This window comes from Phytohabitans sp. LZ39, assembly GCF_059359075.1.
Genome location: NZ_JCADBM010000035.1, coordinates 1 through 57,671, shown reverse-complemented (window position 1 = coordinate 57,671; position 57,671 = coordinate 1). Strand labels below are relative to the sequence as shown.

Sequence of the window (57,671 nt, the reverse complement as noted above, 5' to 3'; positions counted from 1 at the left end):
CTCCGCGCCGCCCTCCCGCGCGATCGCCTCCCAGATCGCCACGACGTTGTCGTGCAGGTTCTGGTCGAGCTTGGCCTGCGGATCGATGGCGTCGCCGATGCCCATCAGGACGACCCGGCGCCCATCGAGATCGGGGAGCTGCTCGCGCTTGGCCAGATCGTCCACGACCTCCTGCGGATCCGCCTCCAGCATGCCTTCGGTGCGGAAGTTCAACGCCCCGGTGGTCTGAAGGCCGGAGTCGAACAGCACAACGGTGCCGCCCGCCGGTGTGTCCCGGCTGGCGAGCCACAGCGCCTCGAGGGGGTTGGCCTCCGGCTTCGCCGCGCGGATCTGACTCATGTCCGCGTTGAGCTTCGTCATGAAGGCTTCCAGCGCCTCTTCGTACGGCTCCTTCGCCTTGATCTTCGTCTCGAACCTGCTTCGCAACGCTGTCGACGGCTTACCGTCCACGCGGTAGACGACGATCTCCTTGCCGGCGCGGGCGGCGGCGGACACCTCGCTCTCCAGCTTCGGCGGCAGGAGTGGCTCGGGGCTGTTGGCCCGCGCACCGAGGGCGAACGTCATCTGCGTGGGGCTGCCCGTGCACGCGTTGACCTCGCAGGCCGGGTCGCCGGGCTCGCAGGTGCTCCGCCAGTACAGGAAGCCACCGACCGCCACCACCAGGGCGACCGCGACGGTCGCCGCGACGAAGGGCCACCGTCGCGAACGGCGCGGCTGGAAGCGTGAGCGGCCACGAGCCGCGTACCGGGAGCGGGGTGGTGTTCTCATCGGGTTTCTCCTGGGCGTGAGGGCGTCACGGACGCTCGGGGAAGTAGGCGTCGGTCAGCGCGGCGTCCTGTGCGCGCTCGGCGATCCGCGCCCGGATCCGTTGTTTCAGTTCCTCACCGGCGTGCAGGATCTCGACCTGCTCCGCCCAGCGGATGAGTTCGGAGTCACGGGCGCGCTGTTCGAGGTGTTCCACGGTGTTCTTGGCTTCCTCGTAGACCCGGGCCGCCTCGGCCGCCGAACCCACCGCGGCCTCGTACGCCTTCTTGGCCCTGGCGTAGGCGGCACGGGCGGGATTGTGGGTCAGGTAGCCGCCGATCGTGGCGGCCAGCCCGGTGCCGAGGTAGAGCGCGAGGAACATGCGAGCCGATCCGGTCCGCTCGAAGTCGGCGGCCGCCGTCGCGTCACGTTCGCCGGTGTCCGATGTGGGGGTCGGGGCCAGGGTCGGCAGCGGCGCGGGTGTGGCGGCCGGTGCCGGGATCACGCCCTCCTGCTGCTGGGTGGTGGCGTTGGTCGGGTTGTCCCAGGTCCACCGCAGGTGGAAGGCGAACACTCCGAGTAGCAACCAGACGCCGAGCGCGGTGCAGGCGAACACGATGGAGAACCGATCCCTCACCTTCCGGGTCGCCGGCCGGGCGTTCGCCGTCCGTTCGGCCCGTTCGGCCCGCTCCGCCCGCCAGACGCGCAGCTGCACACCGGCGATGTGGGACAGGAAGAGGACACACGCGGTGAAGCCGATGACGACGGCCCAGCGTACGAAGTCGCGTTCCAGCGGCATCACGAACTGGATGACCTGCGAGAACGTGCCGATGTCCGCCAGCGCGGCGAGGGCGAGTACGAAAATGTAGAACCGGTTGGCGGCCGGCCGCCCGGCGATCAGCGCCGGATCGGCGAAGCTGGCGGGATTCGCCGGTGGCGGCGGCCCGTCGTCCGGCGGCTCGCTCTCCGCACCGTTGATCGCCGGGGGCCGGGGCGGCGGTGGCGGCAGCCGCAGCGTTGGCGGCGTAGGCGCCCACGTCGGGTCGACCTGGGAAGGCCAGCCGGCGGAGATCAGCGAGGCGCTCCGGTCGTCCGCGACGGGGAAGGGCTGTGTCACGACTGCTCCTGCTGGTCGGTGGCGGGCTTGCGAACGCGTCGACGAGTGCCGGCCAGCGCTCGCTCGGCTTCCCGGTACGCGAACTCGAGGCCCGCCATGGCCCGCCGCTCGGCGGTGTAGACCGCCTCCTGATGGGCGAGCTCGGCGCGGGCTTCGTTGAGCTCGAGCTGGGCCGCGTCCCGATAGAGCACCCACTGCTTGGCCAGACGCGCCACGCGCCGGAGGGTGTGCCGGTCGACGAGCCGGTCGAGCACATGCGGCGTCGCCTCGTCGACCCCGTGCGGCAGCAGCCGTTCGACCATCTCTTCGAGCTCGCGCTGAAGCTCGGTGGTGTCGTACGGCTCGGGCTCGAACGGCCGGTCCGGGAGAGGGGCCTCTTCGGTCATCGTTGCTCCTCGCCGTCGGTGTCGTCGCGCGTCCAGTCGGGCAGGCGGGGTCCGGCGGGACGCAGGTTCTGGTTCAGCTCGGCGCCCCGCTCGTACGTTCGGATCAGATGCGTCCAGTACGTGGCGATCCGGCGCTGCGTGTGTGCGAGTTGCGCGCGAACGCGGCTGTCCGCGATCCGCCGCTCGGTAGATATCCGGTTTCTCAGATCGGCCACCTCGGCGTTACAGGCGTGCCATTCCTCGTCGAGCGCGGCGTACCGGGACTCGCTGCGCTCGCGCGTGCGGCCGTGCTGTGCCAACCGGCGCTGCCGGCTGAGGTAGGTGGGCCGGTCGAGCTCCTCCTCGGCCACGTGCCGCGTCCGCAGCGTTTCTTCCGTGGGCGGCTGTGAAGCGCCCTTCCACGCGGCCTCGGCGACCTCGAGCTTGTTCGCGGCCGTCTTTTCCCGAGCGACCGCGGCTTCGAGCTTCTTCGACAGCAGGTAGAGCCGCTCGTCCCGCTGCTGCTTCTCGTGTTCGGCCACGGAGCCGAAGCGCTTGCAGAGCGAGTCGACGTAGAAGGTGCTGATCGGCGGCGGTGCGGGCGTCTCCCGCGGGTGGGTGTTCGCCGTCTCCGCCCGGTCGTCGCTCGCATCAGGCTCGGCCTGCACCAGGCGCAGGACGGCCTTCTTGCCGTCGATCCGGCCGTTGCGCCGGTCGAGCCAGCGCTCGACGAGGCCGTACCGGATCGGTCGCGCGGGGGGCCGTACCCACGACTCGTAGGCCGCGCCGGTGACCTCCGACCGGCGGCCGGCCCCGCCGTCCAGGTAGCGCCTCATGGCGTCTGGATCCCCTGGTCGAAGGCCCCGACCGTGAGCGTGTGGAGCACGAACCCGGCGGCGTTGGCGGCGGCCAGGGCGGGCTCGTACCGTTCGTCGCGATCCATGCCCCAGTCGGAGATCGCCTTGGCGAGGATCCACGGCACCCCGGCGTCCGCGGCGGCGGCGTACAACCCGTGCCCTTCCATGTCGCCGCCGATCGCCCGGCTGTGCTCCCGACGGAGTTCCTCCCGGCGGGTGGCCGAGCTGATCAAAGCCGAGGAGGCGAGCATGGGTCCGAAGTGGACGCTCGCGACCGGCCAGTCGGTCGAGGCGGCGGAGAGCCTGGCGACGAGGGCCGTCGACGTGCTGACCCGGTCGCCCATCGGCTCGACCCGGCCCTCGAAGACGATGGCGCGGTCGAGGTCGTGCACGGTGCTCGCCACCAGCACGTCGCCCATCCGCTGCGGCTCCTTCCAGTCCTCGCGCAGGCCGTAGCAGATGCCCACCATGATCACGACGTCGGGACGCCAACGCCGGATGACCTCGGCGGTGGTGAGGATCGCGCCGCCCGGCCCGCCCGGTCCGGGGCGCGCGCACTGAGCCATGGCCACGCGGGCGTTGCGGATCGAACCGAGCTCGTAGATCACCGCGTTTTCCGCGAAGATCCGCTCCGGAACCTCGCCGGTCGCCGGCCGGAACACATCCAGGACGGCGGTGCGCTCCGTGGCGGTGACGGTCATCAGCAACACCCGGGTCTTCTGCAAGGCGCGGGACTGGATGGTCACGAGATCGACCACGCCGCGCTTGTTCGCGGCGATCGCGAGGCGCGCGGACACCCAGGCCACAGGCAGTGTCATCAGCCCGACGAGGCTCGTCAGCCATCCGATGATCCACGTCTGTGCGGTCTTCGGCACGAGGCCGGGCGCGTCCTGGAACATCAGGCGCCACGCCAACCAGCGCAATGCCGACCCCCAGTCGGCCGGCCGGCCCGCGCAGTCGGCCGCGCAGGCCTGCGCCTCCCACGTGGCCACGAGGTACGCGCAGATCGGCACGACGACGAGGACCCCGGCCAGGTAGGTGAAGAAGAACCCGCCGCCAGCCTGCACGGGCTCCCGGTATCCCTCGACCGGCCCGGTCGGCATGCGGAAGGCCACCCGGGCACCCGGCCCGTACGGAAGCGTCAGCGCCGCCTCGAGCGTCCTCCGCATGCCCGTGGTGGTGACACCGTGGTTGAGGCAGATCAGGACCTCCCGTACCCGGACACCCTCCGGCTCGGCGCCCTGCGCCGCGAGCAGCTGTGTCGCGTGCGCCCGGATCAGCCGCTCCATCTGGTGCGTCACGAGGTCGAGCAGCACTCGACCGGGCTGGTCGGTCTCGTGATGGCACAGCGGCATCGACCAGTTCCAGCCGGGCAGCGACTCCTCGGCGACCCGGTCCGCGGCGACGCCCTCGTGCCCGAACACCCTGCGCACCCAGGCCACCTGGGTCGCGACCTGGGCCAGCATGAAGGCCGTGACATAGGCCATGGCCGCCACCGCGAGCCAGACGATCGCGAGCGGTGGCGTGGCGCCGGCCGCCGTCGCACCGAGCGCGACCGCCGCCGTGACAGCCAGCAGGAGCGCCGGCGGCACGGCGAAAATCAGTAGATCCCAGCGCCGATCCAGGACGCGGAGGAAGCGGATCACCAGCCCGCCGTCCCGGCGGACCGGCGACACGTACCGCGGTGCCTCCAGGACGGCGAAGCTGCGCTCGCTCTGCCAGACCAGCCGTGCTTCTACCGCCGACAGGTAGAGGAGAATGGCCAACGGCGCGCGCGTACGGACGATCCCGAGAACACTTCGAGGCCGGATCGTGTTGATGGCCTGGCGGCTGTGCTCGGCCTGCCGTACTGCGCTCGCGGCGGCGCGGCATTGCGTGAAGGTGACGGATGCCATTGCCTCACCGATCGGTGGTGTTGGGAGTGGATGCCAGGTTTCTACGGCCGTACTGGCGCGCAATTGAGGGAATGCGCATGCTGTGCCCGTGCCTTGAGAGCACGATGATCCGTTCCTCCAGGATGTCGGCTCGGGCGCCTTCGCTGCCATCCCGCGTTTGCGTTATTCGGTTCCCGTGACGAGGTCGAGCGGGGCGTTCCATCCGTCGCTGTGGTGCCGGCGTTCCAGACTTGACGGCAGGCGCAAATTGTTTACGGCGGTTGTGATCAACGTGAACAACCTTTCGGATGACGTCACCGCCATCGTCTGTCGCCCGGTGAAATGACGGACCGGCACGCCTCGTATCGGTCGGATGAATACAAAGGCGGCTCAGGGGTCGACATGCACTGATAGTTCTCGATGTTTTGATTCCGTGAGTCGATGGGCAACTGTCGCAAGACCGTCAATAGCTGCCCGGTAAGGGCCCGACTCAAGGTGGAACGGCATTCGGCCGCATTCGCGGCTCGGTAAGACGAGAACGTGTGCGAATGGTACGGACGGCGGCACTGGTTGACCGTTCGAATGTCTCGTCGCGGACTTGCGGACGGTCGCGGGGGTGCTGCGAGACTGGCGGGCATGGAGCAGCACCTGTACGAGCCGGTCCACGACGAGTTTCGCGCGCTCTGCCGGGAGTTCCTGGCCCGCGAGGCGGTGCCCTACCACGACGAGTGGGAGCGGGAGGGCATCGTCGACCGCGAGGTGTGGCGCAAGGCCGGTGCGGCAGGTCTGCTCGGCATGGACGTCGACGAGGAGTACGGCGGGGGAGGGCAGCGCGACTTCCGCTTCAACGCGGTGCTCGTCGAGGAGGTGGTGGCGTCGGGCTGCGCCGGCCTCGGCTTCGGGCTGCACAACGACATCGTCGCGCCGTACCTCACCGACCTCACCACCGAAGACCAGCGCAAGCGGTGGCTGCCCGGCTTCTGCTCCGGCGACCTCGTCACCGCGATCGCGATGAGCGAGCCGGGCGCCGGCTCCGACCTTGCCGGGGTGCGCACGTCCGCGCGGCGCGACGGCGACTCGTATGTCCTCAATGGACAGAAGACCTTCATCACGAACGGCGACATGGCCGACCTCGTGGTGGTCGTCGCGAAGACCGCGCCGGACCAGGGCGCGCACGGGGTGAGCCTGATCGCGGTGGAGCGCGGGACGCCCGGCTTCTCGCGGGGCCGCCGCCTGGAGAAGGTGGGCATGAAGGCCAACGACACGGCCGAGCTCTTCTTCGACGACTGCCGCGTGCCCGCCGAAAACCTCATCGGCACGGAGAACCACGGCTTCTACCACCTCATGGCCAACCTGCCCCGCGAGCGGCTGGGCATCGCGGTCGCCGCCGTCGCCGCCTGCGAAAAGCTGCTGGCCATCACGCTGGAGTACGCGCGCGGTCGCGAGGCGTTCGGCCGGCCGATCGGAAAGTTCCAGCACAACCGCTTCCTGCTCGCCGAGCTCGACACCGAGGTGACGATCGCGCGGACGTTTCTCAACCACTGCGTCCGCGAGTTCAACGCGGGGCGGCTCACCGTGGTCGACGCGGCCAAGGCGAAGTGGTGGACCACCGAGCTGCAAAACCGGGTGGCCGACCGGTGCGTCCAGCTGCACGGCGGATACGGCTACATGCTGGAGTACCCGGTCGCCAAGGCGTGGCTCAACAGCCGCGTGCAGACGATCTACGGCGGCACGACGGAGATCATGAAGGAGATCATCGGGCGTAGCCTGGGGCTGTGACGGTTCTCGATGTAACGAGCGTCCAGCGGCGGACGCTGCGGCTCCTCTTCGTCACCCAGGTCGTGGGCGGCATGGGCGTCTCGATCGGGCTTTCCGTGGGCGCGCTGCTCGCCGCCCGGCTCGGCGGCGCCGGCATCTCCGGCCTCGTGATGAGCGCCGGCGTGGTGGGCACCGCGCTGCTCGCCGTGCCGATCACCCGGCTCACCAACGCGCGCGGACGGCGGTGGGGCCTCACCGCGGGGTACGTCATCGGCGGGCTCGGCGGCGTGGTCGTGGTGGTGGCCGCGACACTCGACGCCACACCGCTGCTCTTCCTCGGCATGATGCTCTTCGGCGGCGGAAACACGGCCAACCTCCAGGCCCGGTACGCCGCCGTCGACCTCGCCGAGCCGGCGCGCCGGGGGCGCCACCTGTCGCTGATCGTGTGGGGCACGACCATCGGCGCGGTCGCCGCGCCCAACCTCGCCCCGCTCGCCGACCGCGCGGTTCGCTTCACGGGGGTACCGGTGCTGAGCGGCCCGTTCCTGTTCAGCGGTTTGGCGTTCGCGTGCGCAGCGGTGGTACTCGCGCTGCTTTTGCGGCCGGACCCGCTGCTCACCGCGCGGCGCGCCGCGGCGGTGGAGCCGGCACCGCACCGCGCGGGTTTCCGGCCCGCGCTGCGCGCGGTCGCGGAAAGACCGGCGGCCCGGCTGGGGATCGCCGCGGTCGCCGTCGGCCACCTCGTCATGGTCGCGGTGATGGTGATGACGCCGGTACGCCTCGGCGAGTCGCATTCGGACGCGGACGTGCTCCGGGTAGTGGGCATCGTGCTGAGCCTGCACATCGCCGGGATGACGGCGCTCGCCCCGCTCGTCGGCTGGCTCACCGACCGGGTGGGGCGGCGCGCGGTGGTGCTCGGCGGGATCGGGCTGCTCGTGGTCGCGTGCGCGACGGCCGGCACGGCGGGGCACGACACGCCGTGGCTGGCGGTGGGGCTGACGCTGCTGGGGCTCGGCTGGTCGTGCACGATGGTGGCCGGTTCGACGCTGCTCTCCGAGTCGGTGCCGGTCGAGGTGCGCCCGTCCGCGCAAGGGCTGTCCGACCTGGTCATGGGCCTGGCGGGGGCGTCCGCGGGCGCGGTGAGCGGGTTCGTGGTGGAGGCGAGCGGGTACGCCACGCTGACCGTGCTGGCCGCCATCGCGACCGTGCCACTGGTCGCGCTAGCGTTGCGGCCGGTGCCAGCGTTTCCAAGGGGGGTTTGACGGGGTGCGGCTCACGGATTTCTGGGCGCGGCTGGAGGAGGCTTTCGGGCCGGTTTACGCGGCCAGCCTCGCCGCCGACCAGGTGCTGCCGCAGCTCGACGGCCGGACCATCCGGGAGGCGCTCGACGGCGGCACTCCGGCGGTGGTGGTGTGGCGTGCGGTGGTGGCCGCGTACCCCGATCGGGTGCCTTCTCGACTCCGCTGAGTGCCGTCCTGACTTCGTTCGGTCATCTTCGGGTTAACGGACTCTTTGTGTGGCGTGTCGGCACTTGCGTCGTACAGGTGTTCGGCTATTGTCCACACCTGGGTGCTTGTCCACAGGTTGCGGCTCGTCGGCTGTTTTCTGTCAGACCCAGCGCCTAGCGTGTCCGCGTGACGAGAAGCTCTTCGGCGAAGACGCCCGCGAAGGCGGCGAATGTAGGGGTGGCGGCAATGGGGGCAGCAGCACCAGATCGGGAGAAGGCACTAGACCTCGCTCTCGCGCAGATCGACAAGCAGTTCGGCAAGGGCTCGGTCATGCGGCTGGGCGAGCGGCCGGTCATCCAGACCGCGATCATCCCGACCGGCTCGATCGCGCTCGACGTGGCCCTCGGCGTGGGCGGCCTGCCCCGCGGCCGCGTGGTGGAGATCTACGGCCCGGAGTCGTCCGGTAAGACCACGGTCGCGCTGCACGCGGTGGCCAACGCCCAGCGGGCCGGCGGCATCGCCGCGTTCATCGACGCCGAGCACGCGCTCGACCCGGAGTACGCGAAGGCGCTCGGCGTCGACACCGACCAGCTGCTCGTCTCCCAGCCCGACACGGGCGAGCAGGCGCTGGAGATCGCCGACATGCTGGTCCGCTCCGGCGCGCTCGACATCATCGTCATCGACTCGGTGGCCGCGCTCGTGCCACGCGCCGAGATCGAGGGCGAGATGGGCGACAGCCACGTGGGTCTCCAGGCCCGCCTGATGAGCCAGGCACTGCGAAAGATCACCGGCATTCTCAACAACTCCGGCACGACCGCCATCTTCATCAACCAGCTTCGCGAAAAGATCGGCGTCATGTTCGGCTCGCCGGAGACCACGACGGGTGGCCGCGCGCTCAAGTTCTACGCCTCGGTCCGCCTCGACGTGCGCCGCATCGAGAGCCTCAAGGACGGCACCGACGTGGTGGGTAACCGCACCCGCGTCAAGGTCGTGAAAAACAAGGTGGCCGCGCCGTTCAAGCAGGCCGAGTTCGACATCATGTATGGCAAGGGCATCTCCCGCGAGGGCTCGCTCATCGACGTCGGCGTCGAGCAGAGCATCATCCGCAAGTCCGGCGCGTGGTATACGTACGACGGCGATCAGCTCGGCCAGGGCAAGGAAAAGGCCCGCGAGTTCCTGAAGGAAAACCCGGACGTCGCCGCCGAGATCGAAAAGAAGATCCTCGAAAAGCTCGGCGTCGGGCAGGGCGCTCCCGACGAGGCCGGCGGGGTCGAGCTGCCCCCGGTCGACTTCTGACCCGGCCCGCCATGCCCGGACGACGGCGTGGCGCACGCTCGGGGCGGGGCTGGGATGCCGCGCCGCCCCGAGCCCGTTCTTCTCGCGGTTCCTCAGCGACGCCCGCCAGCCGCCGCCCGCTGCCCGCACCCGGCCCAGACGAGGGCGAGTTCGAGTGGCCGGAGGGCGCGGTGCCCGCTCCCGCCTCGAGGCCGGCCCCCGAGGCGGACCCGCACGACGAGCCCCCACGTGGGCGCGGCCGCCGGGCCGGCGGCCGCCCCGCGCCGGACGGCGAGCTTGCGGGCGGGCGCTGGGGTGATGCGCGCCTCGCGGCGGACGGCGAGTCGCGTGGCGAGCTTTCGGGTGGGCGTGGGCGTTGGGGTGGTGGTCGCCCTGCCGTGGACGGCGAGTCGCGTGACGAGCTTTTGGGCGGGCGTGGGCGTTGGGGTGGTCGTCGCCCCGCCGCAGACGGCGAGCCGCCGCGCGACGAGGCCGAGCGGGCCCGCGAGATCTGCCTCGCTCAGCTCGCCGTCCGCCCGCGCACGCGCGCCGAGCTGGCCACCGCGCTCGCCCGGCGGGGCATCTCGCCCGAGGTGGCGGTGCAGGTCCTCGAGCGCTACGACGAGGTCGGCATGATCGACGACGCGGCGTTCGCCCGCGCGTGGGTCTCCAGCCGCCACCACGGCCGCGGGCTGGCCCGCCGCGCCCTCGCCAACGAGCTGCGCCGCAAGGGCGTCGACGCCGAGACGGCCGGCGCCGCCCTCGACGACCTCGACCCCGACACCGAGGAGGCCACCGCGCGGGCGCTCGTCGACCGCAAGCTGCGTGTGGCCCGGGGCGAGCCCGAGGCCATCTTCCGCCGGCTGGTGGGCATGCTCGCCCGCAAGGGCTACGGCCCGGGCCTGGCCATCCGCGTGGTCAAGGACGCGATGGCGGCGCAGAGCGCGGAGGCCGCCGAGTTCGCCGACGCCGTCGACGCGGACGCACTGGCCGACATGGAGGGTGGCGACCGCACCGACTGACCCGCGGGCGGACCAGCAGGCGGCCTCGACCGCGATTTGGGCTACCGCGATGTGCGTCGTGGTCTATGCCGTCGCGCGGGACCCCGGGGAAAATGTGGAGCGCGGCGGAGCGTTTTTGGGGTGGCATTTCCCGCGGCCTCACCCGTCCGCCGTTGGGCGCGGCAGTCTCGCCGAGCGGGTGCGGTTTGTGAACCACGGACGGTGTGGCCGAGGGAGCAACGGCATGGACCACAACGCAGACAGACCGCGATCCGCTGCCGTCCTGCCCACGCACTCGGCCAAGATCCAAGTCGCACGGAGGTAACGCGACGTCACTGGCCCGAGTCGGGGACTTTGAGATCTAGGAAACCTAGGGTCGAAATGTCGCCCTAACTCTCCAAGATCTCGACCCGGGGGCCGCTAACCCTGTCGCGACGGTTACTCGGCGCAACGAAAGCTCGAGCCAACGACGCTAGCAAGCGACAGGATGGGCAAACCCCAATCGCCCCCCGGCACGTCGCCCAAGAGCGCGGCGCCAGACGGTCGTAACAGTCAGGCCCAACGATGGCGCCTCGGGCGTTGGCATGCTCGGCTCTTGACGGGGTCGATGGCCGTCGGGATGGCGCCTTCACGATCCTGATGGTCCGGAGGCTTAAAGGGCTGACCGCGACCAACGGCGAATGGGTGAGGCCGCGGGAGCAACGGCATAGACCACGACGGACTTCGCGGTAGCTCAAATCTCCACAGTGGAGCCGCGCGGACGGGGCTGCCGATCGTGCCGCGAGCCGTCAGGGTCCCCGGGCGTGGATGATCGCAATCTCGACGGCCTGTGGACGGCCGGTTGCCCGCCGACGAGGCCGCGAGGTGGCTGAGCCTGGTAAAGCCCTCCGAGCGCGGCTGAGCCCGCGCGGTCGCAGAATGGGGGAATGCTCAAGGCCTGCCTGAACGGCGGCGTACTCCGGCACGAGCACCCCGCGGTGCCGATCACGCCCGCCGAGGTGGCGGCCGACGCGGTGCGGTGCGAGACCGCGGGCGCGGCCGCCGTACACGTCCACCCGCGCGACGAGGAGGGGCGGGAGACGCTCGCCGCGGAGGCGGTGGACGCGACCGTGGCGGCGTTGCGGCGGGCCTGCCCGGAGCTGCCCGTCGGGGTGAGCACCGGCGCGTGGATGGCGCCCGATCCGGGGGAGCGGGTCGCCGCGATCGAGTCGTGGCGGGTGCTGCCGGACTTCGCCTCGGTCAACGCGCACGAGGAGGGTGCCGAGCGGGTCGCGGCGGCTCTGCACGCGCGGGGGATCGGCGTGGAGGCGGGGCTGTGGACGCCGGCGGCCGTGGCGGCCTACCAGGCGTGGCGCGTGCCCTGCCTGCGGCTGCTGCTGGAGTGCATGGAGCCGGAGGAGGAGCGGGCCCTGGCCAACGCACACGCGATGCTGGACGCGCTGGGAAGCGACCCTCCCGTGCTCCTCCACGCGGAGGGGCCGGCGGTCTGGGCGGTCCTGCGCGAGGCGATGCGGCTCGGCCTGCACGCGCGTGTGGGGCTGGAGGACACCCGGACGATGCCGGATGGCACGATGGCACCCGACAATCGCGCTCTGGTGGAAGCCGCGTTGACCTTTGGGAGGACCCCGGGGTCGGCCGAATGATCGCGCAGGTTGGCCGAAAAATGTGCGGCGTTCGTGACTCGTCCCGGAATGCCCGTACCGGCCATGACCTGCGTGTGAGCGTTCGAATGCCGAACGTCCCGGCTTCGGCCGGATCATGGGTCCTTGACCGAACCGCCACTCGCGACCTAGCCTCGCGTTACAGACGAGAAAGCCCGACCATCGCAGGCTAATCGCACAACATAGATCGCGTAACAGTACGGCATCACTTTAGATCCGTCGTCGACCGGGCCGCGTCGGCGACGGCGTGACATATCAGGCCAGTGGCGGTGCCCCAGGTGGGCGCCGCTGGCGGTCGTACCTGCGGCCCGCTGCCTCGGTCGGGCGACACAGCCGTAAGGCGCGTCAGTGGGCGGGCACAACCCGCCCCCCGGCGCCCGAGGCGGCGAAGGGAGGCGGCATGGGCGGGATGACCGTAGTACTGCTGATCGCGGTGCTGGCGCTGGCCGTACTCGTGCTTGTGGCGATCGCTCTCGGCGCGCGGGCGCTGCGTGGCCTGACGGTGCCCCAGCCCGCGGTGGAGCGGGCCGAAGATCCGGCGTTCGTGGCCGAGCGAGACCGCCAGGAGGAGTCCCTGGCCGCGCTGCGCAGCGCGGCCGGCGAGGCGACGTCCGCGGCGGAGCAGGCCAAGAACGCCGCCACCGCGGCCCGTACGGACGCGGCGGAGGCCAAGGCCGAGGCCCGCGCGGCGCGTGCGGAGGCGCGCCGGGTGCTCGACGCGGCCCGGGCCGAGGCCGACACCATCCTCGAACGGGCACACCGGCAGGCCGAGGCGGACGCGGAGCAGGCGCGGGCGGCGGCGCGGCGCAGCGGTGAGCGCGAGATCGCCATGCTCAGCACGACCGTCAAGGAGCAGGCCGCGGATCTGGAGCGGCGCACCGCGCGGATCGACGAGCGGGAGCGGCAGCACACCGAGGAGCTGGACCGGATCGCCGAGCGCGACCGGCGGATCGCGGCGGCCGAGGCCGAGCTGGCCGAGCGCGAGGCGGCCCTGGCCGAACGCGAGGCGACGCTCGTCGAGGCGGAGGAGCTGCGCCGGCGCGAGCTGGAGCGGGTCGCCGGGCTCACCGTCGACGCGGCCAAGGCCGAGCTCGTCGAAGCGATCGAGGGGCAGGCCAAGCGGGAGGCGGCGCTGCTCGTCCGCGACATCGAAAACGACGCGCGCAGCACCGCCGAGCAGCGTGCCCGCCACATCGTGGTCGACGCGATCCAGCGGGTGGCGAGCGAGCAGACCGCGGAGAGCGTGGTCAGCGTGCTCCACCTGCCCGGCGACGAGATGAAGGGGCGCATCATCGGCCGCGAGGGCCGCAACATCCGCGCCTTCGAGTCGGTGACCGGCGTCAACCTGATCATCGACGACACGCCCGAAGCGGTCCTGCTCTCCTGCTTCGACCCGGTGCGGCGCGAGATTGGCCGCCTCACCCTGGAAAAGCTGGTACTCGACGGGCGGATCCACCCGCACCGCATCGAGGAGGTCTTCGAGACCGCCAAGCACGAGGTGGAGCGGCTGTGCGAGCGCGCCGCGGAGGACGCGCTCGTCGAGGTGGGCATCACCGACCTGCACCCGGAGCTGATGACGCTGCTGGGCCGGCTGCGCTACCGCACCTCCTACGGGCAGAACGTGCTCAAGCACCTCGTCGAGACCGCGCACATCGCCGGCATCATGGCCGCCGAGCTCCGGCTCGACGCGCAGATGATCAAACGGTGCGCGTTCCTGCACGACATCGGCAAGGCACTCACCCACGAGGTGGAGGGGAGCCACGCGCTGATCGGCGCCGACCTCGCCCGCAAGTACGGCGAGCCGGAAGAGGTCGTCCACGCGATCGAGGCGCACCACAACGAGGTGCCGCCGCAGACCATCGAGGCGGTTCTGACCCAGGCCTCGGACGCCTGCTCCGGCGGCCGGCCGGGGGCGCGGCGGGAGAGCCTCGAGGCGTACGTCAAGCGGCTGGAGCGGATCGAGGAGATCGCCGCCGGCAAGACCGGCGTGGAGAAGGTCTTCGCGATGCAGGCCGGCCGCGAGATCCGGGTGATGGTCAAGCCCGACGACGTCGACGACATCGGCGCCGCCGTGCTGGCCCGCGACGTGGCGAAGCAGATCGAGGAGGAGCTCACCTACCCCGGGCAGATCCGCGTGACGGTGGTCCGCGAGTCCCGGGTCACGGAGATCGCTCGCTGACCTCGGTGATTACGCAAACGTCGCGCGAGCGCCATCGCCCGCCGACGTGCTGCCGGCTTCTCGGCCTCGGACGCCGGGCGTCGCGGGTTCGTCGCCGGGAAGAGAAACTGTGAGCTACCGCGGCGTCCGTCGTGGTCCATGCCGTTGCTCCCGCGGCCTCACCCGTCCGCTGTTGCTTGCGGCTCACCCCTATGCACCCCAAAAACGCTCCGCCGCGCTCCACGTTTCCCGGGGGCCCCGCGCAACGGCATGGACCACGACGCACATCGCGGTAGCTCAAGGAACGCGTACTCAGGCAATCCGCCTTAGCCCTGCGGCTCCACCACCGCGGCCGAGGGTGGCGCGGCCGCCTCTTCCCGGGGAGCGCGACCCTGGCGCTTGGTGCGGCGGTCGAGCCAGTTGGCCAGCAGGGTCAGCAGCGAGTTGACCACGATGTAGATGGCGGCGACGACGATCGCCGCGGCGACCACGTTGCCGTAGTTGGCGGGCAGGTCGTTGACGCCGCGCTGGAGCAGTTCGGGGTAGGCCACGATGTAGCCCAGCGCCGTGTCCTTCAGCAGCACCACAAGCTGGCTGACAATCAGGGGGAGCATCGCGCGGGCCGCCTGCGGCACAAGGATGTGCTGCATGACCTGGCCCTTGCGCATGCCGACCGCGTACGCGGCCTCGGACTGGCCACCGGGCACGGCGCGGATGCCGGCGCGGAACGCTTCGGCCAGCACCGAGCCGTTGTAGAGCGTCAGGCCGACGACCACGGCCCAGAACGCCTCCACCGGGCCGTCGATGAGAAACGGCACGCCGTAGAAGATAAAGAAGATCATGAGCAGCAGCGGCACGGCGCGGAAGAACTCGACGACCATGCCGGCCGGGACGCTGATCCACCAGTGGTCGGAGAGACGCCCGACGGCGAAGATGATGCCGAACGCCAGCGACAGCACCATGCCGGTGGCCGCCGCCTTCAGGGTCGCCCACAGGCCGGGGAGGATGAAGTCGGTCCACGTGCCAGACTTCGCGAAGGGCTCCCACAGCGGTCCGGCGAACTGGCCCTTCTCGTCGAACTTCGAGTAGACCCACCACAGCAGCGCGATCAGCGCGAGCCCGAAGACGACCGTGAGGATCCGGTTGCGCCGGATGGCCTTGGGGCCCGGGTGGTCGTAGAGAACCGTGCGGTCGCTCATCTAACGCCTCACTGCGAAACGGTTGGCTAGCCAGCCGAACAGGTAGCCGGTCGGCACCAGGAACAGCACGAAGATGCCGGCGAAGACAAGGAAGATTTCGATGACCGCGTCGCCGTTGTCGTTGATGAGGCTGCGCATGGCGTCGGATGCCTCGAGGACGCCGATCACGACGGCGACCGTGCTGTTTTTCGCCAGGGCGATGAAGACGCTGCCCAGCGGTCCGATCACCGAGCGCCCGGCCTGGGGCAGGATGATGATCCGCAGGATCTGGCTGAAGGTGAGCCCGATCGCGCGCGCAGCCTCCGCCTGGCCGGCCGGCACGGTGTTGACGCCGGAGCGAAACGCCTCGCAGACGAAGGCCGCGGTGTAGACCGAGAGGCCGATGACGCCCAACCAGAAGTTGTTGAGCTCGATGTTGTCCGAGAGTTTCAGCCCCAGCGTGGAGAAGAGGGCGAAGTAGCAGAAGACGAGGACCAGCGTCAGCGGCGTGTTGCGGAAGATGTTGACCCAGGCCGTGCCGAAGCCGCGCAGCACCGGCACCGGCGACACCCGCATCGCCGCCAGCAGGATGCCGAGCACCAGTGCGAACGCCGCCGACACGAGGGTGAGGCGGAGGATCCAGGAGAACCCGTTCAACACCAGGTCGACGTTGGCCGAGTCCTGGAAGACGTGCATGGTCCACTCCCTATTGGCGCCCAAGCGAGTGGGGCCGGCCGTCGCGGGCCGACCCCACTCCCGCGGATGTCAGCCGCAGTTGGTCAGCTTGCTGGTGTCCAGGGTCGGTGCCGGGGTGCCGCTCTTGCCGAGCGTGTTGTCCCAGGCCGCCTTGTACGAACCGTCGGTGCCGGCCGCGGTGAGGATCTCGTTGATCTTCTTGCAACCGGCCGAGTCGTCCTTCTTCAACCCGATGCCGTACGGCTCGGTCGAGAACGGCTTGCCCACCACCTTGAACTTGCCCGCGTACTGGTCCTGCGCCGCGTACCCGGCCAGGATGATGTCGTCGGTGGTCACCGCGTCGACCTGGTTACCGGCCAGCGCGGTGATGCACTTGGAGTACGCGTCGAACTGCTGGAGCTGCGCCTTCGGGTAGTCCGTCTGGATCCGCTTGGCCGGCGTCGAACCGGAGACGGAGCAGACCTTCTTGCCGTCCAGCGACTCCGGACCGGTGATGTCCGAACCAGTCGGCACCAGCAGGTCCTGACCAGCCGTGTAGTACGGACCGGCGAAGTTCACCTTCGTCTTGCGCTCGTCGTTGATCGTGTACGTGGCCACGACGAGGTCGACGGTGCCCTGCTGGATGAACGGCTCCCGGTTGGCCGACACGGTGGTCTTCCACTCGATGCCGGACTCGGGCACACCCAGCCCCTTGGCGATGATCTTCGCGATCTCGATGTCGAAGCCTTCGTAGGCCGAGCCGGTCTGTAGACCGAGGCCGGGCTGGTCGGCCTTGACACCGATCACCAGCTTCTTGTCCTTCTCGGCCTTGCCCACGATGCCGGACGCGCCGCTACCACTACCCGAGCCGGCGTCATCGCCGTCATCGCCCCCACACGCGGCGACGCCCAAAGACAGCACCGCCACCGCGGCGATGGCCGTCAAGCGCGACATACGCATTTGTTAACCCTCCTCTTTCGACGGAGCTCCCGGATCCCGGCGGAATGCTCCACAGTGGACGCTTAGTGCGTCAGGATCTTCGACAGGAAGTCCTTGGCCCGCTCGCTCTTCGGGCTGCCGAAGAACTCATCGGGTGCTGCCTGCTCGACGAGCTGGCCGTCGGCCATGAAGACCACCCGGTTGGCGGCGTGCCGCGCGAACCCCATCTCGTGCGTCACCACCACCATCGTCATGCCGTCTCGGGCCAGTGATGTCATCACGTCGAGCACCTCGCCGACCATCTCCGGGTCGAGCGCGCTGGTGGGCTCGTCGAAGAGCATCGCCTTCGGCTGCATCGCCAGCGCCCGGGCGATCGCCGCCCGCTGCTGCTGGCCGCCGGAGAGCTGGGCCGGATACTTTTCCGCCTGGCTCGCGATGCCGACGCGCTCCAGGAGCGCCATCGCCCGGTCGCGGGCCGTCGCCGGCTTCTCCTTGCGCACCTTGATCGGCCCCAGCGTGACGTTCTGGAGGATCGTCTTGTGCGCGAAGAGGTTGAACGACTGGAAGACCATGCCGACGTCGCTGCGCAGCCGCGCGAGGGCACGCCCCTCGGCGGGCAGCGGCTGCCCGTCGAACGTGATCGAGCCTGAGTTGATCGGCTCGAGCCTGTTGATCGCTCGGCAGAGCGTGGACTTGCCCGAGCCGGACGGCCCGATGACCACCACTACCTCACCGCGGTCGACCGAGAGGTCGACGTCCTGGAGCACGTGCAACGGACCGAACCACTTGTTGACTGACTCGAGCACGATGAGCGGTTCGCCCGCTGCCACTGTCGTCACCGCCCTGTAACGTCACGACTACTCTCGGTAGGCCGATTGCCTCGGCTCCGGCCACTTTAAGCGGGTCGGAGTGCGGAAAAGCCACTTACTTGGTCACGAGGGAATAACACCGGCCACGCATACCGTGCTGGACAGCCACCATCGACGTATGAAAACCCCCACCGCCATCTGGACCTGGTCGGTGGACGCCTGGATCCACCCGGTCCGGCTGTGCGCCGCTCTCGAGGCGGTACTGGCCCGTCCGGTGGTCCCCCTGGGCGCCGCCGACCCCGCCCGATTACCGGCGGATGCGGTGGTCTGCGACGTGTGGCAGACCTCGGGCGACTTTCCCACGATCGTGGAGTGCTACGGCCCACCCGCCGGCGTGATCGAGGCGGCGGTGGTCGCCGGGCTCGCCCGGCGGCTCGGCCACCGCTTTCTGGTCGCCGACGACACGCTCAACCCCGGCCGCCACCTGCTGGCCACGCCGGACGGCACGCTCCGCCCGGCGCACGTCGACGTCGCCGACACGGACGACGGCGCGGCACACTCCAACGCCCGCCCGTGCACGATCGCCACACAGCGCTGCCGGGAGTCCGAAGAGTGCCGCCAGTCGCGCTGGGAGCCCGACAGCGCCCATCGGCTGGGCTCCGGGCTCGCTCCGCTCCTCGGCCGCTAGCGCTCCTGTCGCCGGGCGTGTGGCGGCGGCCCCTGACCTAACGGCGGCCTGAGGCGGCGCGGGCCGCGCGGGCCTTTTCGCGGCGTACGTCGGGGGAGTCCGCGTTCGGGCTGGGACGCACCACAAGATCAGCGAGCAGCGTCCGCGTGGCGTCGGCCACCGCGGCGACCGCGGTCTCGAAGGCCTCGGCGTTGTGCGAGGCGGGGGTACGGAAGCCGGAGATCTTGCGGACGTACTGGAGCGCGGCGGCCTGGATGTCAGCCTCGGTGACCTCCTCGACGAACGGCTCCCGCAGGGTAACGATGCTCCGGCACATTTACGCCTCCCAGAAGAATTGGTCCCGCCCCAAGACAGTTAGTCTTGACTCTGCCATGACTACCGCACCCACCGGCAACCCGCGTACCTACGAGGTCCGCACGTACGGCTGCCAGATGAACGTCCACGACTCCGAGCGCATCTCCGGCCTCATGGAGCAGGCCGGCTATGTGCGCGCGGCCGGGTCGGACGAGCCGGACGTGGTTGTTTTCAACACCTGCGCCGTGCGGGAAAACGCCGACAACCGCCTCTACGGCAACCTCGGCCACCTGCGGCCGGTCAAGGACAAGCACCCCGACATGCAGATCGCGGTCGGCGGTTGCCTGGCGCAGAAGGACCGCGGCGAGATCGTCAGCCGCGCGCCGTGGGTCGACGTCGTCTTCGGCACCCACAACATCGGCTCGCTGCCGGCGCTGCTGGAGCGGGCCCGGCACAACTCCGCCGCCGAGGTGGAGATCCTCGAGTCGCTGGAGGTCTTCCCCTCCACGCTGCCGACCCGCCGCGAGTCCACCTACGCGGGTTGGGTGTCGATCTCCGTCGGGTGCAACAACACCTGCACCTTCTGCATCGTGCCGTCGCTGCGCGGCAAGGAGAAGGACCGCCGGCCGGGGGAGATCCTCGCCGAGGTCGAGGCGCTGGTGGCCGAGGGCGTGCTGGAGGTGACGCTCCTCGGGCAAAACGTCAACTCGTACGGGGTCGAGTTCGGCGACCGGCTCGCGTTCGGCAAGCTGCTGCGCGCCACCGGCGGCATCGAGGGGCTGGAGCGGGTGCGCTTCACCAGCCCGCACCCCAAAGACTTCACCGACGACGTGATCGCGGCGATGGCCGAGACGCCCAACGTCTGCCACCAGCTCCACATGCCGCTCCAGTCCGGCTCCGACGCGGTGCTCAAGGCGATGCGCCGGTCCTACCGGGCCGACAAGTACCTCGGCATCATCGAGAAGGTGCGCGCGGCCATGCCCGACGCGGCCATCACCACCGACGTCATCGTGGGTTTCCCTGGCGAGACGGAGGAAGACTTCGCCCGGACGCTCGACGTCGTGCGCGCGGCCCGGTTCGCGGGCGCCTTCACCTTCCAGTACTCCAAGCGTCCCGGCACACCCGCCGCCTCGATGCCCGACCAGCTGCCCAAGCAGGTGGTGCAGGAGCGATACCTGCGGCTGATGGCGGTCGTCGAAGAGGTCACCTGGGCCGAAAACAAGGCGCTCGTCGGCGAGACCGTCGAGGTGCTCGTGGCGGTCGGCGAGGGACGCAAGGACGAGCGCACCGGCCGCATGTCGGGCCGCGCGCGAGACGGGCGGCTCGTGCATTTCGCCACGGACGGCATTGAGCCGAGGCCGGGCGACATCGTGCACACCGTCGTGACGTACGCGGCACCGCACCACCTCAACGCCGACGGCGCGCCCCTGCACCACCGGCGCACCCGGGCCGGCGACGCGTGGGAGTCGGGCCGGGCCCCCCGCACACCGGGCGTACTGCTCGGTATGCCCGCCGTCCGTCCTAGCTAGAAACCTTTCGCGGCCACGGTCGCCGCCGTTGCTCCCGCGGCCTTGCCCGTCCGCCGCTGGTCGTGCTTACCCCGGCGGCTGCGCCGGGCCTGACGGCTCCGGCTGGGTAGGTGCGCGCGGGATGCGTTTGCTCTGCTTCCCTGGAGTGGCCACCCGCATTCGGCCCGCCGCCACCCGCGGAGGCCCGCCGCATAGCCGACCGTCAAATGACCTCCGGAACGCGACACTAGAGCCTTTTCGGAGTCGAGGTAACCGGGCCGCTAAGTTCCTTTTAGGACAAAGATTTGAGCTACCGCGATGTCCGTCGTGGTCCAGACCGCTGCTCCCGCGGCCTCACCCGTCCGCCGCTGGTCGCGCTCACCCCGTCGGGCCGCCGCGACGGTCGCTGTTTGTCCACAAATGCCTGCTCCCGGATCGGCGCTCTGGGAAAGCAACAGCGGTTTCGTCGCCGCGGGTAACCGCCGCGGCGGTGTGAGCGGCGCGAGATTCCAGATCTCGGAGAGTTAGGGCGCTATTTCCACCCCAACTCTCCTAGATCTCGAAGTCCCGATCCCTGGGCTGGTGACGCTGCGTCAGGATGGCGGAGGTAGGCCCCGCGAAGACTCCCTTCGGGGCTTGTCTCGCGGACCTGGCAGTGGACGGCCGGGGATTTCGGCTCGCCCCGCGAGCCGCCGGCCGGGAGCGGTCCCCGCGGGAGCGTACGGTCTCCAGCTGACGCGGACCGGGGGAAATCTGCCGGAGCGCCGCCACGCGCGTAACCCGACTCCGAAAGCTCTTCAGATCTCCCCCCGCCGGTGGCGCGCGGGGGTGAGCGCGACCAACGGCGGACGGGTGAGGCCGCGGGAGCAGCGGTCCGGACCACGACGGACATCGCGGTAGCCCAAATCTCTTTGGTCAAATGGGTTTCGGGGCCGGGCTGGCCGAAGCCACCCCGACCCCGAAGATCTCTAGATGCTGATCCGGCCGGCGCCGGCGCCCTGGGAGACCAGGTTCTTGACCGCGCTGGCGGAGTCCATCGAGTACGCGTACGGGATGCCGGCCACGCTGCCGCCGGTCTGGCCCGAGCCCGAGTTGACGAAGTGGTTGTTGCGGGCCACGAGCGATCCCGGACCCGAGTCGCCCTCACCGAGGTGGAACGGGTCGTCGGTGTTCTCGAAGTAGTTGCCCTCCACGAGCACGCCCGCGCCCTCGGTGGACGCCACGCCGTAGCCGCCGACGTTGCTGTAGAAGTTGTTGTACACGTGCACCGGGTTGCCGAAGCGCACGCGCGGGTGCCGCTGGTTGCTGCCGTCGAACCAGTTGTGGTGGTACGTGACGCGCAGGTGCCCCACGTCCTGGCTGGCGTTGTCGTCGCTGTGCCCGAGCAGCATCGACTTGTCGTGGCCGAAGACGCGGTTCCACGACACGGTCACGAAGTCGGAGCCGCGCTTGATGTCGACCGCGCCGTCGTACCCGGCGGTGAAGCTGTTGTGGTCGATCCAGATGTTGGTGGCCGACTCCTGGATGTTGATCGCGTCGTCGTCCCAGCCGCGGAAGGTCAGGTTGCGGATGATGACGTTGCGGTCGCCGTTGACGTTGAAGCCACAGCCGGCGATCGTCGCGCCCGCGTTCCCGATGATGGTTTTGTTGGAACGGACCCGCAGCATGCCCGAGCACGAGATCGTGCCGGAGACCCGGATGACCGAGGCGCTGGTCGACCCGAGCGCGCTGGTCAGCGCGGAGGCCGAGGTGACGGTCGTGGTGGCCGCGTTGCCGCCGCCGGTGGTGCCGCCGTTCTGGGTGGCCCAGCCGACCAGCCCGGCGCCGCTGCCACCGGGCGGTTGGGTCGGCGGGGTGCCGGTGGTGGGAGAGGTGCCCGGCGTGGTCGGGGTGGCGCTGCCGGTGCAGGCGGTGCCGTTGACCGCGAAGCTTGTCGGCGCCGGGTTGGTGCTGTTGTTCCACGACCCGTTGAAGCCGAACGAGGTGCTCGCGTTGGTGGCGAGGCTGCCGTTGTAGCTGGCGTTCTGGGCGGTCACCTGGCTGCCGCTCTGCGTCACGGTGGCGTTCCACGCCTGGGTGACGGTCTGGCCGGCGGAGTACGACCAGGTGAGCGTCCAGCTGGTGATCGGGTCGCCGAGGTTGGTGACGGTGACGTTGGCGCCGAAGCCGCCCTGCCACTGGTTGCTGACGGTGTAGCCGACCCGGCACCCGGCCGCGGCCTGGGCTCCGGTGGCGGCGATGACGACGCCCGTCGCGGAGAGCGCGGCGGCCGTGGCGGCGGCGGTGCACAGCGCGATGCGGCGCCGTGTATCGAACATGGTTGTCTCCTGGGCTTCGTGTGGGGGCGCTGCCCATTCGCCCACGATGTCCGGCTCTGCGCTCGCAGCCCGGAGGCAAGCGCTTTCCCATGAAAGCATGAACCAGGGCGCCACTCAAGACCGTCAATGAGTAGCGCCCTGGTTCGTTGCGCTATGCCGTAGCTGTACAGGTGGCGCCGTTGAGGCGTACGTTCCCCGGCGGACTCGCGGTGCCGTTGGCGGTGAAGCCGATCGTCACCGAGCTGCCGGCGGGCAGCGACGGGCTCCAGGTCGGCGCCGCCGCGGTAACGGTCGTGCCGCTCTGGGTGACCGTGGCGTTCCAGCCGCTGCCGAGTGTCACCCCGGACGGCCAGGTCCAGGCGACACTCCACGGGTTGGCCGCGCTACCGCTGTTGTTGCGCACGGTCACGTTGCCCTGGAAGCCGCCCTGCCAGGCGTTCGTCTGCTGGTACGTCACCTGGCAGCCGAGCGGCCCATTGGTGGTGGGCGGTGGTCCGGTGGTGGTGCCGCCGGTGGGCCCGCTCGTGGTGGGGCTGGTGGGCGTGCCGCCGCCGACCGGCGGGATCAGGTACGGCTGGAGGATCGCCTGCTTCTCCGTGTTGATGTTGGTCCAGTCGTCGAGCGCGATGCCGCCGGTGTCACCCGAGTTCGGGTTCCACGACCAGTACGTGAACGACATGCCGTCGACGCCCGTGCCGGTGTAGCGCATCAGCTCCTGGAGCCACACCTTGTCCTTCGGGTCGGCCAGCGTGCTGCCGAACTCGCCCATCATGATCGGCGCGACGTTCTGCTTGTAGAGGTAGCCCCAGAAGCCGTCCCAGAGCGCCGGCATGTTCGCCGGGTAGTTGGGCTCGTCGAACCAGTCCTGGTGGAAGACCGAGATCGCGTACTCGTGCGGCGAGTAGACGAGCCGGTTGGCGACGTTGAGCCGCACCGGGAACTCGCCGGCCTTGGACAGGTTGCCGCCCCACCAGCCACAGCTCTCGTCGTTGCTGGGGTCGCCGTCCCACACGTTCGACAGGCCGCCGCTGGGGCAGCTCACGCCTTCGACGAAGATCAGCCAGTTGGGCTGCACGCCGAGGATCGCGTTGCCCGCGCGCTCCGCGGCGAGGCGCCAGTCGCGGCTCTCCACCCCGCAGCCCCAGCAGGCGCCGGTGGCGTTGGGGTTGGTGCCCTCGGCGTGCGGCTCGTTGTGCAGGTCGGCGCCGATGACGGTGGTGTTGCCCGCGTACCGCTGCGCCAGCATCCGCCAATCGGCGATCCAGGTCGCCTCTGACACGGTGGGGGTGTACCAGAGGGCGGACTGTCCAGCCGCCGTCGGGCGGTGCCGGTCGAGGATCACCCGCATGCCCTTGGTGCCGGCGTAGTTGATGACCTTGTCGAGGATCTGCAACGGCGTGTTGCCGACCAGGTCCGGGTTGACGAAGTCGTTGATGCCGGTCGCGGTCGCGCCGGCCTTGAGGGCGTCGTTCGAGAAGGGGATGCGCAGGGTGTTGTAGCCCAGGCTGGCCATCTTGTCGACCTGGTTGCGCCAGGGGTTGTTGGACCACAGGCCGTGGAACGTCTTGTTGTCGGTCTCCATGCCAAACCAGTTGATGCCGGTCAGGCGTACCGTCGCGCCGGTGCTGTCGACAATCTTGTTGCCGCTGGTGCGCAGGTATCCGGTGCCGGTGCCCGCCGCGTGCGCGGCCGGCGCCATGGCGATGGCGACCAGAAAACCAGCGGCGGCGGTGGTGGCGACGGCGAGGGCGCTCGCGAGCGCTCTGCGGGACATTGCCAGGGTTCTCCGTTCAAAGGAATGCAGCGTCGAGGAAAGAACGTTGCCCTGGCTCCAACGGCCATTCTGATCCTTGTAAATGTCCTCGTCAAACCCTCAAGCCCAAAGATCAAGATTTGGGCTACCGCGACGTCCGCCGTGGTCCAGACCGTCGCTCCCGCGGCCTCACCCGTCCGCTGTTGGTCACGCGCACTGGTCTTGCTTCGCGGCATGCGCTGACGCGGACCCGGGACCTGGGTCTGCCTAGGTCTGCCGGCGGAAACGAAAGCGGTGAGGGCTCCCCGACCCGCCGTCGGGGAGCCCTCACCATTGGGAGGAGGAACAGCTAGTGCGTGCCGGCCGTCACCGGCTCGCGCTCGGTCGTCGGCTGGCCGTGCCCGCCGGGCGCGTCGCCGTGGCCGGGCCACCAGGCGGCGTGGCCCAGCAGCGCGGTCACGCTCGGCACCAGGAACATCGACATGACGAACGCGGAGATCGCGATGCCGATCGAGACCGCGAAGCCCATCTCGCTCAGGAACGCGATGCCCGCCAGCATCATCGAGGCGAACGTGCCGGCCAAGATGAGTCCCGCCGAGGCGACCGAGGGGCCGCCGTGCTCGACGGCGAGGTCGGCGGAGGTGCGCGGGTCGTTGCCGAGTCTCGCCTCCTCGCGGAGTCGCGCGATCATCAGGATGTTGTAGTCGGTGCCGATGGCTACCACGAAGAGGTACAGGATCGTGGGCAGCATGAACGACAGGCCGGGCCGGCTGCCGATGCCCTGGAAGACGAGCACCGTCGCGCCGAGCGTGCTGAAGAAGCCGAGCACCACGGCCAGCATCAGGTAGATCGGTGCGACCAGCGCGCGCAGCAGCAGGGCCAGGATGATCGCGATCAGCGCGCCCGCGACCGGGAAGATGACCCACAGGTCGCGGGTGTTGGCGTCCCGGATGTCCGCGAAGATCGAGCTCGCGCCGCCCACGTACGCGGTGGCGCCGGATGGAACGTCGGCGTGTGCCACGTCGCGCAGGCGGTCGCCGGCGAGGTCGAGCGCCTCGGTGGAGTACGGGCTGGTGGCGAGCAGCAGGTTGATCTGCGCCGCCGTCCCGTCCTGGCTCACCGCGGCGCTCGCGCCACCCGGAGCGGGCATGATGCCGCCGACGCCGGGCACCTCCTTGAGCTTGTTCGCGTACTGCTCGAGCGTCGCCGGGTCGAGCCGCCCACCGCCGTCGGCGCGCAGGTACACCGTCGTGGGGTTGAGCGCGCCCGCTGGGAAGCCGGTCTGGAGGTCGCGGAAGCCCTGCGACGACTCGGTGTCCTCGGGCAGCTGGGCGGTCTGGTCGTAGTCGGTGGCCATGCCGAGCGAGCCGAGCGCGAGGGCCACCATGAAGAGGCCGGAGACGACCGCCACCACGGCCGGCCGGCGGCCGACGAACCTGCCGATGCCCCGGAAGACGCTGCCCCGTGGCGTCTTCTGCCACGCCTTGGACGGCCAGAAGACGCGCGGCCCGAGCAGCGACACCACCGCCGGCACCAGCGTCACCGACGCCAGCGCCATCACCGCGACGGCGATGGAGAGGCCCGGCCCGAGGCTGCGGAACGCGCCGAAGATGGCCAGCAGCAGCGCCATGAACGCGATGATGATCGCGGCCGCCGCCGAGGCGATGACCTCGCCGACCCGCGCCACGGCGCTGACCAGCGCGTCCTTCTTGTCGTCGCCGGCGCGCAGCCGCTCGCGGTAGCGGAATAGGAGGAACAGGATGTAGTCGGTGCCGACGCCGAACAGCACGATCGTCAGGATGATCTGTAGTGACTGGTCGACCTGGAGGTCGGTGGCCTTGGCGACGAGCGCGATCAGTCCGGGGGAGATGGCGCTCACGATGCTGACCGTGACGATCGGCAGCAGCGCGGCGACCGGGCTTCGGTAGATCACCAGCAGCAGCACGATGATGAGCACGATCGTGGCGATGCCGACGATCGTCAGCGCGTTTTCGAACGCGTCCTGGTTGTCCAGCTGCATGGCCACGTCGCCGGTCACCGCGAGCGTGAGCGGGCTGCCGGCCACCATCGGCTTGACCGTGTCGCGGATGCGCTGCACGGAGTCGAGCACCTTCTGGTCGTCGGCCAGCCCCTGGATGCCGATGCTGATCAGCTGGACCTGTTTGTTGGGGGAGACCGCCTCGGGGCCGGTTACCACGCCGGTGACCTTCTCGATGTCGGCCGACTGCACCGCGGTCGCCAGCTCGCCGACCTTGGCCTGGTCGGCCTCGGTCAGCGGCTGGTTGTCGGTGCGGCGTACGACCACGGTGGCCGTGGAGTCATTGGACTGCGCGAACTTCTCCTCCGCCAGCTCCTGAGCCTTGACCGACTCATAGCTGTTGGGCAGGAAGTTTGCCTGGTCACTCGTGGTCACGTCGGCCAGCGTCGGCGCGAACACGACGACACCCACCGCCGCGATCACCCACGCGAGGATGACCTTCCACGGGTTGTAGACGACGAAGCGTCCCAACCGTTCGAACATGACTCCCCCTCAGTCAGCCGTTCGGTCCTTACCGTCCGGCAAGTAGATGTCTACCTGCCGCACGGTAGATAAGATCTGAGCGTAGAGCAAGGACTTTTCGCGCGTATGACCAAGCTCGCATCAAGATGATGCGGGAGGCGCGCTGAGAGACTGCTGAGAGTGCGTAACGCGCCTGTTGCTGGGTACGATCGGCGCGCGTCTAGGAGGTGCACGACCCGTGGTCGCTGACGACACCAAGGCCCGGATCCGTGCCGTGGCGATGGAGCTTTTCGCCTCCCAGGGCTACGAGCGGACCAGCCTCCGCGAGATCGCCGAGCGGGTCGGCATGACCAAGGCCTCGCTCTACTACCACTACCCCTCGAAGCAGGCGCTGCTGCTGGCGCTCATCCAGCCGCTGGTCGACGAGTGGCGCCACGAGGTCGAGGCCGCCGAGCGCGAGCCCTACGGCCCGTCGACTGTGCGCGTGGCCCTCGGCCGCATGATCGACACGATGATCCGCCACCGCGCCGCGTGCGGGATCGTCATGCGAGACACCCCGGCGCTCGCCTCGGTCAAGCCGATCCTCCAGGAGATGATGCAGGTGGCCAGCCAGCTGCACACCTGGCTGGCCGGCCCGCACCCGACCGACGTCGACCGGATCAGGGCGATCGCCGCGTCCGAGGTGCTCGGCGGCGCCGTGTCATCGGTGGTCACGGTCGCCGAGGTCTCGCCGGTCCTGCTCCGGCAGACGCTGCTCGACTGCGCCATGGGCGTGCTGGGCATGGACCGCGAGCCGCCGCCGGACGCGCCGCCACCCGTCGGCAGCCAGCGCGTCCCGGTAAACCAGCACGCCTAGCGAGAGCGTCGCCGTCGGCCCCGATCCAGACCCACGATCACGAAACATTGAGCTACCGCGATGTCCGCGGTGGTCCATGCCGTTGCTCCCGCGGCCTCACCCGTCCGCTGTTGGTCGCGCGTCGGGCTCAGCCAGCGTGTGTGCCGCCGGCGGCGACCGCGCCCCAGGTCCCGCGCCTTTGCCGCGCGGTAGCCGCGGCCACAGGCGAAGGCGGGGGGCACCGCGTGACAACGGCGGAGGGCAAGGCCGGGGGAGCAGCGGTCCGGACCCGATGCCACTCACCTGACCTGGACATTCCGAAGCGCGCGGATGACAGGACCGGCAAGAGCATAGATTTCCCGCCCGCACAGGGTGGGCCGGCTTCGCCGGCCACCGTCTGTGACGCGGCCTCAGCAGGCTCAGGTAAGAAACTTCCGGATCTAGGAGAGTTAGGGCTGATATGGCGCCCTAAGTCTCCAAGATCTCGAATTTGGGCCGCGTACAAGGCGGCAGCGGTTACTCAGGGCGACGAAGCCCTGTTTGGGATCGCCCGCCGGCTGTTCGGAAACATGCCGCGACCGAACGCGAGGATGAGCCGCGGGAGCGGCGGACCAGACCATGGTCGACTTGCGGTAAGTGGCATTGGGTCCAGACCACCGCGGCCGTCGCGGTAGCCCGAATCTTGTCTCTGATCTGGGAGTTAGCTTGCCTGCTCGGCCAGCTTGAGGAACTGACGCTTTGACTCCAGGGCCTTTTCCGCCTCGCGGATGCGCTTGGCGTCGCCCGCGGCGCGCGCCCTATTGAGCCGCTGCTCAGCCTCGGCGACCTGGTCGCGCATCTGGGCCAGCAGGGGGTTGGCCGACGGCTCGGTGCGCCGCCAGGCCGACTCCATCGCCTGGCGCACCTTGTCGTCGACCGCGCGGAGCCGGCGGTCGAGGCCGGCGGCCGCCTCGCGCGGCACCCGGCCGGCGTCGTGCCACTGGCCCTGGATCTCACGGAGCCTGGCCTGCGCGGCCCGCGGGTCGGCGTCGACGTCGATCGCCTCGGCCTGGGCCAGCAGCTCCTGCTTGCGGTCGAGGTTTCCGCGCTGCTCGGCGTCGCGGGCCGAGAAGACCTCGCTGCGCCGGGTGAAGAACGCGTCCTGCGCCGCCCGGAACCTCTCCCACAGCCGCTGCTCGGCCTCCTTCGAGGCGCGGGGTGCGGCCTTCCACTCGGACATGAGCTCCTTGAGGCGGGCGGCCGTCGGTGCCCAGTCGGTCGACTCGGTCAGCGACTCGGCCTCGACGACGAGCGCCTCCTTGGCGCCCTGTGCCTGCTTACGCTGCGCGTCGAGCGTCGCGAAGTGCGCGCCCCGCCGCCGGGTGAAGGAGTCACGGGCGGCCGCGAAACGCTTCCACAGCTCGCCGTCGGTCTTCTTGTCGACGCCGCGGATCGTCTTCCACTCGTCGAGGATCTCCTTGAGCCGGTCGCCGGCCGTCTTCCAGCCGGTGGACTCGGCGGCGAGCTTTTCCGCCTCCTCGACCAGGGAGGTCTTGCGGGCCAGCGCCTCGGCGCGGGCGGCGTCGCGGGCGGCGCGGGCCTCGCCGGCCTTCTGCTCGGCCAGGCTCGCCAGCTTGTCGAGGCGCGCGCAAAGACCGTCGATGTCGCCGACCACGTGCGCCTCGGCGAGCTCGGTGCGGAGCCGCCGGACGCTCGCCAGCGAGTGGGCCGCGTCGGCGGCGCCCGAGTTGAGGCGGGCCTCGACCAGATTGACCTCGGTGACCTTGTCGGCGAACCTCCGGGCGAAGTGGGCCAATCCCTCCTCCGGTGGGCCGGCCTGCCACGACCCGACCACTCGCTCGCCCTCTGCCGTCTTGACGTACACCGTGCCGTCGGCGTCCACTCGACCGAAGGCGGTCCAGTCGCTCATGTGCCCATCCTCGTTCTCCCGGCGCCGTCGGGCGGGGGTTACCCGGCGGCTACCGCCACAGCGCAGTATGTTTGCAGCGGAGTATCTCCCGGCATTGTCACAGGTCCAACCCGGTCCGCGTCGAGCGCTAAACGTTGACCGTGACCATACGGTGTCCTTGGTTGGCTTGCGCACGACACAGTTAGGTCGCCGCTACCGTGTGACCGTGCCATTGGTCGCCGCAGCGGTCTGTCCGCATCCGCCCATGATCGTCCCAGAGATCGCCGGTGGCGCGGCTCCCGAGCTCGACCCGCTGCGGGCCGCGTGTGACACGGCGGTGCGGCGGCTCGCCGCTTCCGGCGCCCGTTCACTGGTGGTCCTGGGTAGTTACACATCGACGATGGACTATAGCTTTCCGGTGCGGGTCTCGTTTTCCCGATGGGGCCTGCCCGAGCCTCCGGGCGAGCCGCCGTCGTTGCCGCTCAGCCTGTCGGTCGGCGCGTGGCTGATCAATCGGGCGTTCGTGCCGGTTCCGCCGGTCATCCGTAGATTCGCCACGATCGCGGAGTCCGCGCCGGTCGAGGAATGCGCCGCGCTCGCCGACGACCTCGGGTCCGACGAGCCCTGGGCGCTCCTCGCGCTGGGCGACGGTTCGGCCCGCCGCGGCACGGGTGCGCCGGGATACGACGACCCGCGCGCCGTCCCGTACGACGAATCAGTCGAACAGGCCCTGGCCACCGCGGACCTGGACGTTCTGCGCGGTCTGGACCCCGTGCTCGCCGCGGAGCTGATGGTCGCCGGGCGCGCGCCCTGGCAGGTGCTGGCGGCGGCCGCGGCGGGCGGCACCTGGCGGGCGCGCCTCGACTACGCGGCCGCGCCCTATGGTGTGGCCTACTTCGTCGCGTCGTGGGAGCGGGAGTGGGAGCGGGCATGACTGTGATCGCCGTGGTGGGGCCGACGGCCGCGGGCAAGTCGGCGCTCGGCATCGCGCTCGCCCACGCGCTCGGCGGCGAGGTCGTCAACGCCGACTCCATGCAGCTCTACCGCGGGATGGACATCGGCACGGCCAAGCTCACGCCGGACGAGCGCGAGGGCGTGCCGCACCACGTGCTCGACATCTGGGAGGTGACCGAGCCGGCGAGCGTGGCCGCGTACCAGCGGGTGGCCCGCGCGGCCGTCGACGACGTGCGGGCGCGCGGCCGGGTGCCGATCCTGGTGGGCGGCTCGGGGCTGTACGTGCGGGCGGTGCTGGAGGAGTTCGAGTTTCCCGGCACCGACGCCGACCTGCGGGCGTCGCTCGAGGCCGCGCTCGCCGCCGGCGGCCCGGGCCCGCTCTACGAGCGCCTGCGCGCCGCCGACCCCGCCGCGGCCGCGAAGATCCTCCCCACGAACGGGAGGCGCATCGTGCGGGCCCTCGAGGTGATCGCGCTGACCGGCGCCCCGTTCACCGCCTCGCTGCCCGACCCCAAGCCCTACTACGACGCGGTGCAGATCGGCGTCGACCGCACCGACCTCGCTACGCGGGTGGAGGAGCGGGTGGACGTGATGTTCGCCGCGGGGCTGGTGGCGGAGACTTTGCTTCTCACCGAGCGGGGACTCAGGGAGGGGCGGACGGCCAGCCGGGCGCTCGGCTACCAGCAGGTGCTCGCCCACCTCGCCGGCTCGCTCTCCCTCGAGGAGGCCCGCGCCGAGACCGTCCGTGCCACCCGCCGCTTCGTACGGCGGCAGCGCACCTGGTTTCGCCGCGACCCCCGTATCGCCTGGCTCGACGCCACGCGCCCGGATCTGGTGGAGGCCGCGTTGGAGATTGCGGGATGATGGGTGGCGTGCGATTCCTGAAGGGCCACGGCACCGGCAACGACTTCGTCATCCTGCCGGAGGGCACGCCCGAGCTCACACCCGAGTTCGTGGCCGCGGTGTGCGACCGGCGGCGCGGCATCGGGGGCGACGGCGTGCTGCGCGTGGCGCGCTCGGCACAGTCCGGCGTCGAGTGGTTCATGGACTACTGGAACTCGGACGGTTCCCTGGCCGAGATGTGCGGCAACGGTGCGCGCGTCTTCGCCCGTTACCTCGCCACCGCCGGCCTGGCGGCCGGCACGGTGCCGATCGACACCCGGGCCGGCGTCGTGCGCGCGGTGATCGGTGACGAGACCATCAGCGTCGACATGGGCCTCCCCAAGGTGTACGGGGAGAGCAGCGCTCGCGTCGGCGCCCTCCAACTGCCCGGCGTGGCGGTCGACTGCGGCAACCCCCACCTTGTGTGCGCGCTGCCGGCCGCGGTGCCGCTCGACGCGCTCGACCTGCACCTGGCGCCGGAGCACGACGAGCAGTTCTACCCCGCCGGGGTCAACGTCGAGTTCTACGTCCCGGTCGGTGACCTGCACGTCCGCATGCGCGTGCACGAGCGCGGCTCCGGCGAGACCCTCTCGTGCGGCACCGGCGCGGTGGCCGTCGCGGCGGTGGCGCTCGCGAACGCCGGGCGCGACACCGGCAAGGTGACGGTCGACGTCCCGGGCGGCCGGCTGACGGTCACCTTCGACGGCGCCGCGTGCCACCTGGCCGGACCCGCCGTGATCGTGGCATCGGGGGAGCTTTCACTCTGACCACTTGATCGATGTTGGTCGAGGTGCCAGACTGCACGCTTGGGAACGCTCCCACTGACTGCGATCAATCTCGGAGGTCGACCGATGCGCTGGACCAGCGGTGTGCTGTTCGGTGTCGCTGTCCTGGCGTTCGCCACCGGCTGCAACGGCCCGCAGGGCGACAACGCCGGCCCGCCCGGCGGCGTACCCTCGGCGTCCGCGCCCGCCCCGGTGGAGGGCACCCCGGTGCCCAACGGCCCGAACGTGCAGGAGGCGCTCGACGTCGCCAACAAGCAGTTCGAGATGCTGGCCAACGGCAACTGGGCCGGCGCCTGGGGCTTGTGGACGGAGTCGGCCAAGAAGCAGGTCGGGCAGAAGGACTTCGAAAAGGTCAACAAGACCTGCCCGGCCCAGAAGGGGCAGAAGATCGAGCTCCAGGACGTGCGCCCGGTGAACATGGAGCTGGTCGAGCTGACCTGGCGCCAGGGCGACAAGGTGGGGCACAGCGCGCTACGCCAGGCCGGCGGCAAGTGGCAGTACGAGCCCGCGAGCGAGACGCTGGTCGAGTACGCCAGCGGCGCCGACGCCGCGATAGCCAAGCGCAAGTCGTCCAACCTGTGCCCGGCGGCCTAACCGCGACCACCCGCGGAGCTAGAGCCCGCGGGAGCAACGGCGGGCGACCAAAAGCGGACGCGGGCAAATAGGCCTCAGCTCGAAGAGGGACGCCCGGCCTCCCGTACCGCCGCGGCCACCGCCGGCGCGACGCGCGGGTCGAAGACGCTGGGAACGATCACGCTGGGGTTGATCTTCTCCTCGCCCACGACGTCGGCGATCGCCCTCGCGGCCGCCAGCGCCATCTCCTCCGTGAACTCCTCGGCGTGCGCGTCCAGCATGCCGCGGAAGACGCCGGGGAAGGCGAGCACGTTGTTGATCTGGTTGGGCTGGTCGGAGCGGCCGGTGGCCACGATCGCCGCGTGCTTGCGGGCCTCGCGGGGGTCGACCTCGGGGTCGGGGTTGGCGAGCGCGAACACGATCGAGTTGGGCGCCATCGCCGCGATGTCGTCGCCGGTCAGCAGGTTAGGCGCGCTCACGCCGATGAAGACGTCCGCGCCGCGAAGCGCGCCGGGCAGGTCGCCCGAGTACCCGCCGGAGTTGGTGTGCTCGGCCAGCCACCGCCACGACGGGCTCATGTCGGCCATGCCGCGGTGGAGGGCGCCGAGGCGGTCGTACGCGATGATGTCGCCCACACCCTGGCGGAGCAGGAGCTTCATGATGGCCGTGCCCGCCGCGCCGGCCCCCGAGACGACGACCCGCACGTCTTCGAGGCGCTTGCCCACGACGCGCAGCGCGTTGGTGAGCGCGGCCAGGACGACGATCGCGGTGCCGTGCTGGTCGTCGTGGAAGACCGGGATGTCCAGCTCCTGCCGCAGCCGCTCCTCGATCTCGAAGCACCGCGGCGCGGCGATGTCCTCCAGGTTGATGCCGCCGTACGCCGGCGCGATCGCCTTCACGATGCGCACGATCTCGTCGGTGTCCTGGGTGTCGAGCACGACCGGCCACGCGTCGACCCCGCCGAAGCGCTTGAAGAGCGCCGCCTTGCCCTCCATCACCGGCAGCGCGGCGGCCGGGCCTATGTTGCCGAGGCCGAGCACCGCGGTGCCGTCGGTGACCACCGCCACGGTGTTGCGCTTGATGGTGAGGCGGCGGGCGTCGGCCGGGTTTTCGGCGATGGCGAGGCAGACGCGGGCCACACCCGGCGTGTACGCGCGGGACAGCTCGTCGCGGTTGCGAAGCGCGACCTTCGAGTTGACCTCGATCTTGCCGCCCAGGTGGAGCAGGAACGTGCGGTCGGAGACCTTGTGCACCTCGACGCCGGGCAGCACCTCGAGCGCCTTGACCACCTGGTCGGCGTGGGTGGAGTCGGCGGTGTCACAGGTGATGTCTACGGTCACCCGCACGTGGTCGGAGTCGACCACGTCGAGTGCGGTGACGACCGCGCCGGCCTCGCCGACGCACATGGTCAGCCGTCCGATCGCCGATGCGTCGGCGGTGACGCTCACCCGGACGGTGATGGAGAAGCCGGCGCTGGGCAGGCGGGTCGTGGGCACAGTATCCCTTTCGACTTTGAACGGGTAAGGCCATTTGTACTCCGGCGGAGACTGGGCATTTAACCCAGGTGCGTTCGAGCGATGCTCGTGACACCATGGAAGGCCGGACCAAACGGACACTCACCAGGGAGACCAGCTTGCAGGACGTCGTTCTCATGAGCGAAGACGCCACGACGGGCGAGCTGGAGCTTGAGGACCGCCACGCACTGCGCCGTGTCGCCGGCTTGTCGACCGAGCTCGCCGACGTCACCGAGGTGGAGTACAGGCAGCTGCGGCTCGAGCGCGTGGTGCTCGTCGGCGTGTGGACCGAAGGCACGATCACCGACGCGGAAAACTCGCTCACCGAGCTGGCCGCGCTCGCCGAGACCGCCGGTTCCCAGGTGCTCGAAGGTGTGATCCAGCGGCGCGGGCGGCCCGACCCGGCCACGTACATCGGGCGGGGCAAGGTCGACGAGCTGGGCTCGGTGGTCCAGTCGAGCGGCGCCGACACGGTGATCTGTGACGGCGAGCTCTCCCCGTCGCAGCTGCGCAACCTCGAGCAGCGCACCAAGGTCAAGGTGATCGACCGCACCGCGCTGATCCTCGACATCTTCGCCCAGCACGCCAAGAGCAAGGAGGGCAAGGCGCAGGTCGAGCTGGCCCAGCTGGAGTACCTGCTGCCCCGCCTGCGTGGTTGGGGCGAGGCGCTCTCCCGGCAGACCGGTGGCAGCGGCCGGGGTGGCGGCGCCGGCGGCGGCGTGGGCCTGCGCGGGCCCGGTGAGACCAAGCTCGAGACCGACCGCCGCCGCATCCGCACCCGCATCTCGAAGCTGCGCCGCGAGATCAAGGGCATGCGCACGGTACGTCGCACCATGCGCGCCAGTCGCGCCCGCAAATCCGTCCCCGCCATCGCCATCGCCGGATACACCAACGCCGGCAAGTCGAGCCTGCTCAATCGGCTGACCGGCGCGGGCGTGCTGGTGGAGGACGCGCTCTTCGCCACCCTCGACCCGACCACGCGGCGGGCCGAGACGCCCGACGGGCGGGTCTACACGCTCTCCGACACGGTCGGCTTCGTGCGCCATCTGCCGCACCAGATCGTCGAGGCGTTCCGCTCCACGCTGGAGGAGGTGGCCGAGGCCGACCTCGTCGTGCACGTGGTCGACGGTGCGCACCCCGACCCGGAGGAGCAGGTGCGCGCGGTGCGCGAGGTGCTCGCCGAGGTGGGCGCCGACGCGCTGCCCGAGCTGCTCGCGGTCAACAAGGTCGACGCGGCCGACGAGGAGACGCTGCTGCGGCTCAAGCGCACCTGGCCGGACGCGATCTTCGTCTCCGCCCGCACCGGGCGGGGCATCGACGAGCTGCGTGCGGCGATCGAGGCGCGGCTGCCGGTGCCGGCGGTGGAGCTGAGGGTCGTGGTGCCGTACGAGCGGGGCGAGCTGGTGTCCCGTATCCATCGACGGGGCGAGGTGCTCTCGTCCAGCCACACCGACCGCGGCACCGAGCTGCACGTGCGGGTCGACCAGGCACTCGCCGCTGAGTTGGCGCCGTTTGTGCACGCGGAGTGACGAAACATAGCGTTACCCACGGGATGCGCGCGGCGTGCGACACTGATCTGATGCGTCGTTTGGTGTCCTCGGTGGTGGTTGCGCTGGGCCTGGTCGGCACTGGTCTCGCCGCCTTCCCGGCGCCCGCTCTGGCGGCTGGTAAGAAGATCTGCACCATCCAGGATTCCAAGCTCGACGAGCTGTCCGGTCTGGTGACCACGAGCAGCGGATACATCGCGATCAACGACAGCAGTGAATCGTCCAACCGCAAGCGGGTCTTCTACCTCGACGGCAAGTGCGGCATCACCAAAAACGTGCAGTACACCGGCAACGGCCCCCGCGACACCGAAGACCTCGCGGTCTCACCCGACGCCAAGACGCTGTGGATCGCCGACACGGGTGACAACCCCGAGGCGAGCGAGCGGCGCAGCAGCGTCGCCTTGTGGAATATGCCGATCGGCGGCGGGTCGCGGCCGGTGCTCCACCGCGTGTCCTACCCGGGTGGCAAGCACTTCGACGCCGAGGCGCTGCTGATCGGCGCCAACAACACGCCGATCATCATCACCAAGACGGCGGGCAAGGCCGAGCTCTACAGCCCTTCGGCGGCGCTCAAGGCCAACAACGACACGCCTGTCCCGCTCAAGAAGGTGGGCGAGGTCACCCTGCCCAAGACGGAGACCAACAACCCGTTCGGTGCGGTCGGCCGGCTCACCGTCACCGGCGCCGCCCGCTCGCCCGACGGCAGCCGGGTCGTCCTGCGCACGTATGCCGACGCGTTCGAGTACGACGTGGCCGGCGGTGACGTGGTCAAGGCGCTCACCACCGGCGAGCCCCGCGCGACGGCGCTCGACAGCGACCAGTTCGGCGAGGCGATCACCTACAGCGCCGACGGCAAGACCTTCGTCACCGTCTCCGACCTGGGCAACCTTGGCGAAGACGCCAGCAACGACATGCTCCGGTACACGCCGTCGCAGAGCAAGCCGAAGGACACGGTCGCGGCCGAGGTGCAGGGCGGCGCCAGCGGCGCCAGCGAGCGTTCGTGGACCGACGACCTGACGATCGGCGACATCACCTACATGGTGGGCGCGATCGGCGTGGTCGGCGCGATCATGGTGGGCGCGGGCGTCTTCGGCATCATGCGGGCCCGCCGCCGCGCCCCCGGCGCGCCGCCCGCGCTCAAGGGCGGGCTCGGCCCGCGCGACGACCCCTCCGGCCCGACGATGGGCCGCCAGCCCGTGCCCGGCGCCACGGGCGTCGCCGCGGCGGCACCGGTCGACAAGAGCTTCGGATACGACGAGGCGAGCTGGGATCGCCGGCCGGGCGGCTACGACGACGGCTACCACTCGGGCCGCCCCGACGACGACTACCAGCCCGCCGGCACCACCTATGGTTCGGCCCGCCCCAAGTCCGGCGGCGTCTACGGCGGCGGTGGCGGCGGCAGCGTCTACGGCGGCGGTGGCGGGGGCAACGTCTACGGCGGCCAGGGCCGGGCGCCGCAGGAGAGCCCACCGGTCGTCGGCGGCGGCTACTCGTCGGGCGGCGTCTACGGCCGCCCGCAAGGCGGCATGTATCCGCCCGACGAGCCCTACTGACCCAAGGCCCAGATCCGAGCTACCGCGACGTCCCGTCGTGGTCCAGACCGTCGCGCGGGGGCCCCGGGGAAACGTGGAGCCCTTTGCCTGGCGGATGCGCGGCCCGCGGTGGAGGGGTGGTTGTCCACGATGCCTGTCGCCGCACAGGCGGCGAGGCGGCGAGATCGCAAACAAGGGCTTCGTCGCGCTGAGCAATCGCCGTCGCCATGTGCGCGGCCCAAGATTCGAGATCTTGGAGAGTTAGGGCGCCATATCAACCCTGACTGTCCTACATCTCGAAGTTCTTACCTGAGCCTGCTGACGCCGCGTCACCGATGGTGGCCGGCCCCCAGACCCCGCCCGCGAGGCGACAAAAGCAGGGATTTTGTCGCCTCGCGGCGCCTTACTTCACTTCACGCGGCGGAGGACGGCCACTACGCGGCCCAAGATGGTGGCGTCGTCGCCGGGGATCGGGTCGAAGGCTGGGTTTTGTGGCATCAGCCATACGTGGCCGTCTTTGCGGCGATACGTCTTCACGGTCGCCTCGCCCTCGATCATCGCGGCCACGATCTCGCCGGCGTTGGCGGTCGGCTGCTGGCGCACGACCACCCAGTCGCCGTCGCAGATCGCCGCCTCGACCATCGAGTCGCCCTTGACCTGGAGCATGAAGACCTCGCCCTCGCCGACCAGCTCGCGCGGCAGCGGGAAGACGTCTTCCACGGCCTGCTCGGCGAGGATCGGGCCACCGGCGGCGATGCGGCCCAGCATCGGCACGTACGCCGGGGTGGGGCGCGCCGCGCGGGCGGTCTCGTCGTCGAGCATCTCGCTGGGCGGCCGCACGTCGACCGCGCGCGGGCGGTTGGGGTCGCGGCGCAGGAAGCCCTTTCGCTCCAGCTCCTTCAGCTGGTAGGCCACGCTCGACGGAGAGACGAGCCCGACCGCCTCGCCGATCTCGCGCACGCTCGGCGGGTATCCGTAGCGCTCCACCCAGTCGCGGATGAACTCGAGGATCCGCCGCTGCCGTGCGGTCAGGTCGGCCGTCACCAGATCGGGGAAGGAGCTGACCACCGGCGTGACGGCGCGCAACTGGGGCGCGTCGGCGCTGCGGGACCGGGCCGGGCTGCGCCGCCGCGTGCCGGCGGTCGTCGCCGCGCCCTTGGTGCTCTTTTGCTGGGTCGGCGCTGGCCGTCCGCCTCGCTCGTCGGTGGGCACGGGTCTGTCCTCCCTGTTCGCGGTGGTGCGTCGCGGTGCGCGGTGGTGCTCACCCAATAGCTTGTCGCCCGGCCGGCCGCGTGTTTCGTGGGGATAGTGCCGCGGTGCCCCGGATCGGTGGACTCACCGTAACGGCAAGATTCGCCAGTTTCAAACATCTGTACGACCTGCGTGTCGGCGTGTCGTGTGTCAGGCCTCGACATCGCACAGATGTTCTGGTAGACCATCGTACGTCCGTTCGATCGAACTGCCGTTCGACCAGGGGTCGGGTCAATCGATGGGGGCCGCTATGCAGACGATGGAGGCACAGGCCACGATGGGTGCGACGCGCAGGCGTCCCACTCTCGCCCGGCCACCCGCGCCGGCGCTGCCCGGCGTGCTGGCGCTGGCGACCGCGGCCGGCGTGGTGCCCGCCCGAGCCGCGACGGCCGTCCACGGCGCGCGCGCCGCCGCCCGAGGTGCGGGTGGCACCCGCGGCGCGGCAAAGCCACGGTTGCGCCTCACCCGCCGCGGGCGGGTCGTGGTGTTCGCGCTCTTCCTGCTGCTCGCCGCCACCGCGGTCACCCTCGCGGCCACCGCCTCCCGTGCCGCCGACCCGTCCGGTCCGGCCGTCACGACGGTCGTCCAGCAGGACGACACCCTCTGGTCGATCGCCGAGCGCCACCACCTCAAGGGCGACCGCCAGGCGGTCATCGAGGAGATCCGTCGCCTCAACGGCCTCGACGACTACACCGTCTACGTCGGCCAGGAGCTCAAGCTCCCCAGCTGACCCAGCGGCCACTCCGCGCGCACCCTCGCTCGACGCGAGGGGCTGTCGCGTGTCCGCGGCCTGCCCCGACGCACCGGCGAAACCGGCCTGAGATCCACAACACGGCGACACCAAGCGGCAGGAATGACGTTGAGCTTGCGTCAGAGCGTCCGCTGGCCTAACGTCGAACCCCTAGATGTAGTAGTTACAAGGGTGTAAGTCGTCCACAGGTTGGGTTTCGCTCCACACAGCTTTCCCACACGTCATACACAGCCGTGTCCACAGGCCGTGGCGCTCGGCTGGGTATCAGCGTGCGCGAAAAGTTGTCGTAGGTGCCGCCTAGCCTGAGGGTGCTGAAGGGAGGTGTGTCGATGCGCTGTCCGTATTGTCGGCACGCCGACTCCCGGGTCGTCGACTCGCGAGAGGCCGACGACGGCCAGTTGATCCGCCGCCGCCGGGCGTGTCCCGAGTGCGGCAAGCGGTTCACGACCGTCGAGGAGGCGGTGTTGGCCGTTGTCAAGCGCAGTGGGGTGACCGAGCCCTTCAGCCGGACGAAGATCATCGGTGGCGTGCGCAAGGCGTGTCAGGGTCGGCCGGTCGACGAGGACGCGATCGCGCTCCTCGCGCAGAAGGTCGAGGAGACCGTCCGGGCGCGCGGCGCCGCCGAGATCCCCAGCCACGACGTGGGCCTGGCCATCCTGGGGCCGCTGCGCGAGCTGGACGAGGTGGCTTACCTGCGCTTCGCGAGCGTCTACCGGTCGTTCGAGTCACTGGGCGACTTCGAGCGGGAGATCGCGACACTGCGCGCAGCGGCCGCGGCTCGCGAGGGCGCTGGTCGAGCGGAGAGCGGCGGTCGCAGTCCGGTGCCAGAGCCGGCCGGCGGGCGTACCCAATAGGGCTCTGGGTTTTTGATCTTTAAGGTTTTGGGTTCCGAGGGGGCATTGACTATGTCGGGGGAAGGCGTGAGCGCAGGAAAGACGCGTGCGACGCGTAGCGCGACCGGGGGGCTGAAGGTCGAGCGGGTGTGGACGAGCGAGGGTGTCCACCCGTATGACGAGGTCGCCTGGGAGCGTCGTGACGTCGTGATGACCAACTGGCGCGACGGCTCGATCAACTTCGAGCAGCGGGGGGTCGAGTTCCCCGACTCCTGGAGCGTCAACGCGGCAAACATCGTGACGACCAAGTACTTCCGCGGCGCGGTCGGGACGCCGCAGCGGGAATGGTCGCTCAAGCAGCTCATCGACCGGGTGGTGAAGACCTACCGGGCGGCGGGAGAGCAGCACGGCTACTTCGCCACGCCGGCCGACGCCGAGATCTTCGAGCACGAGCTGACCTGGATGCTGCTGCACCAGGTGTTCAGCTTCAACTCGCCGGTCTGGTTCAACGTGGGCACGCCGTCGCCGCAGCAGGTCAGCGCCTGCTTCATCCTCGCCGTCGACGACTCGATGGACTCGATCCTCGACTGGTACAAGGAGGAGGGCCTGATCTTCAAGGGCGGGTCCGGCTCCGGCGTCAACCTGTCGCGCATCCGCTCGTCCAAGGAGCTGCTCTCCAGCGGCGGCACCGCGTCCGGCCCGGTCAGCTTCATGCGCGGCGCCGACGCGAGCGCCGGCACGATCAAGTCGGGCGGCGCCACGCGGCGCGCGGCCAAGATGGTGATCCTCGACGTCGACCACCCGGACATCGAGGAGTTCGTGGTCACCAAGGCGCGCGAGGAAGACAAGATCCGCGCCCTCCGCGACGCGGGCTTCGACATGGACCTCGGCGGCCGCGACATCGTCAGCGTGCAATACCAAAACGCCAACAACTCGGTCCGCGTCTCCGACGAGTTCATGCGCGCGGTCGACGAGGGCGCCAGCTTCGACCTGCGCGGCCGCCTCGACGGCTCGGTCGTGGAGACCGTCGACGCCAAAAAGCTCTTCGGCACGATCGCGCAGGCCGCGTGGGAGTGTGCCGACCCCGGCCTCCAGTACGACGACACGATCAACGACTGGCACACCTGTCCCGAGACCGGCCGCATCACCGCGTCCAACCCCTGCTCGGAGTACCTGCACCTGGACAACTCCTCGTGCAACCTCGCCTCGCTCAACCTCATGAAGTTCCTCCGGGCCGACGGTGGCTTCGAGGTGGAGAAGTTCGTGCGGTCGGTCGAGTTCGTGATCACCGCGATGGACATCTCGATCTGCTTCGCCGACTTCCCGACCGAGAAGATCGGGGTCACCACCCGGGCCTACCGCCAGCTCGGCATCGGCTACGCCAACCTCGGCGCGCTGCTGATGGCCTCCGGCCTGCCCTACGACTCCGAGGGTGGCCGCGCGGTCGCCGGCGCGATCACCTCGCTGATGACCGGCACCGCCTACCGCCGCTCGGCCGAGCTCGCCGGCGTGGTGGGCCCCTACGAGGGATACGCGCGCAACGCCGAGCCGCACAAGCGGGTCATGCGCAAGCACGCGGCCGCCAACGACGAGATCAAGCCGTCGCACCCGGTGGCCACCGCGATCGTCCGCGAGGCCACCAAGCAGTGGACCCAGGGCAACAAGATCGGCGACAAAAACGGCTGGCGCAACTCGCAGGCCTCGGTCCTCGCCCCCACCGGCACCATCGGCCTGATGATGGACTGCGACACCACCGGTGTGGAGCCCGACCTGGCGCTGGTCAAGTTCAAGAAGCTGGTCGGCGGCGGCTCGATGCAGATCGTCAACCAGACGGTCCCGCGCGCGCTCCGCTCCCTCGGCTACCCGGAGGAGCAGGTCGAGGCGATCGTCGAGCACATCTCCGAGCACGGCCACGTGGTCGACGCGCCGGGCCTCAAGACCGAGCACTACGGGGTCTTCGACTGCGCGATGGGCGAGCGTTCGATCGCGCCGATGGGCCACGTGCGGATGATGGCGGCGGTGCAGCCGTTCATCTCCGGCGCCATCTCCAAGACGGTCAACATGCCCGAGTCGGCCACCGTCGAGGATGTCGAGCAGATCTACTACGAGGGCTGGAAGCTCGGCCTCAAGGCGCTCGCCATCTACCGCGACAACTGCAAGGTCGGCCAGCCGCTGTCGGCGAGCTCGAAGAAGGCGGAGGTCGCCACCGCGGAGCCGGAGAAGGTCGTCGAGTACCGGCCGATCCGCAAGCGGCTGCCGAAGAAGCGCCCCTCGGAGACGGTCTCGTTCTCGGTCGGCGGGGCCGAGGGCTACCTCACCGCCTCGTCCTACCCGGACGACGGCCTCGGCGAGGTCTTCCTCAAGATGTCCAAGCAGGGCTCGACGCTGGCCGGCGTGATGGACGCCTTCTCGGTGGCGATCTCCATCGGCCTCCAGTACGGCGTGCCGCTGGAGACGTTCGTCAGCAAGTTCACCAACATGCGCTTCGAGCCGGCGGGCATGACCGACGACCCGGACATCCGCATGGCCGCCTCGGTGATGGACTACATCTTCCGGCGGCTGGCGCTCGACTTCCTGTCCTACGAGCGCCGGGCCGAGCTGGGCATCTTCACCGCCAAGGAGCGCGCCGCCCAGATCGCGGCCGAGGCCGAGGGCACGATCGACCTGGCCGGCATGGCCCAGTCCGCGCCGGTGTCGGCCCCGGTCCCGCCGCCGGCGTCCGTCTCCGACGAGGTGGCGGCGGCCAAGCCGGCGCCTAACGTGGGCTCGTCGACGGAGCTGCTGGAGGCCGTGATCGGCAAGGCGGCCGACGCGCCGCTCTGCTTCACCTGCGGCACCAAGATGCGGCCGGCGGGCAGCTGCTACGTCTGCGAGGGCTGCGGCTCCACGAGCGGCTGTAGCTGATCGCTCTCTGACGTGATGGCCGCCCCGGCCGGGGCGGCCATCACGCGTTTCAGGCGGTGCGGGTGAAGTACATGTGCCAGTTGGTCTCCCACTCCTTGCCGTCCAGGGAGAAGGCCTGCTGCCAGTGCGCCGCGTCACCCGTGATCTCGGACCAGACGAAGCGCACCTTCACCGGCCGCCCCTCGAACATGTCCGTGCCCATGAACTCGCCCACCCCGTCCACGAAGCGCCCCGTCACCGGCGGGTCCATGCGGCCGGTGCGGCTGCTCATCCAGTAGAGCGACCACATCTCCGTGTCCAGGTCGTAGACGCGGGCGGTGGCGCCGCGCCAGCCCTTCGTGGGGAAGGTGATCTCGTCGAAGTTGCCGGCGCCGTCGAAGAACGTGTGCGCCACCGAGCGCCCGGGGAACTCCTCCCACTCGTCGCTGCCGGCCAGCCGCTTCGTCAGGTAGCGGTTGGCAACGTCCCAGGTGCCGGTGAAGAAGTCGAAGTCATTCATGGAGGCATCATCCGGGGTGGTGACTGACAGCCAGTGGCAGGAATTAGCGCGACGTTTCCGCGGACACCGGCTAGGTTTGTCGCCGTGCATCTTGGCGTGCTTCCCCCTCCCGTCCGCTAAGCGCGGGCGGGTCCTTCACTGAGCCCCCACCGCCGGACCGGCTAGACGGTCCCGCGGTCGATGGCTGCCGCCCGCATTCCCAGCGGTCCTCGTCAGCCATCCACAGTGGAGTCTTCGCATGCCCGTCTTCTTCATCGTCATCGCCGCGGCCGCCTGGGGTACGGGTGGAGCCGTGGCCGCCCTTCTCTACCAGGACAGCGGCCTCGGCCCGATCGCCGTGTCGTGGTGGCGAATGACCATCGGCGTCATGGTCCTGGGCGCGGCCCTCGCGGTCCGGCGCCGCACGCTCCTCCCGCGTCGTTTCGTCCGGTCGCGCCGGGGCTGGGGGCGGCTCGCCGCCATCGGGGTGGGGCTGGCCGTCTACCAGAGCGCGTACTACGGTGCGATCGCGCACATCGGCCTCGCCGTCGGCACGGTCGTCACGCTGGGCGCCGGCCCGGTGCTGATCGCGTTCGGGGCGCGGGTCACGATGGGCGAGCGCATCGGCCGCGCCGGCACGGTCGCCGTCGCGCTCGCGCTCGCCGGCCTGGTCTTGCTGACCGGCGGCTCAGGCAGCGCCGGCACCCGGCCGGCGCTCGGCATCGGCCTGGCCCTCCTCTCCGCCGCCGGCTACGCGGTGGTCACCCTCCTGACCCGCGCCCGGGGTACCGGCGGGCAGCCTTACGACACGGCGCTCGCCGGCTTCGTGGTCGGCGGGGTGTGCCTCCTGCCGTTCGCGCTCGTGGAAGGGCTGGGCGGTGCCTACACGGCGGGCACGATCGGTTCGCTGCTCTACCTGGGGGCGGTGCCGAGCGCGCTCGCTTACGGCCTCTTCTTCGCCGGCCTGGCCCACGTGCGCGCGGCGACCGCCTCGGTCGTGACGTTGCTGGAGCCGGTGGTGGCGGCCGGGATCGCGGTGGCGCTGCTGGGGGAGCGGCTCTCCGGCGCCGCTGTGGCCGGCACGGTGGTGCTGCTGGCCGCGGTCGCGATCCTGGTGGCAACGGAAGACACACCAGCGGCGACCGAGCAGCTGAAGCCGGCCGAGCGGCCCGACGCCGCCGGGCGGCCCGAGGCGGCTGGGCGGCCCGAGGCGGCCGGGCGGTCCGAGGTGGCCGGGCGGCCTCAAAAGACCGAGCGGCCCACGAAGGCCGAGCGGACCGAGGCGGCCGAGCCTGAGCCGGTCGGCGGCTGAAACCGAACGATAGGGTCGGGGCGTGGACCGGCTCGCGCCCCGACCCTTGCACGAGCCCCACCCGTCCCGCCTACCCCTCGACCACCCCCGCCACGACGAGATCATCGCCGCGCACGACGCCGCCCTCGCCGCGGACGAGGCGGGGTACCTCGACCCGGACACCGGCCTCTTCGTGCTCACGGCGAGCTTCCACGCCAAGCGCGGCACCTGCTGCGGCCGCGGCTGCCGCCACTGTCCGTACGTCGACAGTCCGTAGATCGGCAACCCGCGCTACTGTCCCGCCATGGCGAAGTTTGTCGTGGTGGGGGCCGGGATCGTGGGCCTCGCGGTCGCGCACCGGATCACCCAGGATTTCCCGGACGCGCAGGTGACCGTCCTGGAGAAGGAGGAGCGGGTCGCCACCCACCAGACCGGCCACAACTCCGGCGTGATCCACGCGGGCGTCTACTACAAGCCGGGCAGCCTCAAGGCGACCCTCTGCCGGGCTGGTTCGCGGTCGATGGTGGAGTTCTGTGCCGAGCACGGCATCCGCCACGAGGTGTGCGGCAAGCTGATCGTCGCCACCAGCGAGGAGGAGCTGCCCCGCCTGCGCGCGCTGCACGAGCGTGCCGCCGCCAACGGCCTCCCGGTCAAGCTGATCGGCAAGGAGGAGGCCGCGGAGTACGAGCCGCACGTCAACTGCGTCCAGGCCCTCCACGTGGCCTCGACCGGCATCGCCGACTTCGCCGCGGTGTGCGAGACCCTCGCCGCGCTCGCCGAGAAGGCGGGTGCCGAGGTGCGCTTCGGCGCCAAGGTGACCGGCATCGTCGCCCGCGACGACCGGCAGATCATCGAGACGACGGTGGGCGACGTGCGCGCGGACGTGCTCGTCAACTGCGCCGGCCTGCACGCCGACCGGGTGGCGCGGCTGGCCGGGGTGGACCCGCCGGCGCGCATCATCCCGTTCCGCGGCGAGTACTACGAGCTTCGCCCCGAGCGGCGCGACCTCGTGCGCGGCCTGATCTACCCGGTGCCCGACCCGCAGTTCCCGTTTCTCGGCGTGCACCTGACCCGCATGGTCGACGGCACCGTCCACGCTGGACCGAACGCGGTGCTCGCGCTCGCCCGCGAGGGCTACACGTGGCGCAGGGTCAACCCGCGCGACATCGCCGACTTCGCCGCCTACTCCGGACTGTGGCGGCTGGCCCGGCGCCACCTCGGCTACGGCCTGACCGAGGTGCGCCGCTCACTGTCCAGGCGCCGCTTCGCGCAGAGCCTGGCGCGCCTGGTGCCGGAGGTCGGCGAGGGCGACCTGGTGCGCACGGAGGCGGGTGTGCGGGCGCAGGCGATCGCGCCGGACGGTGCGCTTGTCGACGACTTCCTGATCGTGGCGCGCGAGCGGCAGGTACACGTGCTCAACGCCCCCTCGCCCGCCGCCACCAGCTCCCTCGAGATCGCAAAACACATCGTGTCGCACCTTCCGGGCTTTCCTGCCGCCGCCTGAGGCCCTATCGTGGCCCACGAACTTTGACCCGGTACCGGCAAGGCTGCCGCGAACCAGGAGGGCCACACCCGTGCGGACCCGTGCGCGACGCTTCGGCGCGAGCCTATTGCTGCTGCTCCTCGCCGGCTGTGGCACGGAGGCGTCCGCCGACACACCGCCCGCGCCGCCGCCGGTGGCGCCCGACATCCCCGCGGCCGCCGCGGGTGGCGTGTGCCAGCTGCTCGACTACGTGCTGATCGAGCGGATCGTCGGCGTCAAGTTCGACATCGCCGCCGCGCAGAAGGTCGACAAGACCTACACCTGCGCGGTGCAGTCGATGGGCGCGCCCCGCCCCGACCTGGTGCTGTCGGTGACGGTGACGCAGGCCGACGCCGAGGTCTTCAAAGAGGAGCTGATCCCCGAGGGCGGCGCGGCCGTCAGCGGCCTGGGCAAGGCCGCCTACCGCCAGATCCGGGGCGCCGGCGGCAGCGCCGGCCCGGGCGTCGAGGTCGGCTGGCTGACCGCCGACGCGCGCCTGATCGTCCTCCGCTACACATCCGCGCCCGGCGATCCCAAGTCGGCCGCGGACGCGCTCGCCCCCAAGCTCATCGCCCTCGCGAAGGAAATCAACCAGACAAGCGTATAGAGCAAATTTCCCGGGCCGCGTCAGCTGGAGACCGCCGCTCCCGCCGGAGACCGCGGCGGCCGGCGGCTCGCAGAGCGAGCCGAAATCCCCGCCCCCCGCTGCCACGTCCGCGCGACAAGCCCAACCCCGGCGGCTCGCCCCGAGCCCCCCAATAGGGCAGCCGTATCACCGTCTGGACGGGTATACGGGAGCCCTCCTCATCTCCGGCTTTGAAATGGATCTTCTCGGACGAGGCGGAAGAAGGTCGGGTTAGCGGGCGGCGACGAAGACGCGGGACGCCACCTCGCGGGGGAGGCGGACCTTGTCGCCGGAGCGGTCGATCGTCACGCCGTCGCGCTCCTGTGCGACGGTGACCGTCACGCCCGGGTCGACGCCCGCCGCGTGCAGCTGGCGGAGCACGTCGGCGTCGGTTTGGACGCTCTCGCAGATGCGCCGCACCACCACCTGGCCGACGAGGCCGGGGAACGCGAGGTTGCGCTCGCCGCCGTCTTCACCACCGGCGGCCGGGGTCGCGCCGTTGCCGAGCGCGTCGAGGCCGGGGATGGGGTTGCCGTACGGCGAGCGGGTGGGGCGGTTGAGCAGCTCGTAGACCTTCTTTTCCACCGTGTCGCTCATCACGTGCTCCCACCGGCAGGCCTCCTCGTGGGCATCCTCGTAAGGCATGCCGATCACGTTGACCAGGAGGAGCTCGGCCAGGCGGTGCTTGCGCATGACGGACACGGCGTGGGCCCGACCGGAGTCGGTGAGCAGCAGGTGCCGGTCGCCCTCCACGGTGAGCAGACCGTCGCGCTCCATGCGGGCGACCGTCTGGCTGACGGTGGGGCCGCTCTGGTGCAGCCGCTCGGCGATGCGCGCACGCAGCGGCGGCACACCCTCCTCTTCGAGCTCGAGGATGGTCTTCAAATACATTTCGGTGGTATCGACCAAGTCGTTCACGGCGCAGCCCTCCCTCGCACATGCTACCCCTGCGAGACGGCGCGGCCTGTCCCGCAGTAGCAGCCTGGCGGTGGTTGACTGGACCGCGTGGCCGTACGCGAAGACTTTATCGTGCACCCCTCCGAGCTCGCGAGCGAGCTGAGCAAGCTCAGCACGCTGGAAACACCGACGCTTCTCGACGTGCGCTGGCGGCTCGCCGGCCCGCCCGGCCGCGACGACTACACGGCCGGGCATCTTCCCGGTGCCGTCTTCCTCGACCTCGACGCCGACCTCTGCGGCCCGCCCGGCAAGGGCGGACGCCACCCGCTGCCCGACCCCGACGACCTCCAGCGCGTGCTGCGGGCCGCCGGCGTGCGGGCCGGTCACCCCGTCGTCGTGTACGACCTCGGCGACGGCGTCCCCGCCGCCCGCGCCTGGTGGACGCTGCGCTGGGCGGGGCACGAGTCGGTGCGGGTGCTCGACGGCGGGTTCCCGGCCTGGGTGGCGGCCGGTCTGCCGGTCACCGCCGAGCTGCCCGAGCCCGAGCCGGGCGACTTCACCGTGCGGCCGGGCGGCATGCCGGTGCTCGACGCGGCGCAGGCTGGCCGCCTGGCCAGCGAGGGCGTGCTGGTCGACGTGCGGGCGGCGCCGCGCTACCGGGGCGAGGTCGAGCCGATCGACCCGGTCGCCGGCCACATCCCCGGCGCGGTCAACCTCCCGACCACCGACCATGTGGAGGCCGACGGCCGGCTGCGCGACGCCGATGCCCTCCGGTCCCGGTTCGCCGAGGTCGGTGTCGACGACGGGGTGCGCGTCGGCGCGTACTGCGGCTCCGGGGTGACCGCGGCGCACACCGTGCTCGCGCTCAACCTGGCTGGCCGCACCGACGCCGCGCTCTATGTGGGGTCGTGGAGCGAGTGGATCACGGACCCCGACCGCCCCGTGGCCTGAACCCGCTGGCGCTCCTCGCGCGGGCCCGGCGCCGGGGCACCGTGGCCCGGCTGGGGGTGCCCGGCGCCCGCGTCTACCTGGTCAGCGATCCCGCCGCCATCCAGGAGGCGCTGACCCGCACCCAGCGGGAGTACGCGAAGGGCGTGGGCCGCCGCGGCCGCGAGCCGCTCAAGCGGGTGCTCGGCGACGGCCTGCTGACCAGCCCGCCCGACCTGCACCGCCAGCAGCGGCGGCTGGTGCAGCCGCTGTTCCACCGGGAGGCCGTGGCCGGATACGCGGAGACGTTCACCGCGCTGGCCGGGGCGGCGGCCGCCGGGTGGCGCGACGGCGAGGTGCGCGACGTGCACCGCGACATGACCGCGCTGACGCTCGCGATCGTCGCGCGCACGGTCTTCGACGCCGAGGTCGGCGACGCCGCGGTCACCACGGTCAGCCGCGCGCTCGCCCGCAACCAGCGGGCTCTTCGCCGCGAGATCCTTCCCGGCGGTACCCTCCTGGACCGGCTGCCATTGCCGGCGACCCGGCGGTGGCGCGCGGACAGCGCGGCGGTCGATGCCGTGGTCTATGGGTTGATCGAGGCCCGGCGTGCCGAGCCGGGCGTGGCAAGCTCCGATCCGAGGAGCCCAGCGAGCGAAGCGAGCGCGGCCGGCTCACCGCGCGACCTGCTCAGCCTGTTGCTCGCCACCGGCATGCCCGACCGGCTGATCCGCGACGAGGCGCTGACCCTGCTGCTGGCCGGGCACGAGACCACGGCGAACGCGCTGGCGTGGACGTTCGCGCTGCTGTCGCACGACCCGGCGGCGCAGGAGCGGATCGCGGGCGGCGACCGGGCGTTCACGGCGGCGGTGGTGCGCGAGTCGCTGCGCCTCTACCCGCCGGCGTGGGCGATTTGGCGCCACCTCGTCGAGGCGCGCGAGGTGGGCGGTCGGCGGCTGCCGGCCGGCGCGACGCTCATCCTCAGCCCCTGGGTGATGCACCGCGACCCGGCGTGGTGGCCCGAGCCGGAGCGCTTCCTCCCCGAGCGGTGGCTGGACGGCCCGCCGCCGGAGCGATACGCGTACTTCCCGTTCGGCAGCGGGCCCCGGCAGTGCGTGGGCAACGAGTTCGCCGAGCTGGAGGCGACCCGCGTCACCGAGGCCGTCTGCGCCCGCTGGGTGCTCGCCCCCGCGGGCCCGGTCGTGCCGCAGCCGTTGATCACGCTCCGTCCGCGCCACGGCGTGCCGGTCCTGCTCCGCGTGCGACGATGAGCCGATGAGCGGGAGTCGTGAGGCTACGGGCCTGGGCCACGACGGCGGACGAGCGCCGAGCGACGGAGCGTCGGTAGGCGGAGTGCACGGCGCTCTGGTGGTGTGGGACGAGGCGCTGCTGGCGTACGACATGGGCGACCACCCGCTCGACCCCGTCCGCGTCGAGCTGACCATCGCACTCGCCCGCGAGCTGGGCGTCCTCGACCGCCCGGGAGTGCGTGTGGTGGCGCCCAAGCCGGCCGACGACGCCGCGCTCACCCGCGTGCACCGGGCCGACTACATCGAGGCGGTCCGCGCCGCGCCGGACGACCCGTTCTTCTCCGGCTGGGGGCTCAACACACCGGACAACCCCGTCTTCGACGGCATGCACGAGGCGAGCGCGCTGGTCTGCGGCGCCACCCTCGCGGCCGCCGAGGCGGTGTGGCGCGGCGAGGTGCGGCGGGCGGTCAACGTCGCCGGCGGGCTGCACCACGCGATGCCCGCGCGGGCGGCTGGCTTCTGCGTGTACAACGACCCGGCCGTCGCCATCGCCCGGATGCTCGACCTGGGCGCCGAACGCGTCGCGTACGTCGACATCGACGTGCACCACGGCGACGGCGTGCAGACGATCTTCTACGACGACCCGCGGGTGCTCACGGTCAGCCTGCACGAGACGCCGCTCGCGCTGTTTCCCGGCACCGGCTTCCCGGAGGAGACCGGCGGCGAGGGCGCCGAGGGCACGTCGGTCAACGTCGCGCTCCCGCCCGGCACCGCCGACACTGGCTGGCTGCGCGCGTTTCACGCGGTGGTGCCGTCCGTGCTGCGCGCGTTCCGGCCGCAGGTGCTCTTCACCCAGTGCGGCGCCGACAGCCACCGCCTCGACCCGCTCGCCGACCTGCGCCTGTCGGTCGACGGGCAGCGGGCCGCCCACCTGGCCCTGCGCGCCCTGGCCGACGAGCTGTGCGAGGGCCGGTGGATCGCGACGGGCGGCGGCGGGTACGCGCTCGTCGAGGTCGTCCCGCGGACCTGGACCCACCTGCTCGCGGCCGCCACGGGCGACCCGATCGAGCCGGCGACCCTCACCCCGCTGGGCTGGCGCGCACTGGCCAAGCGCCGCCGCCCGCAGCGTGAGGTGCCGCTGCGGATGACCGACGACGCCGACGTGTCACACCGGCCGTGGCAGCCGGAGAGCGAGCCCGACGCCGTCGACCGCGCCATCATGGCCACGCGCAAGGCCGTCTTCCCCCTCCACGGCCTCGACCCGCACGACCCGCGCGACTAGTGCGGTGGCCCAACGTTTGTGGCCACCGCCCGAATCCCCTTGTTTAGACAGAGATTTGAGCTACCGCGACGTCCGTCGTGGTCCGGACCGTTGCTCCCGCGGCCTCACCCGTCCGCCGTTGGTCGCGCTCACCCCTGCGCGCAACCGGCGGGAGGAAAGGGGGTTGTCGTCGCCGCGTGTAACGGCCACGAGGGTGTGAGCGGCGCGAGGTTCGAGATCTCGAAGTCTGGTCCGTTTGGCTGGTTACGTTGCGTCAGGGTGGCGCGGGTGGGGCCGCGTAGACCCGCTCGGGCTTGTCTCGCGGAGCTGGCAGTGGACGGCCGGGGGTTTCGGCGAGCGCTGCGAGCCGCCGGCCGGGAGCGGTGCCCGCGGGAGCATACGGTCCGCCGCTGACGCGGACGTGGGCAAATTTGCCTTGAAGCAACGCCACGACGAGCGGCGACCCTGACCCCGAAAGGTCTCTAAAGAACGGTGTGACGACTTCCCGCCCGCGATAGTCGAGCCCGCGGCGGCCGGCGAGGCGATGATGGAGGCGTGATCCGGGACCGGTCGGCCGACGTGTTGCTGAGTGACGGCTCGACCGTCCACCTGCGCCAGATCCGGCCGGAGGACGCGGCCGGGATCGTCGCGATGCACTCGCGCTTCTCCGAGCGCACCCGCTACCTGCGCTACTTCTCGCCCTACCCGCGGATCCCCGAGCGCGACCTCCAGCGCTTCGTCAACGTCGACCACCACGCCCGCGAGGCCTTCGTCATCGAGACCGGCGGCCGGATCCTCGCGGTCGGTCGCTACGAGCGGCTGGGGCCGGAGGCGGCCGAGGCCGAGGTGGCGCTCGTCGTAGAGGACGCCTACCAGGGGCGCGGCGTCGGGTCGGTGCTGCTGGAGCACTTGGCCGCCGCGGCGCGGGATGCCGGCGTGAGCCGGTTCGTGGCCGAGGTGCTGCCGGAAAACTCCACCATGCTGCGGGTCTTCGCCGACGCCGGCTACCAGATCCAGCGCCAGTACGCGGACGGCGTCGTCCATCTCACGTTCCCGATCGCGCTGACCGAGCAGTCGCTCGAGGTGCAGTGGCGGCGGGAGCAGCGGGCCGAGGCGCGCTCGATCGCCCGCCTGCTCAGCCCGCGCGGTGTCGCCGTGTACGGCGCGAGCGCGAGCGGCCACGGCATCGGCGCGGCGATTCTCGGCCACCTGCGCGACGGTGGCTTCACCGGTCCGATCCACCCGATCCACCCCAGCGCCGGTGCGGTGGGCGGCCTGCCCGCCCTGCGCTCGGCGCGCCTGGCCGAGGGCATCGACCTCGCCGTGGTGGCGGTGCCGCCGGAGGCGGTGCCCGGCGTGGTCGACGACGCGGCCGCCGCCGGCGTGCACGGGCTCGTCGTGGTCTCGGCCGGCTTCGCCGAGACGGACACCGAGGCCGGCGCCGCCGCCGAGCGCGAGCTCACCCGGGCGGCGCACGCGGCGGGCATGCGGGTCGTCGGCCCCAACTGCCTCGGCGTGGCCAACACCCACGACGGGGTACGCCTCAACGCCACCCTCTCCCCGCGCCTCCCGCTGCCCGGCCGCGCCGGCTTCTTCAGCCAGTCGGGCGCGCTGGGCGTCGCGCTTCTCGCCGAGGCGGACCGGCGCGGGCTGGGGCTGTCGAGCTTCGTCTCGGCCGGCAACCGCGCCGACGTCTCCGGCAACGACCTGCTCCAGTACTGGGAGGACGACCCGGCGACCGACGTGATCCTGCTGTACCTGGAGAGCTTCGGCAACCCGCGCAAGTTCGCCCGGCTGGCCCGCCGGATCGGCCGCACCAAGCCCATCGTCGCGGTCGCCTCAGCCGCCCGCGGGCTCTCCCGGTCGCGCTCGCCGGGCGACCGGCGCGATCCGGCCACCGGGCCAGACCGCGACGGGGTGGCCGCGCTCTTCGCGCACGCCGGCGTGATCCGGGTCGACACGGTGGCCGAGCTCTTCGACGTCGGCGTGCTGCTGGCGCACCAGCCGCTGCCGGCCGGCCGGCGGGTGGGCATCGTGGGCAACTCCACCGCGCTCACCCGCCTCGCCGCGGCCGCCTGCGCGGACGGCGGGCTGGCCGTGGCCGAGGGGTACCCGCGGCACGTGCCGCCCCAGGCCGGCGCGAACGAGTTCGGCGACGCGCTTGCCGAGGCGTCCACCGACGGGGGAGCGGACGCGCTCGTCGTGGTCTTCGCGCCGCCCGTGCCGGGCCAGCTGTCCGATGAGGACGCCGACTTCGCCACCGCCTTGGCGAGCGTGGCGCTGGCCGGTGACAAGCCGACCGTCGTCACGTCCCTTGTGGACAAGATGCCGGCCGGCGTGCCGGCCTACCCGTCGGTGGAAGAGGCGGTGCGGGCCCTCGCGCGCGTCTCCGGGTACGCCGACTGGCTGCGCCGTCCACCCGGGACTGTCCCCGAAGTGGCCACAGTGGACTCGTTCGACGTCCTTACCGCGTACGGCATCGACGTCGTCCCCTCGCTGCCGGCCGAGTCGGCGGAGGAGGCGGTCGCGGCGGCCGACCGGCTCGGCTACCCGGTGGCGCTCAAGTCGGCCGGCGAGGCGCTGCGCCACCGGCTCGACCTCGGCGCGGTCCGCCTCGACCTGACCGACGAGTCAGCCGTCGCGCGGGCCTACACGGAGATGGCCGGCAACTTCGGACCGGGCGTGCTGGTGCAGGCGATGGTCCCGGCGGGCGTGGCCTGCGTGGTCGAGCTGGTGGAGGATCCGGCCTTCGGGCCGGTGGTGGGCTTCGGGTTGGGCGGCGTGGCCACCGAACTGCTCGGCGACCGGGTGTGGCGGCCGGCCCCGCTGACCGACCGCGAGGCCGCCGCGATGGTCGACGAGCCGCGGGCGGCGCCGCTGCTGCGCGGCTACCGGGGCGCCGAGCGGGTCGACCGGGAGGCACTGGCCCAGCTGCTGATCCGGGTGGGGCGGCTGGCCGACGAGCGCCCCGAGGTGCGCGAGCTGCGGCTCAACCCGGTGCTGGCGCGCGCCGACGGGCTGTCGGTGTTGCACGCCGAGCTGGTGCTCGGCCCACCCACCGACCGCCCCGACACCGCACCGCGCCGTCTCTGATACTGGGATAGGGCTCCCATATCGTGGGCGGCCGGCGTTAGCGTGCGGGTCATGGCGACGTACACGCACGGGCATCACGAGTCGGTCCTGCGATCGCACCGGTGGCGCACGGCGGAAAACTCCGCGGCCTACCTGCTCGGCCACCTTGCGCCCGGCCTGGACGTGCTCGACGTGGGGTGCGGCCCGGGCACGATCACGGCCGACCTGGCGAGGCTCGTCGCGCCCGGCCGGGTGACCGCGGTCGACACGTCCGAGGCGGCGCTGGAGGAGGCCCGCCGGGCGGCCGGCCCAGCCGGCGTCGAGTTCGCGGTGGCCGACGTGCACGCGCTCGACTTCCCGGACGCGTCGTTCGACGTCGTGCACGCCCACCAGGTGCTCCAGCACGTGGAGGACCCGGTGGCCGCGCTCCGCGAGATGCGCCGGGTGTGCCGACCGGGCGGGATCGTGGCCGCGCGCGACTCCGACTACGCGGCGATGACCTGGTATCCCGAGACGCCCGAGCTGGACACCTGGCTGGCCCTCTACCGCGACGTGGCCCGGCGCAACGGCGGTGAGCCGGACGCGGGGCGGCGGCTGCACGCGTGGGCGCGGCAGGCCGGCTTCGCCGACATCACCGCGACGGCGTCGGTGTGGTGCTTCGCCTCGGACGAGGACCGGGCCTGGTGGAGCGGCATGTGGGCGGAGCGGATCACGCACTCGGCCATCGCCACCCAGGCGCTCGCGGCCGGGTACCCGCAAAGCAAGCTGGACCACATCGAGGAAGGCTGGCGGAAATGGGGCGCCGTGGAGGACGGCTGGTTTGCCATCCTCCACGGCGAAGTGATCTGCCGGCCCTAGCTGGCGTACGCCTCCAGGCGCTTGGCCCGGGACGGGTGGCGGAGCTTGAGCAGGGTGACCTTCTCGATCTGGCGGATCCGCTCGCGGGAGAGGCCGAACTCGCGGCCCACCTCGTCGAGCGTGCGCTGGCGGCCGTCGTCGAGGCCGAAGCGGAGGCGGATGACCGCCTGCTCCCGCTGGGAGAGCGTGGCGAGCACGATCTCGACCTCGCTGCGCAGCTCGCCCTGCGCGACGCTGTCGGCCGGCTCCGCGCGCGGGTCGACACCGGCGACGAAGTCGCCGAGCGCGCTCTCGCCGTCTTCACCCACGGCCTGGTCGAGGCTGACCGGCTCGCGGTCGTACGAGATCAGCTCGATCACCTGGAACTCCGGCACGCCCATCGCCTTGGCCACCTCGGCGATCGTGGGCTCGCGGCCGAGCGTGGTGCTGAGGTCGCGGCGGGCGCGCACCATGCGGTTGACCTGCTCCACCATGTGCACCGGGATGCGGATGGTGCGGGCCTGGTCGGCCATGGCGCGGGTGATGGCTTGGCGGATCCACCAGGTGGCGTAGGTGGAGAACTTGTAGCCCTTGGTGTAGTCGAACTTTTCGACGGCGCGGATGAGGCCGAGGTTGCCCTCTTGGATGAGGTCGAGGAAGGCCATGCCACGGCCGGTGTACCGCTTGGCGATGCTGACCACCAGCCGCAGGTTGGCCTCGAGCAGGTGGTCCTTTGCCGCGCGACCCTCGACAGCGACGGTCGCCAGGTCTTCCCGTATGGCCGGCGAGAGCGTCGCGTCCGCGAGCTTCTCCTCGGCGAAGAGCCCCGCCTCGATGCGCTTGGCCAGCTCGACCTCCTGAACGGCGGTGAGCAGCTTGGTCCGACCGATACCGTTCAGATACGCCCGGACCAGGTCGGCCGACACTCCCCGCTCGTCGGTGGCGTCGAGGTCGGCATCGAGGGTGAGCTCGTTGTCGTTCATTTGCAGGACCACCTTTAGTCGCCTCCCCGCGTCGACAGATGGCACGCGTCCCAGCTGCCCGAGTGGCGCTGGTGAGAAAAGCTTGGCGGTCGGGGCGTGAAGCGGGAGTGAGGCGGACGCTCCGTGGCACTAATCCGGTAGTTGATTAGCCCGGGGTACACCTTTTAGGGGAAATGTCGGCGGTTGCTGCCTGGAGTTAGTGTGCTGGAGTTGCGATAGCTCCAACCCCCGATCCGGGAGGACGACGTGGTCTTCAAGCGCATGTTGCAGGCGATGGGTGTGGGAGGCCCGTCGGTCGAGACGGTGCTCAGCAACCCCAACTGCCGGCCGGGCGGCTACCTGGAGGGTCAGGTGCACGTGGTCGGTGGCGACCACGCGGTCGACATCGAGTACGTGGCCGTCGGGCTGGTCACGCGCGTAGAGGTGGAGAGCGGCGACTCGGAGTACGACACGACCCAGGAGTTCCACCGCCAGCGGCTGACCGGCTCGTTCCGGCTCAACCCGGGCGGCCGCCACGACGTGCCGTTCCGCTTCGACGTGCCGTGGGAGACCCCGATCACCGAGCTCTACGGGCAGCACCTGCACGGCATGACCATGGGCCTGCGCACCGAGCTCGAGGTGGCCCGCTCGGTCGACAAGGGCGACCTCGATGCCGTGGCCGTGCACCCGCTGCCCGCCCAGGAACGCATCCTCGACGCCCTGCTCAGGCTGGGTTTCCGCTTCAGCAAGGCCGACGTCGAGCGCGGCCGCATCCGCGGCGTGCAGCAGTCGCTGCCGTTCTACCAGGAGATCGAGTTCTACCCGGCGCCCCAATACGCGCGCGCCTTCAACCAGCTCGAGGTCACCTTCCTGCCCACGCCGCACCAGCTACAGGTCGTGCTGGAGCTCGACAAGCGCGGCGGCCTCTTCACCGAGGGCCAGGACGCGTTCGGCCGCTTCACGGTCGACTACGCGGGGGCCGAGCAGGCCGATTGGGCCGGCCAACTGGACGCGTGGCTCCGCCAGTCAGCTCAACGCCGGGGGCTGTTCTTCTAAATCTCGCCGAGGTCGTCGGGCCCGGGAGGATCACACTTCAAAGACGGAGACATTGAGCTACCGCGATGTCCGCGGTGGTCCGGACCGCTGCTCCCGCGGCCCCACCCGTCCGCTGTTGGTCACCCCCGCACAGGGTGGGCCGGCCTCGCCGGCCACCGTCTGTGACGCGGCGTCAGCAGGTTCAGGTAGGAAACGTCGAGATCTAGGTGTACTGCCCACGGACGTTGGTGACACGGGGATCTTGAAAGGGTGAGGACCTCCTCGGTAGGTGTGGAGCTACCACAACAGCCGCACCATCCGAGGGAGGTCCTCGTGCCCCACCGT

The 57,671-nt window shown here is 70.9% G+C and carries 48 protein-coding genes (1 of these 48 running past the window's edge); 29 read left to right on the top strand and 19 right to left on the bottom strand.

Annotation, left to right across the window (positions count from 1 at the left end):
• The 5 genes in view from AC5L36_RS42025 to AC5L36_RS42005 are tightly spaced (at most 25 nt apart) and all read right to left on the bottom strand, a layout consistent with a single transcriptional unit that may run on beyond the window.
• Positions 1-768 carry the 5' portion of an OmpA family protein gene (locus AC5L36_RS42025; protein WP_441224407.1) on the bottom strand. Its footprint begins 498 nt before the window's first position, so only the first 768 of its 1,266 coding nucleotides appear in the window; its start codon is at positions 766-768; the stop codon falls past the left edge of the window.
• Between the two features lie 25 nt (positions 769-793).
• Positions 794-1,861, bottom strand: coding sequence for a hypothetical protein (locus tag AC5L36_RS42020; RefSeq protein ID WP_441224406.1), 1,068 nt, complete (start codon positions 1,859-1,861; stop codon positions 794-796).
• Entirely contained in the window at positions 1,858-2,247 is a 390-nt protein-coding gene (locus AC5L36_RS42015; protein ID WP_441224405.1) for a hypothetical protein, read from the bottom strand. Before AC5L36_RS42015 ends, AC5L36_RS42020 begins: the two co-directional genes overlap by 4 nt.
• Positions 2,244-3,062, bottom strand: a complete 819-nt coding sequence (locus tag AC5L36_RS42010; RefSeq protein WP_441224404.1) for a hypothetical protein — start codon at positions 3,060-3,062, stop codon at positions 2,244-2,246. The genes AC5L36_RS42015 and AC5L36_RS42010 overlap by 4 nt, the downstream gene beginning before the upstream one ends.
• Entirely contained in the window at positions 3,059-4,849 is a 1,791-nt protein-coding gene (locus AC5L36_RS42005) for a 5'-methylthioadenosine/S-adenosylhomocysteine nucleosidase family protein (protein WP_441224403.1), read from the bottom strand. Before AC5L36_RS42005 ends, AC5L36_RS42010 begins: the two co-directional genes overlap by 4 nt.
• A gap of 744 nt (positions 4,850-5,593) precedes the next feature.
• Here AC5L36_RS42005 and AC5L36_RS42000 point away from each other — a divergent pair.
• The 7 genes from AC5L36_RS42000 to rny all read left to right on the top strand — a co-directional run bounded on the left by AC5L36_RS42000 (position 5,594) and on the right by rny (position 14,279).
• Positions 5,594-6,736, top strand: a complete 1,143-nt coding sequence (locus AC5L36_RS42000) for an acyl-CoA dehydrogenase family protein (RefSeq protein WP_441224402.1) — start codon at positions 5,594-5,596, stop codon at positions 6,734-6,736.
• Positions 6,733-7,977 (top strand): MFS transporter, encoded by a 1,245-nt coding sequence (locus tag AC5L36_RS41995; protein WP_441224401.1) that lies wholly within the window; start codon positions 6,733-6,735, stop codon positions 7,975-7,977. Before AC5L36_RS42000 ends, AC5L36_RS41995 begins: the two co-directional genes overlap by 4 nt.
• Before the next feature lie 4 nt (positions 7,978-7,981).
• Positions 7,982-8,182 carry a DUF3046 domain-containing protein gene (locus AC5L36_RS41990; protein WP_441224400.1) on the top strand — a complete coding sequence of 67 codons (201 nt, stop codon included), beginning with the start codon at positions 7,982-7,984 and terminating at the stop codon, positions 8,180-8,182.
• Positions 8,183-8,409: 227 nt separating this feature from the next.
• Positions 8,410-9,459 (top strand): recombinase RecA, encoded by a 1,050-nt coding sequence (gene recA / locus AC5L36_RS41985; protein WP_441224399.1) that lies wholly within the window; start codon positions 8,410-8,412, stop codon positions 9,457-9,459.
• A 404-nt stretch (positions 9,460-9,863) separates the two neighbouring features.
• Positions 9,864-10,460, top strand: coding sequence for a regulatory protein RecX (locus AC5L36_RS41980; protein ID WP_441224423.1), 597 nt, complete (start codon positions 9,864-9,866; stop codon positions 10,458-10,460).
• Positions 10,461-11,365: 905 nt separating this feature from the next.
• The gene (locus tag AC5L36_RS41975; RefSeq protein WP_441224398.1) at positions 11,366-12,082 is read left to right on the top strand and encodes a 3-keto-5-aminohexanoate cleavage protein; all 717 of its coding nucleotides are present in this window, start codon (positions 11,366-11,368) and stop codon (positions 12,080-12,082) included.
• A gap of 418 nt (positions 12,083-12,500) precedes the next feature.
• Complete coding sequence (gene rny, locus AC5L36_RS41970; RefSeq protein ID WP_441224397.1) at positions 12,501-14,279, top strand: ribonuclease Y; 1,779 nt, start codon at positions 12,501-12,503, stop codon at positions 14,277-14,279.
• Positions 14,280-14,584: 305 nt separating this feature from the next.
• Here rny and AC5L36_RS41965 read toward each other — a convergent pair whose 3' ends face one another.
• The 4 genes from AC5L36_RS41965 to AC5L36_RS41950 all read right to left on the bottom strand — a co-directional run bounded on the left by AC5L36_RS41965 (position 14,585) and on the right by AC5L36_RS41950 (position 17,880).
• Positions 14,585-15,457, bottom strand: coding sequence for an amino acid ABC transporter permease (locus AC5L36_RS41965; protein ID WP_441224396.1), 873 nt, complete (start codon positions 15,455-15,457; stop codon positions 14,585-14,587).
• Positions 15,458-16,132, bottom strand: coding sequence for an amino acid ABC transporter permease (locus AC5L36_RS41960; RefSeq protein WP_441224395.1), 675 nt, complete (start codon positions 16,130-16,132; stop codon positions 15,458-15,460). It lies immediately after the preceding gene.
• Between the two features lie 69 nt (positions 16,133-16,201).
• Positions 16,202-17,071: a glutamate ABC transporter substrate-binding protein gene (locus tag AC5L36_RS41955; protein WP_441224394.1), complete on the bottom strand. Its 870-nt coding sequence runs from the start codon at positions 17,069-17,071 to the stop codon at positions 16,202-16,204.
• Positions 17,072-17,133: 62 nt separating this feature from the next.
• Complete coding sequence (locus tag AC5L36_RS41950; protein ID WP_441224393.1) at positions 17,134-17,880, bottom strand: amino acid ABC transporter ATP-binding protein; 747 nt, start codon at positions 17,878-17,880, stop codon at positions 17,134-17,136.
• Positions 17,881-18,037: 157 nt separating this feature from the next.
• On the opposite strand from AC5L36_RS41950, the gene AC5L36_RS41945 reads away from it, so the two are divergent.
• Positions 18,038-18,547: a hypothetical protein gene (locus AC5L36_RS41945; RefSeq protein ID WP_441224392.1), complete on the top strand. Its 510-nt coding sequence runs from the start codon at positions 18,038-18,040 to the stop codon at positions 18,545-18,547.
• A gap of 37 nt (positions 18,548-18,584) precedes the next feature.
• Here the strand turns inward: AC5L36_RS41945 and AC5L36_RS41940 are convergent, their stop codons facing one another.
• The gene (locus tag AC5L36_RS41940; RefSeq protein WP_441224391.1) at positions 18,585-18,863 is read right to left on the bottom strand and encodes a DUF2277 domain-containing protein; all 279 of its coding nucleotides are present in this window, start codon (positions 18,861-18,863) and stop codon (positions 18,585-18,587) included.
• Positions 18,864-18,918: 55 nt separating this feature from the next.
• On the opposite strand from AC5L36_RS41940, the gene miaB reads away from it, so the two are divergent.
• The gene (miaB, locus tag AC5L36_RS41935; protein WP_441224390.1) at positions 18,919-20,370 is read left to right on the top strand and encodes a tRNA (N6-isopentenyl adenosine(37)-C2)-methylthiotransferase MiaB; all 1,452 of its coding nucleotides are present in this window, start codon (positions 18,919-18,921) and stop codon (positions 20,368-20,370) included.
• A gap of 947 nt (positions 20,371-21,317) precedes the next feature.
• Here the strand turns inward: miaB and AC5L36_RS41930 are convergent.
• The 3 genes from AC5L36_RS41930 to AC5L36_RS41920 all read right to left on the bottom strand — a co-directional run bounded on the left by AC5L36_RS41930 (position 21,318) and on the right by AC5L36_RS41920 (position 26,941).
• Complete coding sequence (locus tag AC5L36_RS41930) at positions 21,318-22,667, bottom strand: pectate lyase family protein (RefSeq protein WP_441224389.1); 1,350 nt, start codon at positions 22,665-22,667, stop codon at positions 21,318-21,320.
• A 151-nt stretch (positions 22,668-22,818) separates the two neighbouring features.
• Positions 22,819-24,441, bottom strand: coding sequence for a cellulase family glycosylhydrolase (locus AC5L36_RS41925; RefSeq protein ID WP_441224388.1), 1,623 nt, complete (start codon positions 24,439-24,441; stop codon positions 22,819-22,821).
• Positions 24,442-24,769: 328 nt separating this feature from the next.
• A complete protein-coding gene (locus AC5L36_RS41920; protein WP_441224387.1) occupies positions 24,770-26,941 on the bottom strand; it encodes an MMPL family transporter in 2,172 nt (723 codons plus the stop codon).
• A gap of 217 nt (positions 26,942-27,158) precedes the next feature.
• Between AC5L36_RS41920 and AC5L36_RS41915 the strand changes: the two genes are divergently transcribed.
• Complete coding sequence (locus tag AC5L36_RS41915) at positions 27,159-27,776, top strand: TetR/AcrR family transcriptional regulator (RefSeq protein ID WP_441224386.1); 618 nt, start codon at positions 27,159-27,161, stop codon at positions 27,774-27,776.
• Between the two features lie 679 nt (positions 27,777-28,455).
• Here AC5L36_RS41915 and AC5L36_RS41910 read toward each other — a convergent pair.
• Positions 28,456-29,664, bottom strand: a complete 1,209-nt coding sequence (locus AC5L36_RS41910) for a DUF349 domain-containing protein (RefSeq protein ID WP_441224385.1) — start codon at positions 29,662-29,664, stop codon at positions 28,456-28,458.
• A gap of 244 nt (positions 29,665-29,908) precedes the next feature.
• On the opposite strand from AC5L36_RS41910, the gene AC5L36_RS41905 reads away from it, so the two are divergent.
• From AC5L36_RS41905 to AC5L36_RS41890, 4 genes are all read left to right on the top strand, one after another.
• Positions 29,909-30,577, top strand: a complete 669-nt coding sequence (locus AC5L36_RS41905; protein ID WP_441224384.1) for a class III extradiol ring-cleavage dioxygenase family protein — start codon at positions 29,909-29,911, stop codon at positions 30,575-30,577.
• The gene (miaA, locus tag AC5L36_RS41900) at positions 30,574-31,461 is read left to right on the top strand and encodes a tRNA (adenosine(37)-N6)-dimethylallyltransferase MiaA (RefSeq protein WP_441224383.1); all 888 of its coding nucleotides are present in this window, start codon (positions 30,574-30,576) and stop codon (positions 31,459-31,461) included. The genes AC5L36_RS41905 and miaA overlap by 4 nt, the downstream gene beginning before the upstream one ends.
• Positions 31,462-31,469: 8 nt before the next feature.
• Positions 31,470-32,246 (top strand): diaminopimelate epimerase, encoded by a 777-nt coding sequence (dapF, locus tag AC5L36_RS41895; protein ID WP_441224382.1) that lies wholly within the window; start codon positions 31,470-31,472, stop codon positions 32,244-32,246.
• 84 nt (positions 32,247-32,330) lie between these two features.
• Complete coding sequence (locus tag AC5L36_RS41890) at positions 32,331-32,858, top strand: hypothetical protein (RefSeq protein ID WP_441224381.1); 528 nt, start codon at positions 32,331-32,333, stop codon at positions 32,856-32,858.
• Positions 32,859-32,932: 74 nt separating this feature from the next.
• Here the strand turns inward: AC5L36_RS41890 and AC5L36_RS41885 are convergent, their stop codons facing one another.
• Entirely contained in the window at positions 32,933-34,333 is a 1,401-nt protein-coding gene (locus tag AC5L36_RS41885; protein WP_441224380.1) for an NAD-dependent malic enzyme, read from the bottom strand.
• Between the two features lie 155 nt (positions 34,334-34,488).
• On the opposite strand from AC5L36_RS41885, the gene hflX reads away from it, so the two are divergent.
• Together hflX and AC5L36_RS41875 are read left to right on the top strand one after the other, a co-directional pair.
• Entirely contained in the window at positions 34,489-35,880 is a 1,392-nt protein-coding gene (gene hflX / locus AC5L36_RS41880) for a GTPase HflX (protein ID WP_494909730.1), read from the top strand.
• 50 nt (positions 35,881-35,930) lie between these two features.
• Positions 35,931-37,451 (top strand): hypothetical protein, encoded by a 1,521-nt coding sequence (locus AC5L36_RS41875; protein ID WP_441224378.1) that lies wholly within the window; start codon positions 35,931-35,933, stop codon positions 37,449-37,451.
• 387 nt (positions 37,452-37,838) lie between these two features.
• Here AC5L36_RS41875 and lexA read toward each other — a convergent pair whose 3' ends face one another.
• Positions 37,839-38,642, bottom strand: a complete 804-nt coding sequence (gene lexA / locus AC5L36_RS41870) for a transcriptional repressor LexA (protein WP_441224377.1) — start codon at positions 38,640-38,642, stop codon at positions 37,839-37,841.
• A 289-nt stretch (positions 38,643-38,931) separates the two neighbouring features.
• Between lexA and AC5L36_RS41865 the strand changes: the two genes are divergently transcribed.
• From AC5L36_RS41865 to AC5L36_RS41855, 3 genes are all read left to right on the top strand, one after another.
• Positions 38,932-39,411: a LysM peptidoglycan-binding domain-containing protein gene (locus AC5L36_RS41865; protein ID WP_441224376.1), complete on the top strand. Its 480-nt coding sequence runs from the start codon at positions 38,932-38,934 to the stop codon at positions 39,409-39,411.
• A gap of 350 nt (positions 39,412-39,761) precedes the next feature.
• Positions 39,762-40,286, top strand: a complete 525-nt coding sequence (gene nrdR / locus AC5L36_RS41860) for a transcriptional regulator NrdR (protein WP_441224375.1) — start codon at positions 39,762-39,764, stop codon at positions 40,284-40,286.
• A 51-nt stretch (positions 40,287-40,337) separates the two neighbouring features.
• Positions 40,338-43,169, top strand: a complete 2,832-nt coding sequence (locus AC5L36_RS41855; RefSeq protein ID WP_441224374.1) for a vitamin B12-dependent ribonucleotide reductase — start codon at positions 40,338-40,340, stop codon at positions 43,167-43,169.
• Between the two features lie 49 nt (positions 43,170-43,218).
• On the opposite strand, the gene AC5L36_RS41850 is transcribed toward AC5L36_RS41855, so the two are convergent.
• The gene (locus AC5L36_RS41850; RefSeq protein WP_441224373.1) at positions 43,219-43,668 is read right to left on the bottom strand and encodes a hypothetical protein; all 450 of its coding nucleotides are present in this window, start codon (positions 43,666-43,668) and stop codon (positions 43,219-43,221) included.
• Positions 43,669-43,906: 238 nt separating this feature from the next.
• Here AC5L36_RS41850 and AC5L36_RS41845 point away from each other — a divergent pair, with 238 nt between their 5' ends.
• From AC5L36_RS41845 to AC5L36_RS41830, 4 genes are all read left to right on the top strand, one after another.
• The gene (locus tag AC5L36_RS41845; RefSeq protein WP_441224372.1) at positions 43,907-44,959 is read left to right on the top strand and encodes a DMT family transporter; all 1,053 of its coding nucleotides are present in this window, start codon (positions 43,907-43,909) and stop codon (positions 44,957-44,959) included.
• A 22-nt stretch (positions 44,960-44,981) separates the two neighbouring features.
• The gene (locus AC5L36_RS41840) at positions 44,982-45,215 is read left to right on the top strand and encodes a C1orf53 family protein (protein WP_441224371.1); all 234 of its coding nucleotides are present in this window, start codon (positions 44,982-44,984) and stop codon (positions 45,213-45,215) included.
• Positions 45,216-45,242: 27 nt separating this feature from the next.
• Positions 45,243-46,442: an L-2-hydroxyglutarate oxidase gene (gene lhgO / locus AC5L36_RS41835; protein WP_441224370.1), complete on the top strand. Its 1,200-nt coding sequence runs from the start codon at positions 45,243-45,245 to the stop codon at positions 46,440-46,442.
• Between the two features lie 70 nt (positions 46,443-46,512).
• Complete coding sequence (locus tag AC5L36_RS41830; RefSeq protein WP_441224369.1) at positions 46,513-47,067, top strand: hypothetical protein; 555 nt, start codon at positions 46,513-46,515, stop codon at positions 47,065-47,067.
• Between the two features lie 249 nt (positions 47,068-47,316).
• On the opposite strand, the gene AC5L36_RS41825 is transcribed toward AC5L36_RS41830, so the two are convergent.
• Positions 47,317-48,003: an iron-dependent transcriptional repressor DtxR gene (locus AC5L36_RS41825; protein ID WP_441224368.1), complete on the bottom strand. Its 687-nt coding sequence runs from the start codon at positions 48,001-48,003 to the stop codon at positions 47,317-47,319.
• An 87-nt stretch (positions 48,004-48,090) separates the two neighbouring features.
• On the opposite strand from AC5L36_RS41825, the gene AC5L36_RS41820 reads away from it, so the two are divergent.
• The 5 genes from AC5L36_RS41820 (at position 48,091) to AC5L36_RS41800 (ending at position 55,350) form a co-directional block, all read left to right on the top strand.
• Positions 48,091-48,933 (top strand): sulfurtransferase, encoded by an 843-nt coding sequence (locus tag AC5L36_RS41820; protein ID WP_441224367.1) that lies wholly within the window; start codon positions 48,091-48,093, stop codon positions 48,931-48,933.
• On the top strand, positions 48,891-50,180 hold the full coding sequence (locus AC5L36_RS41815; RefSeq protein WP_441224366.1) for a cytochrome P450: 1,290 nt from the start codon (positions 48,891-48,893) through the stop codon (positions 50,178-50,180). The genes AC5L36_RS41820 and AC5L36_RS41815 overlap by 43 nt, the downstream gene beginning before the upstream one ends.
• A 130-nt stretch (positions 50,181-50,310) precedes the next feature.
• Entirely contained in the window at positions 50,311-51,441 is a 1,131-nt protein-coding gene (locus tag AC5L36_RS41810) for an acetoin utilization protein AcuC (protein WP_441224422.1), read from the top strand.
• Positions 51,442-51,975: 534 nt separating this feature from the next.
• On the top strand, positions 51,976-54,513 hold the full coding sequence (locus tag AC5L36_RS41805; RefSeq protein ID WP_441224365.1) for a bifunctional acetate--CoA ligase family protein/GNAT family N-acetyltransferase: 2,538 nt from the start codon (positions 51,976-51,978) through the stop codon (positions 54,511-54,513).
• 51 nt (positions 54,514-54,564) lie between these two features.
• Positions 54,565-55,350, top strand: a complete 786-nt coding sequence (locus tag AC5L36_RS41800; RefSeq protein ID WP_441224364.1) for a methyltransferase domain-containing protein — start codon at positions 54,565-54,567, stop codon at positions 55,348-55,350.
• On the opposite strand, the gene sigB is transcribed toward AC5L36_RS41800, so the two are convergent.
• Complete coding sequence (sigB, locus tag AC5L36_RS41795; protein ID WP_441224363.1) at positions 55,347-56,312, bottom strand: RNA polymerase sigma factor SigB; 966 nt, start codon at positions 56,310-56,312, stop codon at positions 55,347-55,349. The genes AC5L36_RS41800 and sigB overlap by 4 nt on opposite strands.
• Positions 56,313-56,558: 246 nt before the next feature.
• On the opposite strand from sigB, the gene AC5L36_RS41790 reads away from it, so the two are divergent.
• Positions 56,559-57,347, top strand: a complete 789-nt coding sequence (locus AC5L36_RS41790) for a sporulation protein (protein WP_441224362.1) — start codon at positions 56,559-56,561, stop codon at positions 57,345-57,347.
• The last annotated feature ends 324 nt before the right edge of the window (positions 57,348-57,671 follow it).

Coding starts and splice junctions, on each gene's coding strand:
- AC5L36_RS41865 (WP_441224376.1), top strand. CDS start 38,932: ATGCAGACGATGGAGGCACAGGCCACGATGGGTGCGACGCGCAGGCGT.
- AC5L36_RS41920 (WP_441224387.1), bottom strand. CDS start 26,941: ATGTTCGAACGGTTGGGACGCTTCGTCGTCTACAACCCGTGGAAGGTC.
- AC5L36_RS41890 (WP_441224381.1), top strand. CDS start 32,331: ATGCGCTGGACCAGCGGTGTGCTGTTCGGTGTCGCTGTCCTGGCGTTC.
- AC5L36_RS41855 (WP_441224374.1), top strand. CDS start 40,338: ATGTCGGGGGAAGGCGTGAGCGCAGGAAAGACGCGTGCGACGCGTAGC.
- nrdR (WP_441224375.1), top strand. CDS start 39,762: ATGCGCTGTCCGTATTGTCGGCACGCCGACTCCCGGGTCGTCGACTCG.
- AC5L36_RS41925 (WP_441224388.1), bottom strand. CDS start 24,441: ATGTCCCGCAGAGCGCTCGCGAGCGCCCTCGCCGTCGCCACCACCGCC.
- AC5L36_RS42010 (WP_441224404.1), bottom strand. CDS start 3,062: ATGAGGCGCTACCTGGACGGCGGGGCCGGCCGCCGGTCGGAGGTCACC.
- miaA (WP_441224383.1), top strand. CDS start 30,574: ATGACTGTGATCGCCGTGGTGGGGCCGACGGCCGCGGGCAAGTCGGCG.
- AC5L36_RS41975 (WP_441224398.1), top strand. CDS start 11,366: ATGCTCAAGGCCTGCCTGAACGGCGGCGTACTCCGGCACGAGCACCCC.
- recA (WP_441224399.1), top strand. CDS start 8,410: ATGGGGGCAGCAGCACCAGATCGGGAGAAGGCACTAGACCTCGCTCTC.
- AC5L36_RS41905 (WP_441224384.1), top strand. CDS start 29,909: ATGATCGTCCCAGAGATCGCCGGTGGCGCGGCTCCCGAGCTCGACCCG.
- AC5L36_RS41955 (WP_441224394.1), bottom strand. CDS start 17,071: ATGCGTATGTCGCGCTTGACGGCCATCGCCGCGGTGGCGGTGCTGTCT.
- AC5L36_RS41800 (WP_441224364.1), top strand. CDS start 54,565: ATGGCGACGTACACGCACGGGCATCACGAGTCGGTCCTGCGATCGCAC.
- miaB (WP_441224390.1), top strand. CDS start 18,919: ATGACTACCGCACCCACCGGCAACCCGCGTACCTACGAGGTCCGCACG.
- rny (WP_441224397.1), top strand. CDS start 12,501: ATGGGCGGGATGACCGTAGTACTGCTGATCGCGGTGCTGGCGCTGGCC.
- AC5L36_RS41960 (WP_441224395.1), bottom strand. CDS start 16,132: ATGCACGTCTTCCAGGACTCGGCCAACGTCGACCTGGTGTTGAACGGG.
- lhgO (WP_441224370.1), top strand. CDS start 45,243: ATGGCGAAGTTTGTCGTGGTGGGGGCCGGGATCGTGGGCCTCGCGGTC.
- AC5L36_RS41910 (WP_441224385.1), bottom strand. CDS start 29,664: ATGAGCGACTGGACCGCCTTCGGTCGAGTGGACGCCGACGGCACGGTG.
- AC5L36_RS42000 (WP_441224402.1), top strand. CDS start 5,594: ATGGAGCAGCACCTGTACGAGCCGGTCCACGACGAGTTTCGCGCGCTC.
- AC5L36_RS41930 (WP_441224389.1), bottom strand. CDS start 22,667: ATGTTCGATACACGGCGCCGCATCGCGCTGTGCACCGCCGCCGCCACG.
- AC5L36_RS41875 (WP_441224378.1), top strand. CDS start 35,931: ATGCGTCGTTTGGTGTCCTCGGTGGTGGTTGCGCTGGGCCTGGTCGGC.
- AC5L36_RS41845 (WP_441224372.1), top strand. CDS start 43,907: ATGCCCGTCTTCTTCATCGTCATCGCCGCGGCCGCCTGGGGTACGGGT.
- hflX (WP_494909730.1), top strand. CDS start 34,489: ATGAGCGAAGACGCCACGACGGGCGAGCTGGAGCTTGAGGACCGCCAC.
- AC5L36_RS41850 (WP_441224373.1), bottom strand. CDS start 43,668: ATGAATGACTTCGACTTCTTCACCGGCACCTGGGACGTTGCCAACCGC.
- AC5L36_RS41940 (WP_441224391.1), bottom strand. CDS start 18,863: ATGTGCCGGAGCATCGTTACCCTGCGGGAGCCGTTCGTCGAGGAGGTC.
- AC5L36_RS42015 (WP_441224405.1), bottom strand. CDS start 2,247: ATGACCGAAGAGGCCCCTCTCCCGGACCGGCCGTTCGAGCCCGAGCCG.
- AC5L36_RS41965 (WP_441224396.1), bottom strand. CDS start 15,457: ATGAGCGACCGCACGGTTCTCTACGACCACCCGGGCCCCAAGGCCATC.
- AC5L36_RS41810 (WP_441224422.1), top strand. CDS start 50,311: ATGGGCGACCACCCGCTCGACCCCGTCCGCGTCGAGCTGACCATCGCA.
- AC5L36_RS41945 (WP_441224392.1), top strand. CDS start 18,038: ATGAAAACCCCCACCGCCATCTGGACCTGGTCGGTGGACGCCTGGATC.
- sigB (WP_441224363.1), bottom strand. CDS start 56,312: ATGAACGACAACGAGCTCACCCTCGATGCCGACCTCGACGCCACCGAC.